Genomic DNA, 57,494 nt, shown 5'->3' on the forward strand with positions numbered 1-57,494 from the left:
TCGAGTGCTGAGGGGGAATATGGCGGACGAGCAGGCACTGATCGCTGACCTCCGGGCATTGGGTATTGACCTGGTCCAGGTCGAGCATCCGGCGGTGTTCACCGTCGATGAAAGCGCCGGCCTGCACGACACGATGCCCGGGCTGCACACCAAGAACCTGTTTCTTAAGGACGCCGGTGGCCGCTTCTGGTTGGTCACGGTGCCGGCCGAGGCGCGCGTCGACCTGAAGGCGCTGCCCGCGGTCATCGGGGCGAAGAAGGTCTCGTTCGGCAAGGCCGACGACATGGTCGCGCTGCTCGGCGTCACGCCCGGTGCAGTGACGCCACTTGCGGCGATCAACGATGAGGGTCGCGCAGTGACGGTCGTTCTCGATGCCGCCGTCGCCGGTGCGAGCCGGGTCAACGTCCACCCGCTGCGCAACACCTCGACGATCGGCCTTTCCGGGGCGGACCTCGTCAGGGCCCTCACGCACTGGCGCCACACGCCCGTCGTCGCCACCATTCCGACGGTCCTGCCGGCGTCGTGATTAGCAATTCTAATCTCGCCAATCGTTACGGCGCTTGCGACAAACTCACAGGGATTTTGGCCACCGGCCATCGCCCCGACCTGTCGCCCGCCTCAGATCGAAAGAGCGCACCGTGAAGACCCATGCCCGCGTAGTCGTCATCGGCGGTGGCGTGGTCGGCGTCGCGACGCTGTATCACCTCGCCAAGCTCGGCTGGTCGGATGTCGTGCTGGTCGAGCGCAAGGAGCTGACCTCGGGGTCGACGTGGCATGCGGCGGGCCTGCTGCCGTTGTTCAACCTCAGCTATTCGGTCGGCAAGATGCACCAGTATTCGGTGGCGAGCTACCCGGCGCTGAAGGCGGAGACCGGGCTGGACGTCGGCTTCTCGAATGTCTCGAACATCCGCCTGGCGTGCACTGAGGACCGGCTCGACGAGTTTCGCTACTACATGGGCGTCGCCAGGACGATCGGGGTCGAGGTCGACCTGCTGACCCCCGACGAGGTCAAGGCGTTGTGGCCACTCGCCGATATGGACGGGGTGCTCGCCGCCATCCGCCACCCGGCCGACGGCTACATCCAGCCCGCCGACCTGACGCAGGCATTGGCCAAGGGCGCGCGGCAGCTGGGCGCCACGATCTACCGCGAGACCGGTGTCACCGGCATCGTCCAGCAGCCCGGCGGCGAGTGGCTGGTCTCGACCGACAAAGGCGACATCACGTGCGAGCACGTCGTCTCGGCCAGCGGCAGCTTCGCCCGCCAGACCGGCGCGATGGTCGGACTCGACGTCCCCGTCATGCCCGTCGAGCACCAGTATATCGTCACCGAGCAGCACCCGGCGATCATGGAGCGCAAGCGCCTTGGCCTGCCCGAGATGGGCGTGCTGCGGGAGTCCGACGCCAGTTATTACATGCGCGAGGAAGCCGGTGGCTTGCTGCTCGGGCCGTACGAAATCGGGGCGCCCGCCTGCTACGTCGACGGCCCCTCCACCGCGGTCGAGTACGAGCTGTTCCCGCCCGACCTCGAGCGGCTCGAACCCTATCTCGCCGCCGCGATGCACCGCGTGCCGGCGTTCGGCGAGGTCGGCATCAAGCGAATCTATAACGGCGCCATCGCCTACACGCCCGACGGCAGCCCGATCGTCGGGCCGGCGCCGGGCCTCAAGAACTTCTGGCTCAACGAGGGGCACAGCTTCGGGATCACCGCCGCTGGCGGTGCCGGCTGGCAGCTCGCGCACTGGATCGTCGACGGCGAGCCGACCATCGACATGATGGGCGTCGATCCGCGCCGCTTCGGCGACTATGCCGGCCGCGGCTATTTGCGCACCAAGAACGAGGAGGCCTACGCCAAGGTCTTCACCGTCCACTATCCGGACGAGGAGCGCGAAGCCGCGCGCGGCCTGCGCCGGACCCCGTGCTACGACCGCATGAAGGCAAAGGGTGCGGTGTTCGGCACGGTGTTCGGCTGGGAGCGCCCGAACTGGTTCGCGCCCGAGGGCTACGCGCTGACCGAGGCCGACCTCGAGCGCCCCGACGTGCTGCTCAACCTCAACTATCCGGTCACATCAGACGAAGCGCCGATCCGCGAGCAATGGTCCTTCCGCCGCTCCAACTACTTCGAGCATGTCGGTGCCGAATGCCTGCACGTTACCGAGAAGGCCGGACTGCTCGACATGAGCGCCTTCGCCAAGTGCGAGATCAGCGGCCCCGGCGCAGAGGCCTGGCTCGACGGCCTGCTGACCAACGCGGTGCCCAAGAAGATCGGCCGCGTCTCGCTGTCGTACCTGCTGACCTCGCGCGGCGGCGTCCGCTCCGAGTTCACCGTCTATAAGCGCGGGCCCGGCAAGTTCTTCCTGGTCTCGGCCGGTGCCTACGAGCTCCACGACCACGACATCCTGCGCAAGGCGATGCCGACCGACGGCTCGGTAACGTTCGAGCGCCTGACCACGGCGATGGGCGTGCTGGTCCTCGCCGGGCCGAAGTCGCGCGAGATCCTCGCGAAGCTGACCGACGCCGACCTGTCGACCGCGGCCTTCCCGTGGCTGACCGGCAAGCGCCTCAGCATCGGCGTCGCCCCGGTCGAGGCGCTGCGCGTCAACTTCGTCGGCGAGCTCGGCTGGGAAATCCACCACCCGATCGAGATGCAGAACTACATTTTCGACAGACTGTTCGAGGCCGGCGGCGACGATCTCAAGCCCTTCGGCATCCGTGCCATGGACTCGATGCGGCTGGAGAAGAGCTACAAGCTGATCCCGCGCGAGCTGTCGGTCGAGTATTCGGCCTTCGAGAGCGGCCTCGACCGGTTCGTCAGCCTGAAGAAGCCCGGCTTCCACGGCCGTGACGCCTTGCTGGCCCGGCGCGAGACCGACGCGACCAACATCCTGGTGACGCTCGAAGTCCACGGCGTCACCGATGCCGACGCGCGCGGTGCCGAGCCGATCTTCGTCGGTGACGAGCTTGTCGGCCGTGCGACCTCGGGCGGCTTCGGCTGGCGTACCGGCAAGTCGCTGGCACTGGCCATGGTCCGCCCCGACCTCGCGCCGCCCGGCACCAGCCTCGAGATCACCATCCTGGGCGAGCGCCACCCGGCGACGGTCATCGCCGACTCCCCCTTCGACCCCGACAACGATCGGCTGCGCGGATGATGCAACAGGACATCGGGGCCCTGCTGGCGCTGGACCGGCCGGGGCATACGCTGCCGCAGCAGCTCTACGTCGGTCAGGCCGCGTTCGATTTCGACGTGCAGGTCATGCTGCCCTCGGTGTGGCTGTACGCCTGCACCGTCGCGCACGTGAAGAAGCCCGGCGACTTCTTCCTGTTCGAGCTGGCGACGACGTCGGTGATCGTCGTGCGTGGCCGCGACGGCGAGGTCCGCGCCTTCCACAACAGCTGCCGCCATCGCGGTTCGCGCATCTGCGACGTCCAGCGCGGCAGCGCGTCGCGGCTGATGTGCCCCTATCACATGTGGACCTACGGCCTCGACGGCCGGCTCCTCGCGGCGCGCAGCATGCCCGAGGGCTTCGACAAGGCCGAGCACGGCTTGGTCCCGGTCGCGCTGGAGAACATCGGCGGGCTGATCTTCCTCTGCCTCGGCGACACGCCGCCGCCGATCGACCAGGTCAAGGCCGACATCGCCGAGCAGATCGCGCCCTATGACCTCGAGCACTGCAAGGTCGCGGTGCAGGACGAACTGATCGAGACCGCCAACTGGAAGTTGGTGATGGAGAATAACCGCGAGTGCTACCACTGCGATGCTAACCATCCGGAATTGCTGGCGTGCCTTGGCTCCGACGGCTTCGGCAAGGGCCTGCCCGAGGATGGCGGCAGCAACTCGGCGGCGGTGATCGCGGCTGAGCGCGAGGACTGGAAGCGGCTCGGCATCTACCACGATTTGATCGAGTTTCCGGCGCCCTGGTGGCACCGCATCGCGCGGCTGCCGCTGGCCGATGGCGCGGTCAGCCAGACGCTGGACGGCAAGGTCGCGTGCTCCAAGCTGCTGGCGCCGTTCGATGAACCGAACACCTCGAGCCTGTCGATCTGGACCCAGCCGAACAGCTGGCACCACTTCTGCTGCGATCACGTCGTCACCTTTTCGCTGGTGCCGATGGCGCCGGACAAGACGCTGCTGCGGACGAGCTGGCTGGTGCGCGAGGATGCGGTGGAGGGCGCCGACTACGACGTCGACAAGCTGACCGCCGTCTGGCGTGCGACCAACCGCCAGGACTCGTACCTCGCGGCGATCAACCACCGCGGCATCAGCGACTCCGGCTACCGCCAGGGTCCTTATTCGACCGAGGAAAAACTCATCGAGTTCTTCAAGGATTTCTACACCGGCAACGCGCGCGCGGCCCTCGAGCGCGCCGAGAGCGTCGACGCATGATCCGCTACAATGCCGGTACGCTGATCGCCAAGGCGTTCGGCCACCACAAGACCTGGCCCGAGCAATGGCCGGATGCAGCGCCCAAGGCCGCCTATGACGTCGTCATCGTCGGTGCCGGCGGGCACGGGCTGGGCGCGGCCTACTACCTCGCGAAGAAGCACGGCATCACCAACGTCGCGGTCATCGACAAGGGCTGGCTCGGCGGCGGCAACACCGGCCGCAACACGACGATCATCCGCTCCAATTACCTCTACGACGAGAGCGCGCACCTGTACGACCACGCCGTCAAGCTGTGGGACGGGCTGAGCCAGGAGCTCAACTACAACATCATGTACTCGAAGCGCGGCGTCATGATGCTCGCCCACAACGTCCACGATGTGCAGAGCTTCAGGCGCCACATCCACTCGAACCGGCTGAACGGCGTCGACAACGAGTGGCTGTCGGCGGAAGAGGCGCAGGCCTATTGCCCGCCCCTGTCGATCGACCCGAACGCCCGCCACCCGGTCCTCGGCGCGGCGCTGCAGCGGCGCGGCGGCACCGCCCGGCACGATTCCGTCGCCTGGGGCTATGCCCGCGCCGCCGCCGCACTCGGCGTCGACATCATCCAGAATTGCGCCGTCACCGGCATCCGTCGCGGTGTCGACGGCAGCGTCGAGGGCGTCGAGACCGAGCGCGGCTACATCGCGGCGAAAAAGATCGGCGTCTCGGCCGCGGGCAATTCGTCGGTGATCATGGACATGGCGGGGCTGCGCTTTCCACTCGAAAGCTTCCCGCTGCAGGCGCTGGTCTCGGAGCCGATCAAGCCGGTTTTCCCGTGCGTCGTCATGTCGAACACCGTCCACGCCTACATGAGCCAGTCCGACAAGGGCGAGCTGGTCATCGGCGCCGGCACCGACGCCTATGTCAGTTACTCGCAGCGCGGCGCGCTCCACATCGTCGAGCACACGCTGGCCGCGATCTGCGAGATCTTCCCGATCTTCCGGCGCATGCGGATGCTGCGCAACTGGGGCGGTATCGTCGACGTCACTCCGGACCGCTCGCCGATCCTGGGCAAGACCCCGGTGCCCGGGTTGTACGTCAATTGCGGCTGGGGCACCGGCGGATTCAAGGCGACGCCGGGCGCGGCCGACCTGCTGGCGTGGACGATCGCGCACGATGAGCCGCACCCGATCAACGCTCCGTTCAATCTCGATCGCTTCCGCGCCGGACGCCTGATCGACGAAGCCGCCGCCGCGGCGGTGGCGCACTGATGCTGTTGATCCACTGCCCCTATTGCGACGAGCGCCGGCCCGAGATCGAGTTCGCGTATGCCGGCGAGGCGCATATCGCCCGGCCCGTGCAGCCCGACACTTACGACGACGCGCAGTGGGAAAATTTCCTGTACCAGCGGACCAACGCACGCGGCCGGCACTTCGAGCGCTGGCGGCACAACCACGGTTGCGGGCGTTTCTTCAACGCGGTGCGCGACACGGTGACCGACCGTTTCGAGGCTACCTACAAGGCCGGCGTCGCGCGTCCCGGCGAGGCGGATAGCTGGACCGGCAAGACCGGCGGCATCGTATGAGCCAGCCTGCAAAGTATCGCGTCCCGGGCAAGGGCCGCGTCGATCCGGCCCGCGTCGTCAACTTCACCTACGACGGCAGGGCGATGACCGGTCTCGCGGGGGATACGCTGGCCTCGGCGTTGCTCGCCAACGGCGTCCACCTGGTCGGGCGCTCGTTCAAATACCACCGTCCGCGCGGACTGCTCGGAGCCGGCGTCGAGGAGCCGAACGCGCTGATGGGGGTCGACCGCGGCCCCGGGCGCTTCACGCCGAACGTCCGCGCGACGACGATCGAACTCCATGAGGGACTATCGGTCGAGAGCCAGAACCGCTGGCCGTCGCTCGCCTTCGACCTGGGTGCGGTCAACAACCTGATCTCGCCGGTCCTGCCCGCGGGCTTTTACAACAAGACTTTCATGTGGCCCCGGTCGTTCTGGGAAAAGCTCTACGAGCCCGCGATCCGCCGTATGGCCGGCCTCGGCCGTTCACCCGAGGCGATCGACCCCGACCGCTACGCCGCGACCTACGGCTTCGTCGACCTGCTGGTGGTCGGTGCCGGGCGCTCCGGCCTCGAGGCGGCGCTTGCAGCGGCCGGTTCGGGTGAGCGCGTTCTGATCGTCGACGAGCAGCTCGAGTTCGGGGGCAGCGGCCTTGCCGTGCCCGACCGAAGCCAGTGGATAGCCGATGCCGTCGCGCGCCTCGCCGCCGCGCCCAACGTCACCTGCCTGCCGCGCACCACCGCGATCGGCCTGTATCACGACGGTTTCGCGGGCGTCGTCGAGCGCCTGACCGACCATCTGCCCCCGAGCCAGGCGTCCGGCCCGCGCGAACGCCTCCACCGCATTCGCGCGACGCGGACGGTGCTGGCGACCGGAGCGATCGAGCGGCCCCTGGTCTTCGCCGACAACGACCGCCCGGGCATCATGCTGGCGAGCGCCGCGCGGACCTACCTCAACCGCTACGGCGTCGCGGTCGGGCGTCGCGTCGTCCTGATGGCGACCCACAACAGCGGCTACGACGCCGCCTTCGACCTCGCCGCGGCCGGCGTCATCGTGGCCGCAATCATCGACGTGCGGCCGGCAATCGACCCCGCGCTCACCGCCCGCGCCGCCGCCCTCGGCATCGAGCTACTGACCGGCCAATCGGTCATCGGCACCGCCGGCGCGCAGCGCGTCGCCTCGGTCACCGTCGCCCCCGTTGCGGGTGGCAGCGAACGCCGCATCGCCTGTGACGCGCTGCTTACGGCCGGCGGCTGGACCCCGACGCTGCATCTCTGGTCGCAGGCCAAGGGCGCGCTCGCGTGGCGGCCCAACCTCGGCGCGTACGTGCCCGACGGCGAAGTTGACGGCGTCACCTGTGTCGGCGCGTGCGCCGGTTCCATCGCCGGCGAAGTTGCCCCCGGCACAGCGCTGCCGACTCCGCGCGATCCGACCAGCATCAAGGCGTTCGTCGACTTCCAGAACGACGTCACTGCGCGCGACATCCGGCTCGCCGTCCGCGAGGGCTTCAAGTCGATCGAGCATATCAAGCGCTACACCACCAACGGCATGGCGACCGACCAGGGCAAGACCTCCAACCTCAACGGCCTCGAGGTCGCCGCCGGGGCGCTGGGGCGTGCCGTGCCGACAGTGGGGCTGACGACCTTCCGCCCGCCGTACACCCCGACCAGCTTCGGCGCGCTCGCCGGCATGGCCAAGGACGGGCTGTTCCAGCCGACCCGCAAGACCGCGATCGACGACTGGGCGGTCGCGAACGGCGCGGTCTTCGAGAACGTTGCCCAGTGGCGGCGCGCGCGCTACTTCCCCAGGGCCGGCGAGGACATGGACGCGGCAGTGGCGCGCGAGTGCCGCGTCGTCCGCTCCAACGTCGGGCTGTTCGACGCCTCGACGCTCGGCAAGATCGAGGTGGTTGGACCCGATGCGGCCGAATTCCTCAATCGCATGTACACCAACCCGTGGAAATCGCTGGCGAACGGCCGCTGCCGCTACGGGCTGATGCTGCGCGAGGACGGCTTCATCATGGACGACGGCGTCGCTGCGCGCCTGGCGGACGACCGTTTCCACGTCACCACGACCACCGGCGGCGCGGCGCGCGTGCTCAACATGATGGAGGACTATCTCCAGACCGAATGGCCCGACCTCGACGTCTGGCTGACCTCGACCACCGAGCAATATGCGGTGATCGCCCTGCAGGGGCCCCGCGCCCGCGACGTCATCGCGCCGTTCGTCGAGAGCATCGACCTGACCCCTGAGGCCTTCCCCCACATGGCGGTCGCCGAAGGCCGCATCTGCGGGGTGCCGACGCGCCTGTTCCGAGTCAGCTTCACCGGCGAGCTCGGCTTCGAGGTCAACGTCCCCGCCGGCCATGGCCGCGCGGTGTGGGAAGCGCTGTGGGCCGAGGGGCAGAAGCACGGCGCTGTCGCCTACGGCACCGAGACGATGCACATGCTGCGCGCCGAGAAGGGCTACATCATCGTCGGCCAGGACACCGACGGCACGCTGACCCCGGACGACGCCGGGCTCGGCTGGGCAGTGGGCAAGAAGAAGCCTGACTTCGTCGGCAAGCGCTCGCTTTCCCGCCCCGAGATGCTCCGGCCCGACCGCAAGCAGTTCGTCGGGCTGCTGACCGAGGACCCGACCCTGGTCCTCGAGGAAGGCGCGCAGGTCGTCGTCGACGCCAATGTCGCCACGCCGGTGCCGATGATCGGCCACGTCACCTCGGCCTATTGGAGCGAGGCGCTCGGCCGCTCGATCGCGCTCGCGGTGATCGCCGGCGGCCGCGCCCGGATCGGCGAGACGCTGCAGGTGCCGATGCCCGGAGCCACCCACAAGGTCGTCGTCACCGACACCGTCTTCCTCGACCGCGAAGGGGTCCGGCTCCATGGTTGAGACCCTCGCATTGGCGAGCCCGTTGCCCGGCCTGCCGGTCGCCCACGCCGGCGTGACCATCGCTGCCGCGCCGATGTCGGCGCGCTTCAGCCTACGCTCGCGGGGTGCCGACGGCCTGCCCGCCAAGGTCCTGTCGACAGCGCCCTTCGCCGGCGGCACCGCGCTCTGCCTCGGCCCCGACGAGTGGTTGCTGCTCCTCCCCGACGGCTCGCCGCCGCCCGACGTCGCCGGGGTCCACGCGCTAACCGACGTCGGCCACCGCAATGTCGGGATCGTGGTTAGTGGGCCAAGTGCCGCGACCCTGCTCCAGACCGGCTGCCCGCTCGACCTCGCCGTCGCGGCCTTCCCTGTGGGCAAGGCGACGCGCACCCTTTACGAGACCGTCGAGATCGTGCTGTGGCGTCAGGCCGAAGACCGCTTTCACGTCGAGGTGTGGCGGTCGTTCGCTTCGTATCTGTGGGATGCTCTCGACCTCGCGGCCGGAGATCGTGCGGACACGTAATTAGGTGAAGGCCACGATGAACCCAGGTGATCGCCGCAGCTTCCTGAAGTCGATCGCCGCCCTCACCGCGGCGGGGACCCTGCCGGCATCGATCGCCAAGGCGATGGCGCTGCCCGCCAACTCGCGCACCGGCACGATCGCCGATGTCGAGCACATCGTCGTGCTGATGCAGGAGAACCGCGCCTTCGACCATTATTTCGGCACCGTTCGAGGCGTCCGTGGCTACGGCGACCCTCGGCCGGTTATGCTGCGGAGCGGCAAGAGCGTGTTCCACCAGCCGACGCCTGACGGCGCGGGCACGGTGCTGCCGTTCCACATGGACAGCGCGACGACCAGCGGGCCGCTGATCAAGAGCCTCGACCACAGCTGGAAGGGCGACGCGGCGGAGTGGGCCAATTACGACGTCTGGATCAAGCACAAGACGCCGCTGACGATGGGCTATTTCACCCGCAGCGACATCCCGTTCTATCACGCGCTGGCCGACGCCTTCACCATCGGCGATGCGTACTATGCCTCGATCCACGGCCCGACCAATCCGAACCGCATGTTCCTGTTCAGCGGCACCAGCGGCCTGTCGGTCGGCGACGCCGGTAAGCAGGCGGTCGACAATGCCGACGACGGCAACTGGACCGGCGACATGGCGCGCGACAAGCCGGACTTCGTCGCCGCGGGCTGGACGACTTACGCCGAGCGGCTGCAGGCCTCGGGTGTCAGCTGGCACGTGTACCAGGAGTTCGACAATTTCGGCGACAACTCGCTGGCCTACTTCAAGAGTTTCCGCGGCCTCGCGCCCGATCACGAGCTCGCCAAGCGCGGCCGCGCGGTCGTCGCCGGCTCCACCCCGGAGAACGCCGCCGCGAGTTCCTCGCAGCATCTCGTCGATGCCTTCGCTGCCGACGTCGCCGCCAACCGGCTGCCGCAGGTGTCGTGGATCGTCGCCCCGACCAAATATTCCGAGCATCCCGAGGCCCCGCCCGCGCTGGGAGAGTCGCTGACCTCGCGGCTGCTCGACGCGCTCACCGCCAATCCCGCAGTCTGGGCAAAGACGGCTTTCATCATCAACTACGACGAGAACGACGGCTTCTTCGATCACATGCCGGGCCTGCTGCCCGCGACCCATCGCAAGTTCGGCCTAAGTACCGTCGACACCCGCGGCGAAAGCTACGAGGGCCAGCCGGTCGGCCTCGGCGTGCGGGTCCCGCTGATCGTCGTCTCGCCTTGGACCCGCGGCGGGTGGGTCAATTCTCAGGTCTTCGACCACACCTCGATCATCCGCTTCATCGAGCGTCGTTTCGGTGTGATGGAGCCAAACATCAGCCCGTGGCGACGCGCGATCACCGGCGACCTGACCTCGATGTTCGACTTCCGCGACCCCGACCGCGCGGCGCTGCAGGGCTTGCCGAGCACCGCCGACGCAATGGCGCGGGTCATCGCCTCGTCGAAGCTGCCGGCCCCGCTGGTCCCGGCGGTACAGTCGTTGCCAGTTCAGGAAGCCGGGCAGCGGCCAGCGCGCGCATTGCCTTACCGGCTGGCGGTCGACGACATCACGACCAAGGATGGGCAGCCGGGCCTGAGGCTCGACTTCGTCAACGACGGGAGCGCCGCGGCGGTGTTCGGCGTGTACGCGCCCTCGTCGGGTGCCGACCCATGGTTCTACACCGTCGGCGCGGGCCAGCGAGTCGACGATCGGCCGCCCGGTCTGGCGATCAAGACGCCCTATGCCATCGCAGTCCACGGCCCGAACGGCTTCCTGCGTGAATTCGCCGGCGATCCGGGCAGTGCCGTGAAACCCGGTGTCTACGTCGACTATGCGCGCGACCACAGTGCATTGTTGATCACGGTCAGCAACCACGGGGTGGCAGCCTGCACGCTCGCGATCCGCCCGCTCGCCTACAGCGCGGCCGCCGTCCGGCAGATCAAGCTCGCACCGGGCGTGACCCAGACGATCCACTATCCGGTCGCGGCGAGCGATCACTGGTACGACGTCATCGTCGAAGACACCGGTTCGGGCTATTCGCGACGTTTCGCCGGCCATGTCGAGACGGGCCGGCCGAGCCGGTCTGACCCGGCACTCGGTACAGTCGCCTGAGGCGTTCTCTCGACCCGGTGTCATCCCGGGCTTGACCCGGGACCCAGCTAACCCAGCGCTCGGACTCCGTGGTTAGCTGGGTCCCGGGTCAAGCCCGGGATGACAGCGGGGATGGGGCTGAAACACCGCGCCGAAACGTTCGCCTAGCGCTGCTGGGTCTGCCAGTCGGGCGCGGTGTAGAACGGCGCATTCGACGCCGCGAGCATCGGCCGGCCGAGGATGTGGTCGGCACCCTTCTCCCCGATCATGATCGTCGGTGCGTTGAGGTTGCCGGTCGTCACCGAGGGCATCACCGATGAGTCCACGACCCGCAGCCCGCTGACGCCGCGGACCCGAAGCTGGCTGTCGACCACCGCCATCGGGTCGCCGTCCGCGCCGATCTTGCACGTGCACGAGGGGTGGTAGGCGCTCTCGACCTTGTCGCGCACGAAGGCGTCGATCTGTGCGTCGGTGACGACATCGGCACCGGGTTGAAGCTCGCGACCGGTGTACGGCGCGAGGGCGTTCTGGGCGAAAATCTCGCGGGTCAGGCGGACGCAGGCGCGCATCTCGGTCCAGTCGTCGGCGTGGCTCATGTAGTTGAAGCGGATGATCGGCTTGTCGCCGGCGTCGGCACTGGCGAGGCGGACATCGCCCCGGCTTTTGGACCGCATCGGCCCGACGTGGGCCTGGAAGCCGTGCCCCTCCGCCATCGATGTGCCGTCGTAGCTGACCGCGAGCGGCAGGAAGTGGAACTGGATGTCGGGGTAGGGGATGCCGGCGCGGCTGCGAATAAAGCCGCAGCTTTCGAAGTGGTTGGTGGCGCCGAGGCCGTCCTTGCGCAGCAGCCAGCGCGCGCCGATCGCCAGCTTCGCCAGCGGGTTCATCGACGAGTACAGCGTCACCGGCTGGGTCGCCTCGACCTGGAAGTAGAACTCGAGATGGTCCTGCAAATTCTCGCCGACGCCGGGCAGGTCGTGGACGACATCGATGCCGTGGCTGCGCAGTTCGGCAGCCGGGCCGATGCCCGACAGCTTGAGCAGCTGAGGTGAATTGATCGGCCCGCCCGACAGGATCACCTCGCGGCGGGCCTTCGCGACATGCTCGACGCCGTCGCGGCGGTAGCGGACGCCGACCGCGCGGCGGTCCTCGAACAGGATGCGGCTGGCGAGGGCATGGGTGACGACGGTGAGGTTCGGGCGGCCCATCGCCGGCTTGAGGTAGGCGCTGGCGGCGCTCCACCGGCGGCCGCCGTGGACGGTCATGTCCATGCGGCCGAAGCCTTCCTGCTGCTCGCCGTTGATGTCGTCGGTGAGGGGGTAGCCGGCCTGTTCCGCGGACTTGACGAAGGCGGTGTAGAGCGGGTTTTCGAGCCGACCGTAGCGGGTGTGCAGCGCGCCATCGCCGCCGCGATAGGCGTCGCCGCCCTCGTCGCGGGTCTCGGCGCGGCGGAAATAGGGGAGGACGTCGCGGTAGCTCCAGCCGGTCGCGCCGTCGTCGGCCCAGCGCTCGAAATCCATCGGGTTGCCCCGCACGTAGACGAGGCCGTTGATCGACGACGAGCCGCCGAGCACCTTGCCGCGCGGCGTGTGCAGCTGCCGGCCGCCGAGGTGCGGCTCGGGCTCGGTCTCGTACTGCCAGTTGTACTTGGCCTTGTTCATCGGGATCGACAGCGCGCTCGGCATCTGGATGAACACTGAGCGGTCCGAGCCGCCGAACTCGATGACGAGCACCCGGTTGGCCGGGTCCGCGCTGAGCCGGTCGGCGAGGACGCAGCCCGCCGAGCCCGCGCCGACGATGACGAAGTCGTATTCCTCCGGCATCACGGCGTCAGTACGGGCAGTCGATGTCGGTCAGCGCGACGTAGACGCTCTTCAGCTGGGTATAATGCTCGATCGCGGCGAGCCCGTTCTCGCGGCCGAGGCCCGACGACTTCATGCCGCCGAACGGCAGCTCGATCGGGGTGACGTTGTACTGGTTGATCCAGCAGGTGCCGGCCTGGAGGCGGGCGATGACGCGGTGGGCGCGGGTCAGGTCGCTGGTGAACACCGCCGCCGCGAGGCCGAACTCGGTGGCGTTGGCGCGGGCGATGACCTCCGCCTCGTCGTCGAAGGCGAGAACGGTCATGACCGGGCCGAAGACCTCGTCGCGGACGATCGCGGCGCGGTCGTCGGCCGCCTCGAAGATCGTCGGCTCGACGAAGTAGCCGCTGCCTAACAGGCCTTCGGTCAGGCGCCGGCCGCCGATCACCAGCCGGACGCCGTCGCGCTGCGCCCGGGCGATATGCGCCAGCACCGACTCCATGTGGCTCGCGGTGACCAGCGGCCCAATCTGGGTTTCTGGGTCGAGCGGGTCGCCGATGCGCAGCTTTGCGGTGCGCGCGACCAGGCGCTCGAGGAACTCCTTGAGGATCGAGCGGTGCACGAACACCCTTGTGCCGTTCGAGCAGACCTGACCGCTCGAATAGAAATTGGCCAGCATCGCGCCCGACACGGCGTTGTCGATCCCGGCGTCACCGAACACGATCAGCGGCGACTTGCCGCCGAGTTCGAGCGTTACCGCCTTCAGGCCGCGCGCCGCGTCGGCCATCACCGCCTTGCCGGTCGCGACCGACCCGGTCACCGAGACCTTGGCGATGTCGGGGTGGGCGACCAGCGCGCGCCCGGTGTCGCCGTAGCCCTGCACGACCTGGAAGATGCCCTCGGGTAAACCGGCGTCGCGGAACACGCGCTCGAGCTCGATCGCGGTCAGCGGCGTCTGTTCGGCGGGCTTGAAGATCATCGCGTTGCCGCACGCCAGCGCCGGCGCGGCCTTCCAGCAGGCGATCTGCAGCGGGTAGTTCCACGCCCCGATCCCCGCGACGATGCCGAGCGGCTCACGGCGGGTATAGCCGAACGCGCCCGCACCGAGGTCGATGTGCTGGCCCGCGATGGTCGCTGCGACCCCGGCATAATATTCGAGGCAATCGGCGCCCGACAGCACGTCGACCGCCAGCGTCTCCTGGATCGGCTTGCCGGTGTTGAGGGTTTCGAGCCGCGCCAGTTCGGGGTTGCGGTCGCGCAGGAGGTCGGCGGCGCGGCGGAGAATACGGCCGCGCTCGACCGCAGGCATCGCCGCCCAGCCTGGCTGCGCGGCCTTGGCGCGAGCCACAGCGGCGTCGATCTCGGCGGTGGTGGTCACCCTGATCTCGGCCAGGACCGCGCCCGTCGCCGGGTTGATCGGCGTGATCGTCGTGGGCTCTGCGGGCCGGTCGGGGACCGCCGCGAGGCTCGCCAGGTGGTTGTCGACGAACGCGGTCAGCAGCGAGCGCGCGGTGTCGCTGTCGGTCTCGGTCCAGCCCGACAGCGCACCTCGCAACCACACGCCGTCGATCATCGCCGCGATCATCGCGGCAAGCTTGCCGGTCTCGGCGGCGGGGATCAGCGGGCGCAGCGCGTGTCGCAGGTTGGACAGCATGCGGCGCTGGTAGATGCGCTGGATCCGCCCGAGGCCGGGCGCGTGCAGCACCTGGCCCCAGAACGCGAGCCACGCCGTGCTGGTGCGCTGGTTGAATTCCTCGACCGCAAGGTTGGCGTCGATGATCGCCTGCAGCCGCGCACGGGGGCCGTTCGCGGTGCGCAGGTGGTCGAGCACGTTGTCGCGCAGGCGTGAGGCGAGTGCCCGGAAGGCCGCTTCGAGCAGCCGGTTCTTGTCACCGAAATAATGCGCGACCAGCCCTGCCGACACACCAGCGCGACCGGCGATCTCGGCCAGCGTGGTGTCCACGAAGCCGACCTCGGCCAGACTGTCGATGGTCATCTCGATAAGCTGGCGCGAGCGCCGGTCGTCGGGCACCGGCACTGCATTCACTGTCGCTCGACGTGCCACATTACCCCCATTGAACCGTCGTTCAATCCGGACTTTACCGAGTTGCGCGTAAGCAAGATCGCCGCTGTGCAACCCTCTGATTTAAATTACTTGCACATTCTTTGAACATTTAGTCAACTCGGCGACAGGCACGTGCGGGGATAGCGCCGATGCGACGACACTGGGACGGATGGGGGTTCGGCCGCTGGGCGATCGCGTTCGCGATGGCGGTGATGGCGACCGGCCCGGCTGGTGCCGCAGACCCGCAATCGTGCAATCAGGTCCGGCTCGCGGACGTCGGCTGGGCCGATGTCACGGCGACGACGGCGCTCGCGGCACAGCTGCTCGATGGCCTCGGCTACCAGGCGCGGGTGACGGTGTTGTCGACACCCGTGACCTTCAACGGGATGCGCAACGGCGACGTCGACGTCTTCCTCGGCAACTGGATGCCGACCCAGTCCGCCGACCTGAAACCCTATCTCGCCGACGGCTCGGTCGAGGTCGTCCGCGCCAACCTGAACGATGCGCGCTACACGCTGGCGGTCCCGGCCTATCTCTATGCTGCAGGGCTGAAGGACTTCACCTCGATTGGTCGCTTCGCGGGCCTGCTCGGGGGCAAGATCTACGGCATCGAGCCCGGCAACGACGGCAACCGCCTGATCCTCGGCATGATCCGCAAGGACCAGTTCGGCCTCGGCAAGTTCACGCTGATCGAGAGCAGCGAGCAGGGCATGCTGGCGGAGGTCGAGCGTGCCGGCCGCGACAAGCGCCTGATCGTCTTCCTCGGCTGGCAGCCGCACCCGATGAACACGCAGTTCGACATGCGCTATCTGTCGGGCGGCGACACCGTGTTCGGGCCGAACTTCGGTGGTGCCAAGGTCTACACCAACGTCCGCAAGGGCTATCTCGCGCAGTGCCCCAATGTTGGCCGCCTGCTGCGCAACCTGGTGTTCGAGGTCGGCGACGAGAATGCGCTGATGGCGGCCGGGATCAAGCTCGGCGACCCCAGCGAAGCAGCACGGAGCTGGCTGCGCAGCCATCCGGCGAAGGTCGAGGCCTGGCTCGAGGGCGTTCAGGCCGTCGACGGCAAGCCGGGGCAAGCGGCGGTCACCGCCTCGCTCGCGCCTGCGGCGCGCGGCAACCTGATCACCGCCAACAAGATCCCGGTCGGGCGGTGGATGAACGATCTCGTCGAGACGATCAAATCGCATGGCAAGGTCTTCGCCTTCATTACGCTGGTCGTCGGCAGCTCGATCGCGGCGCTGACGGCGCTGCTGATGGCACTGCCGCCGCTGCTGTTCGTGGCGCTGATGGTGGGCCTCGCGTGGTACCTCCGCCGTTCGATCGCGCTCGCAGTCTTCGTCGCGCTGGCCCTGCTGTTCATCATGAACCAGGGCTATTGGGCGGCGACGATGGAGACGCTGTCGCTGGTGCTGTTCGCCGCCGCGGTGTCGACCGCGATCGGGGTGCCGATCGGCATCTGGGGCGGGCATCGGCCCCGCGCCTACGATGCGCTGCGCCCGGTGCTCGACCTGATGCAGACGCTGCCGACGTTCGTCTACCTGATCCCGACATTGGTGCTGTTCGGGCTGGGCGTCGTGCCCGGCCTGATCTCGACGATCATCTTCGCGCTGCCGGCCCCCATCCGGCTGACCCAGCTCGGGATCGCGTCGGTGCCCAAGCCTTTGCTGGAGGCGGGCGAGTCCTTTGGCGCGACGCCGTGGCAGTTGCTGCTCAAGGTCGAGCTGCCGGCGGCGGCGCAGTCCATCGTCGCGGGCATCACCCAATGCATCATGCTCAGCCTGTCGATGGTGGTGATCGCCGCGCTGGTCGGCGCGGGCGGGCTCGGCGTGCCGGTCGTCCGTGCGCTCAACACGGTGCAGGTCGGCATGGGCTTCGAGGCCGGTTTCGCCATCGTGCTGCTGGCGATCATCCTCGACCGCATGACCCGCAGCGATGCTAAGGGGGCGGCCTCGTGACCGTCGCGCTGGAATTTCGCGACGTCGATATCCTGTTCTGCAAAAGCCGCGGGCGGCGGCGCGAGGCCGACATGGCGCGCGCCCTGAAGCGGCTCGACGAGGGTGCCGGGCGCGCCGACATCGCCGCCGAGACTGGGGTGGTGCTCGGTGTCTCCGGGGCCAGCCTGACGGTCGAGCAGGGCAAGATCTCGGTGCTGATGGGGCTATCGGGCTCGGGCAAGTCGACCCTCTTGCGCGCCGCCAACGGCCTCAACCCCGTCACGCGGGGCAACGTCCTGGTTCGCGACGGCGTCGGTTCCAAGGACATCGCGTCGTGCGGCGAGGGCGTGCTGCGGCACATCCGCCGCTACCGGGTCGCGATGGTGTTCCAGCAATTCGCGCTGCTGCCGTGGCGGACGGTGCGCGAGAACGTCGCCTTCGGGCTGGAGCTGCGCGGTATGTCGCGCGCCGAGATCGCTGATATCGTCGACGAGCGGCTGGCGCTGGTCGGGCTCGACAGCTGGGGCGACCGCTATGCCGGCGAGCTGTCGGGAGGCATGCAGCAGCGCGTCGGGCTGGCGCGCGCCTTCGCCACCGATGCCGACGTGCTGTTGATGGATGAGCCGTTCTCCGCGCTCGATCCGCTGATCCGCTCCAAGCTGCAGGACGAGCTGCTGAGCCTGCAGGAGCAGGTGCAGAAGACCATATTGTTCGTCAGCCACGACCTCGACGAGGCACTCAAGCTGGGCGACCAGGTAACCATCCTCGACGGTGGTCGGATCATCCAGAGCGGCACCGGGGAGGATATCGTGCTGCGGCCGGCGACGCGCTACGTCGCCGATTTCGTCCGCCACATGAACCCGTTGAACGTCATGACCGGCGCGTCGGTGATGCGCCACGCCCATGCGCTGGCGGTCGCTGACGGCTGCGTCATCCTCGATGATGCCGGTCGCTACCGGCTGGGGTCGGGCGGCGAACTCGACGAACTAAGCGTTGCCGGCGAGAGCCACGACGTGACGATGGTCGAGGCTCCGGACGACCACGCCGAGTTCCCCGATGGCGTCGTCGCCTGTCCGGCCAGCGTGTCGGTGCGGACCCTGATCCGCATCTGCGCGGCCTCCGAGCACCCGGTGCTACTGACCGAGGACGGGCGGCTGGTCGGCGTCTGTGCGGGGCGCGATATCCTCAAGGCGCTCGGCGTCGCGCACGCCTGAACCTAGGCGCTACTCGGCGCGCACGCGCGGGAAGCGCGCTGTCGCCTCGATGTCCTCGAGGTTCAGGTGGCCGCGGACGTACTCCTGCGACGCATCGCGGACCGGGTGGAAATCCCACGATGACCGCGCGCCCTTTGCCGTTGCGGCGGCGACGATGCGCCGGCGGGCCTGGCTCGCGAGCACGTCGGCGTGGACGCGCTCGAGGTTCCAGCGCTCCGCAACCTCGCGGCGGAAGGCAGCGACCGTCGCGGCGTGATCGGCCAAGGCGGCGAGGTTGGCGACTTCGTCGAGGTCGGATGGCAGGTGGAACAGCTGGTCCGGGTCCGCCGGGCAGTGGATGAACTTCCACGGGCCGCGCCGGATCATCACGATCGGCGCGATCGCGGCCTCGCCGAGGTATTCGCCGATGACCTCGTCGTGGCCGCTGCCGCCGGTCAGGTGCGGCATCAGGCTGGTGCCGTCGGCGAGCAGGTCCGACGGCAGGTTGCCCGCCAGTTCGAGCAAGGTCGGCAGCACGTCGAGGAGCGAGACGCTCGCCGCGACACGGGCGGGGGCGAAGCGGCCGGGGGCGTGAACGATCATCGGGATGCGCGCACCGCCCTCGAAGAAGTTCATCTTGTACCAGAGGCCGCGCTCGCCGAGCATTTCGCCATGGTCGCCGATGACCAGGATGACGGTATCGTCGGCCAGCCCGGCGTCGTTCAGCGCCGCCAGCGCGACGCCGATCTGCTCGTCGACGAAGCTGATCGCGCCGTAATAGGCGTGACGTGCGGCGCGCACCTGGGCGTCACTGACCGGGTCGAGGTCGATGCCGCAGACATGGCGCAGGCGTAGCGAGTGCGGGTCTTGCTCGCCGACCGGGATGGCGACCCGCGGCGGCTCGATATCGGCGTCGTCGTACAGGTCCCAATAGCGCTGCGGGATCGCGAACGGGTCGTGTGGATGGGTCAGCGACATGACCATGAAGAACGGACGGTCGTCCTTGCCGCGCGCGATCTCGAACAGCTTGCGGCGGGTCTGGAAGGTGACTTCCTCGTCGTAGTCGAGTTGGTTGGTGCGGATGCAGGTGCCGGCGTTCACGACCGAGTCCATCGAGTGATACCAGCTCGGCCGCGCATCGCTGGTCCAGTCGGGGGTCCAGCCGAAGTCCGCCGGATAGATGTCGGTCGTCAGCCGCTCCTCGAAGCCGTGCTGCTGGTCCGGTCCGACGAAGTGCATCTTGCCCGCAAGGATCGTCCGGTAGCCGCGCTGGCGCAGGTGGTGCGCGATGGTCGGACGGTCGGCGGGGAATTCACAGGCGTTGTCGTAGCCGCCGATCTTCGACGGCAGCTGCCCCGACAGGAACGAGAAGCGCGACGGCGCGCAGAGGGGGCTGTTGCAATAGGCGGACTCGAACACGACGCCCTCGGCGGCAAGGCGCGCGATGTTGGGTGCCCTGACGAGCGGGTGGCCGTAGACGGGCAGGGCGCTCGGTGCCATCTGGTCGGCCATCAGGATCAGAATATTTGGTTGCTTGCCGTCCGCCATCGTCGCCGTTTCCTATAGGGCAGCCTGCATCGCACAGGCCGTCTTGCCCGGCACGAACAAAAGGAGCGAAGCCGGTGGCCCCGCTCCCTTTGAGTGTTCCGGACGCCGGGTTCAGAAGCGCTTGCGCACCGTCACGAATACCTGGCGGGTCGCGCCGACCAGCATCGACTGCAGCGTGCCGTTCGGGTCGGAGTTGGTGAAGCCGTTCTCGCCAAGCGTGGCTATGTACTTCTTGTTGAACAGGTTGGTGACGTTGGCCTGGATATCGAGGCCCTTCAGGAAACCTTCCTGCTGGAAGCGGTAGCCGACGCTCATATCGACCAGCGCCCGCCCGGAGACGCTGGCGTCGTTGTTGTAAGAGTAATAGCGCTTGCTCTGGTAGCCGACGTGAGCCCGGCCGAGAAATTGGCCATCGTCGTAGACGATCTCGCCGTTGATCAGGTGCTTGGGGGTATCGACCACGGTCTTGTTCTTGGTCGCGACGATGAACACGCCGTTGCCGTCGAAGGTGTCCTGGTCGTACTTCGCCGAGGTGAACGAGTAGGAGCCGTACAGCGACAGCGAGCGCGCCAGGCGGTAGGTACCTGCTGCCTCGAAGCCGTTGGTCGTGACCGAGCCGACGTTCGACAGCGACGACGAGCAGCCGACGATGATCGGGCAATTCTGGACGGCGAGCAGTCGATTGTCGAACTTGACGTGGTAGCCGGCGATCGAGCCCTCGAACTTGGGCAGGTGGACGCGGAAGCCGCCCTCGAACGTCTTGCTGGTCTCCGGCTTGATCTTGTCCTCGATCGCCGCGAAGCCGCTCTTGTTGGTCAGGAACGGCGCGGTGTCGAAGGCGCGCATGTTCTCGGCATAGCTGCCGAACGCCTCCAGCTCGTCGATGATCATGTAGTTCGCGCCGACCTGCGGGATGAACATGTCCTTGGCTTTGAGCTTGCCGGACGTGTCCCGGGAGGCGTCGCCCTGGACGAGGTGATTGTCGACGTTGACCTGCAGGCCCTTGAAGCCGGCGTTGATCTTGAAGGCCTCGGTTACCTGCCAGGTGTCCTGGATGGCGAACTGGTAGGTGTTGATCTTGAACTTGTACTGGTACTGGACGAAGAACGGGTCCTTCGGCCATTCCCGCGGCCCGATGCTCGAGACGTTGGGGCCATCGTACAGGCCGAAGAACTCGCGGGTCAGCGTGTAGTTGTTCTTCTCGTACCAGCCACTGGCCTCGATCGTGTGGTTGGCGATCTTGTAGGTCGCCGAGCCGGTCAGGCCACCGCGGTTGATGGCATAGGCCGTCGAGCGCACCGACAGCGCATCGCCGCCCGGGGTCGGGGTGTACGGCGTCCACCAGGTGCCGATGCCCCGGTCGCGGTGGTAATAAGGCGTCAGCTTGATCGCGAGATCGTTGGTTAGGTCATAGTCGATAGTGGCCGAGGCGAGCAGGTCCTTCCGCAGGCCGTAACCGTTGTAATAAGTGTCGTCGACGCAGGTGTAGCCGCCGGCATAGGCATTGCCGGCGCAGTCGCCGCCCGGGTTCGCCTGGTAGGTCTCGGCGATCGAGATTGCCTGAGCGTAATTGTAGCGGAGGTAGTCGTGCTTCCAGCCGTAGCGGCTGACGATGGACGGCGACACGTCCATGTAGTCGTCGTCCTTCCAGTTGGAATAGTCGACGATGCCCGAGATCTTGCCGCGCTCGCCGAGCGGGGCGACGAGCTTGCTGTTGATGGTCCACGCCTGCTGCTTGCCCTTGCCCTTCCACTTGGGGGCATCGAGGTAGGAGCCGCTGAGGTAGCCCTTCAGGCCGTTGCCGAGGTCGCCCGATTCCAGGCGGGCGAAGACGCGCCAGTTGTTGTCGCTGCCATAAGTGGCGGCGGTGTCGACGCCGAACGTGTCGGCCGGGTCGATGCTGAAAAAGCGGATGGTGCCGCCCAGGTTCGAGCTCGAGGCGGTGTCGAGCGCGCCCGACCCTTGCGACAGCTCGACCCGGCCGATGTTGTCGGAGACGATCGCGCGGCTGATGTGCAGCCCGTTGAAGTTGGCGTAGCTCATGTCGCCGAGCGGGACGCCGTCGAGTGTGAAGCCGAGCTGGCTCTGCGTGAAGCCGCGCACCGAGATCCGGGTCGACCACTCGTTGGTGCCGAGCGCATCGGCGGACTGAAACGAGACGCCGGGCAGCTTGTCGAGCACCTTGAGCGGGCTGGTGCCCGGGACGGCCGCCACGATATCGGCCTTGCGCAGTTCCTGGACCTGGCGGGTCTGGCCGCGTCCGAAAACGACGATGTCGTCGGAGGCAGGTGCGACCGCGGCAGCTGCGACTTCGTCGGCGGCATAGGCGACGCCGCTCGTCAACAAGCCGACAAGAGCGACGCTATTGAGTAACAAGGCCCGGTTGCGCATTGGAATTCCCCTTAAGAATGTGTGCGCAGCCGAAATCAGCCGCGTCGTCGCTCACGTCGTCGAACTCCCTGCCGGCGTGAGTGCGGACACTCCGTCGGTTCTGCTTGTCGATTATGCATCCCGGCCGTTCGCCTGCATTGGGCGACAGTGTCCGGGTTGCGGTTTCCCCCCACGGGAACGAGTGGGCGCGCCGGCCGTCCGGGGCGGCCGCGTCACTATCCTGGCGCTCGAGTTCGAAGCCGTCGAACTGGGCGAAGGCCGGGTCGGGTCGGCAGGCTTCGCCGTCGCCGAGTGATTGACGCGCTGCACTCGGACTGACGCCCGTCATTTCCTTGAACTGGCGCGAGAAGTGCGCGCCGTCCGAAAAGCCGGTGTCGATCGCGATCGCGGTGATCGAGTGGCAAGTGTTTGCCAGCATCCAGTGCGCGTGGCGTAGGCGCATCCGCCGATACACGGCCCGCGGCTTGGCCCCGACAACGCCCTGGAACAGTCGTTCGACGTGGCGGGTCGAAAGCTGCAGGCGCGCCGCCTGCTCGTGGATCGGCATCGGATCGGACAGGCGCTGCGCCATCAGCACCAGGGCGCGGCGGACGCGTGTATCGTCGGCGCTGGCTGGCCGGGCGTGCCCAAGGCTCATGCGCCGCGCCCCATCAGCCTGCCATCGCCTGCAGAGGGGGCGAGGTCGCGGGCGTCGGCATTGCAATCCGCCGCCCCGTGCCTTCGGGCGCGGCAACAACCGCGTGGGCTGCCATGAGCTGGCCAACCTTATCGGCGATTTCGGGCAGTGCCGGACAGGAGCGGCCCGACGCGGCATCGACGTGCAGCAACATCTGCTCGGCGGTCGCGATCGGAGTGTCGTCCGCACCGAGCATGGTGTGGAACACGTGCAGCCGCTTGGCGTCGGCGCCGAGCATCTGCGTCGTCACCCGCACCGGATCGCCGAGGCGCGCTTGGCCGAGGTGGCGGATGTGCGTCTCGACCGTGTAGAAGCTGTTGCCCGCTTTCACATAGGCCGAGCCGGCACCGACCAGCGCCAGCAGCCGGTCGGTGGTGTCGCCGAACAGCTTCAGATAGGCCCACTCGGTCATGTGGTCGTTGTAGTCGATCCACGCCGCATCGACGCTGGTCGCCAGCAGCGGCAGTGGACGCTGCAGGTCGAGCATCTGCGGTGCGGGCGCTGCTGCCGCGAGCCGGTCGCCGTGCAGCTTGGCGACGGCACCGGCCGCGAAGTCGTTGATTCGCAGCGCCGCGATCACGTCGACGAGGCAATCGTCGCGCAGCCGCTCGTAGGTGCGGAGGTCGATGCCGCCGGCTTGCTCGTCGGACTGGTTGGAGACCAAGTCTGTCAGTTCGTCGGTCAGCTCCGGCGCGACCAGCTTGGTCCACGGCAGCTTGAGCGCCGGGCCGAACTGGCCGAGGAAGTGGCGCATGCCGGCCTCGCCGCCCGCCAGCCGATAGGTCAGGAACGTCCCCATGAACGACCAGCGCAGGCCGGCACCGTAGCGGATCGCGTCGTCGATCTCGGCGGTGGTGGCGATGCCGTCGTTGACCAGCCACAGCGCCTCGCGCCACAGCGCCTCAAGCAGCCGGTCGGCGATGAAGCCGTCGATCTCGACGCGGACATGCAGCGGCTTCATCCCGCAGCGCTCGTACAGCGCCGCGGCGATCTCGCGAGTGCTGTCGACGGTCTGCGCGCCGCCGCAAAGCTCGACCAGCGGCAGCAGGTATACCGGGTTGAATGGGTGCCCGACGATGAAGCGTTCGGGGTGCGCCAGCCCCTGCTGGAGTCGTGTCGGCAAGAGCCCGGAGGTTGACGACCCGATCACCACGTCGGCGGGAGCGGCAGCGTCGATCTCGCCCAGCAGGCGCATTTTCAGGTCTTCGCGCTCGGGCAGGCTCTCCTGCACGAAGTCGGCGCCCTCGACGGCGTTTCGGATCGAGTCGGCGAACCGTATCTTGCCCTCGGGAGGCAGCAGCCCGGGCATCAGGCGATTCTGCGCCCGACGCGCGTTGTCGATCACCGCCAACGTCTTGCGCTCGACCTCCGGATCGGGGTCGAACAGCGCGACATCCAGCCCGTTGAGCAGGAAGCGCGCGGCCCAGCCGGCGCCGATGACGCCGCCGCCGACGAGGGCGACGGTGCGGATATCGCGCGCGGTCACCAGCGCTTCACCAGCTTGAGCTTGTCGCGGACTTCGGCGGGGCCGAGGATGCGGGCGCCCATGCCCTCGAGGATCTGGCGCGCCCGGCTGACGAGCTGCCCGTTGGTCGCGAGTTCGCCGCGCCCGAGATAGATGTTGTCCTCCAGCCCAACGCGGACGTTGCCGCCGGCCAGCGCCGCCATTGCCACGTACGGCATCTGGTAGCGTCCGATCGAGAAGCCGCTGAAAATGCAGTTGGCGGGCAGCTGCTTGACCATCGCCATCGTCGTTAGCGGGTCGTCGGGTGCGCCGTAGGGGATGCCCATGCACAGCTGGATCATCACGGGATCGTCGAGCAGGCCCTCCCTGATCAACTGCTTGACGAAGACCAGGTGGCCGGTGTCGAACACTTCGAGTTCGGGCCGCACGCCGAGCTCCTGCACCCGCGCCGCCATCGTGCGCAGCATGCCGGGCGTGTTGGTCATGACGTAGTCGCCGGCCGAGAAGTTCATCGTGCCGCAGTCGAGCGTACAAATCTCGGGCAGCAATTCCGCGACATGCACCAGCCGCTCGAGCGGGCCGACCATGTCGGTGCCGGCCGGATCGAGCGGCAGCGGGGTCTCGCCGGGGCCGAAGATCAGGTCGCCGCCCATGCCCGCGGTCAGGTTGATGATGACGTCGACGCCGGACGCCTTGATGCGCTCGACGACCTCCCGGTACAGCGCCGGGTCGCGCGTGCCCTTGCCGGTGGCGGGGTCACGGACGTGGATGTGGGCGATGGCAGCACCGGCCTCTGCGGCTTCGATGGCGGCGGCGGCGATCTGCTCGGGCGTGACGGGCAGCCCCGGATGCTTGTCGGCGGTCTCGCCGGAGCCGGTCACTGCGCAGGTAATGAAGGTCTCGAAGTTCACGCGTGCACCCCCTGCAGCCGCGCGATGTGCGTCTGGCTACTGTATCGCAAGATGTTGCTCAAACCCTGCATTTGCAGCGCGTTTTACGACACCAACATTGCATTCTGCGACATTTTGTCATAATTGGATGACAGGGGCCGGGGCTGATGGAACAAATCGAAAGCTACGCCTTCTTTCTCGTTCCCGGTTTCTCGGCGATGGCGTTCTTTTCGGCGATCGAGCCGTTGCGGGTCGCCAACCGGCTGTCGCCGCACACGCTGTTTGCGTGGCGGCTGTTCTCCAGCGACGGCGGTGCGGTTGAGGCGTCGAACGGCATGCGTGTCATGGTCGATGGGCCGCTCGATGAAACCGCCGCGATCCTGACGATCTGTGCCGGCTTCGAGCCGAAGCAGGGCGAACGGCCGGGGCTGCTCGCAGCGCTGCGCCGCATGGCCCGAGCCGGTGCTGTACTCGGCGCGATGGACACCGGGGCCTACGCGCTGGCGCGCGCCGGGCTGATCGACGACTGCAAGGTGACGTTGCACTGGGAGGCAGTGCCGGCATTCCGCGAGGAGTTTCCCAACATCCGCGTTTCGGACGAGTTGTTCGAGTTCCACGACCGCTTCTTCACCTGCGCCGGGGGCACCGCGGCGCTCGACATGATGCTCGACATGATCGGCCGCCACCACGGTGCCGGCCTGGCTGCCGCGGTCTCCGAGCAATTCATCCACGACCGCATCCGCAGCCCCAGCGACCGCCAGCGGCTGGCTCCGGCGACGCGCCTCGGCACGCGGGACTCGAGGGTGCTGGCGATCGTCGAGCAGATGGACCGGCACATCGAGCATCCGCTCGATCTGGCCGAACTAGCGCGGAGTGCGAGGATCACGCGCCGCCAGATGGAGCGCCTGTTCGACGTCCACCTGGCCGTGGGCCCGGCCGCTTATTACCGCGGCCTGCGGCTGGAGCGCGCCCGGACGCTGGTGCGGGACACTGACCTCGCCCTCATCGAAGTCGCGATGGCGACCGGCTTCACGTCGGAAAGCTCACTGTCGCGCGCCTACCGTCAGCGCTTCGACCGCCCGCCGAGCGCCGACCGCCAGCCGATGTCGCATGCGTTCAAGCACCGCCCCGCCGGATAAGGCAGACCTTCCGGGGGATTAGTCGGCCGACCGGCGGCTTGTGCGGGGAACGACATGCAGCTCGTCGAAAGTCGCTCTATCGATTACGTGCCGCTCGCCGAGCGCCACGGCAAGGTCTGGCACCTGTGGCCGATCTGGTTCACCGGCGACGCGCATCTGGCGACTTTGGCAACCGGCGCGCTGGCGATCCCGCTCGGCCTGTCGTTCGCCTGGGCTGCGGTCGCGATCCTGTCGGGCGTCGCACTCGGCACCTTCTTCATGTCGTTCCACTCGAGCCAGGGGCCCGAACTCGGCCTGCCGCAGATGATCCAGTCGCGCCCGCAGTTCGGCTACCGCGGCGCATTGCTGGTCTGGGTCGTCGCGCTGGTGACGTACATCGGGTACAATGCCTTCAACCAGGTGCTGATCGGCGCGACGATGGAGCATCTGATCGGTGCCAAGCCGATCGTCACCATCGTGCTGTTCACCCTGTTGTCGCTGGTCGTCGCGGTCTGCGGCTACGACTGGATCCACCGCGCCCAGCGGATGCTGGCGGGCGTGATGATCACCGCGCTGACGCTGTTCACGATCGGCGCGATGATCCTGGTCGACAAGCACCTGTTCACCGACTTCTCCAACTTCAAGTCGACGCCGTTCCTGATCCAGTTTTTCGCCGCCGCAGCCTACCAGCTGAGCTGGTCGATCTATGTCTCCGACTACTCGCGCTACCTGCCGCGCGACGTCGGCGTGCGCGCGTCGTTCTGGTGGACGTTCCTCGGGGCCTACATCGGCGGCGCGTGGATGATGATCGTCGGGGCGCTCGCGGCGGCGCTGTTCCCGGCGCTCCAGCTGATCGCCGCGGTGCGGTCGGCGGGGGACGCGATGTACCCGAACTTCGGCATCGTGCTGCTGGTGGTGTCGTCGTTCGCGATGCTGACCGCGACCAGCCTCAACCTGTACGGCGCGTCGCTGACGCTGCTCAGCATCGTCGACAGCTTTCGCAAGATCGCTTTGAACGGCCGCGCCCGGCTGATCGCGTTGGCGGTCGCGGCGATCGCCAGCACCTCGCTCGCCGCGACCGCCAGCGACGACCTGCGGACGCAGTTCGAGCATCTGCTGGCGATCCTGATCTACCTGTTCACGCCGTGGACGGCGATCAACCTCGTCGACTTCTTTATCGTCCGGCGCGGTCACTATTCGATCCGCGAGATCTTCAACCCCGACGGCATCTATGGGCGCTGGAATTGGCGCGGCCTGTCGGCCTACGCGATCGGCTTCGTCTCGATGATCCCGTTCTTCTCGACCGGCTTCTACCGCGGCCCGATGGCGGCGCTGCTCGGCGGTGCTGACATCTCGATGCTGGTCGGCCTGCCGGTGTCGGCGATCGCCTATCTCGTCGCGTGTCGGTCGCTCGACCTGGTCGCGGAACGGAAGGTCGTCGACGTCGCCGATCAGGGCCTCGAAGCCGAGGCCCTTGCGACGGCAGCGCCCGCCAGGCATTTATGGGGTCTCGAAGCATGAACTCTCTCAAGGCGCTCGCGCTCATCGCCGCGCTGCTCGCTGCTCCCGTGGTCGCCGAGCCGAGCGTACCGGCCGTGCCCGCCTTCCAGACCGGCTTCGACGATCTTGGCCCGGCGGTACAGACCCTCGCCGGACCCAAGGCGCGTGCGGTCCATTTCATCGATACCGGCGAGGCCGGCTGGCGGCCGGTCCTGTTCCTCGGCGGGACCGGGACCAGCGCGCGCGCCTTCCTGATGACCGAGTATCTGCAGACGCTGCGCCGCCAGCTTCACCTGCGTTTCATCAGCGTCGAGCGCAACGGTTTCGGCGACACGGTCTACGGTCCAGCGTGGACGTTCGCGGACTATGTCGACGAGGTCTCGGCGGTCGTCGATCACCTCAAGGTGCCGCGCTTCGCCATGGTCGCGATCTCGGGCGGCGGGCCGTATGCGGCGCACATCGCGGCGCGGATGCCGGACCGGTTGCTGTCGGTGCACATGATGGCGGCGCTGGCGGAAACGCGTAACAAGGCGATGGATTGTTCGGTGCCGATCGAGGCGCTGGCGGCTGGCATCGCCAAGACGGTCGGCAATCCGCAAAGCTGGTGGCACATGGCCGACACCAGCCCGACCAAGCGCATCCCCGGTTTCGCCGATCGCAGTTACGACGAGGGCGCGCGCGCCTTCTTCATCCGTGGGCAGGGCGGCGACGCACTTCCGGAGGCGGCCGAGATGAAGCGCTACTGTGGCCAGTCGCTGCCCGACGTCTCCCACGTAAAGGCACCGCTGTTCACCTATTACGGCGAGGCCGATGCACTGGTCGTGCCCGCTAACGGCGCGTGGTGGCGGGCCCATTTCGGCGGCGCCAAGACCGAACGCGCCTATCCCGGCGAGGGCCACGACACCCAGTACCGGCACTGGGACCAGGCCTTGCTCGACATGGCCGGCTTCGGTGGCAAGACGCTGGTCTGCGCCGGCGGCACGGCCGCGATGGTCGATCCCGGCACTGTGGTTGCTCTGCAGGCCAGGGGCGCGACGCTCGGCCTGTGCGCATGGCGCAAACCAGTTCCGTGACTATCGGCTGCAGCGTTCGCCGGCACCGGGCCCGATAGACCAAGGTCGAAGTCCGAGTTCTGCGAAGGCATTGCCACTTTCTGCCAGCCTGGCCCATCTTGCAGTCAACGACCGTCAAACGAGCGAATGCGCTGCTCGTTACTCAAGTGACCGGAACTATAAACGATCTGTTAATAGGTCGCTAGTGTAATGACATCAATCAGGTGTGCATAGGGCGCAAGAACGGGTCAGCATCTAGGTTAGTTTTATATTGACAACATATTGCTTAAGATCAACGAATCGATTATGAATGAATCATGACGGGGGTCCGGCATGGCTGATAGCGAAGACTGGCGTCGTCAGCGTGCTGTCGAGCTCGGTTTGGAGCCTTACAGTAACTTCGCCAAAGGCCAGCCTGCCGCATCGAACACTCACCTTGGTTCGCCGGTACCGTCTTCGGCGGGCACTGAACAGGAGCGTCCCGGCGTCGGAGAGGGTGTCGTCGCGATGCGCCTGCCGCCGCCGGAGAGAGCTCTGGTCGTGGCCAGCGAGACGCCGCGCGAACTGTCGCTACGGCCGATCCAGCCGGTTTATGCCGTTCCTGCCGCGCCCCTACGGAAAGTAACCGACAACCGGGAGAGGGCGCGACGCGACACTCCGAAGATGTCCAGTGTGCGGACCCAGGCCGGGCGTGGTGTTTCGCTTTACTTTGCCGGAGCGGTGCTGGCGGCTGCCGCGGCGGGTGGAGCATGGTTCGCGCTCCAGCAAACGCCACCACCGGCCCCGCAGACCTGGGTCCGGACTGCACAAGCCGAGCCGTCGGTCGCTCTCGCGGCATTGCCCCCGGCTGCGGTCCCGGGGCCGGACCCACAACGGGTGCTGCCGGCGCTGGCGGCGGTAACGTGCGATGAACCCGAGATCGTCGCTGGACTGCGCGCCGCCGCCAGTGACCAGTTGCGGCGGTCCAGCTTCGCTACCGGGAACAATCCGCCCGTAATCGTGGCCGGCGTGTCCAGCGCCCGGCCCAAAGTCGCGGACACCGGTGGTGGACTGACAGTCTGCACCGCCGCGCTCAGCCTGCGTCGCGCCAGCGGCAAGGCGGCGACCTTCGATGTCGACTATGCGGTTCGAGCGGTCGCCGGCTCGCGGCCACAGGTAGTGCCGCTCGGTTTCAATCATCTTGTCGACAGTGTCGCCGCCGCTGCCCCGGTCGAGCCGGCAAGCGCGGCGCCCAGGCTGGCGGCCCTGCCGGACGTGACGAAAAAGCCGTCTCGCGAGTCCACGACGCGCTCGCGGATCGTGGTCGTGGCCAAGCCGATCCTCGTCAGCACGGGGCCGCTGGCAAACACTGCGCCTACCGGCTTCGGGCTGCCGGGTGCATCCACCCTCTCGCTGGCGACCGGGGAAGCGACGGCCCAGCCCGTCGTCAAGGTACCGCGCGGTTGCGACCAGCCGGCGACGCTGTCGGTATCGATCACCTGCCGGAACGCCTCCCTGCTCGCGCTGAACGCCCAAATCGCGGCCACTATCGCGGCGCTCGACCAGCCCAACAATGAACGCATATTGGCGCGCATCAGGAATCGCGCCGACCTGCGCTTCGACCGTTGCCAGTCGGTTCCGTGCGTCGGCAGGGCCTACCGCTACTGGCTCAACGAACTTGCCAGCGTGACACCGGACACGGGCGGAACGGTGACCGCAGGACGCAATGACCGCGAGACGCGCGGCTCGACCGCCTACAGCGAGATCGACGTTCCTCGGTAGCGGTGACGAGCCCGGCGGTCAGGCCAGACCCTCGGCTTCGAACGTCGCCTGCACGGCGGGCCGGCCCTTTAGCCGCGCGTACACGCCGGCCAGGGTGCCGGGGATGGTGACGCCGAACTTGTCCGCCCACAGCATCGTCACCAGCAGGTAGAAGTCCGCGACGCTCGGATGGTCGCCCAGCAGATAGTCGCCGGCGACGCGGTCGCCGAGGTACGCCATCCGCTTGGTGATGTAGGCGCTCGCGTCGGCCTTCTGGCGGTCATCGCCATCATGCCAGAACGGCTTGTAGCTCTTGTGGATTTCGGTCGAGATGTAGGCGAGCGTTTCAAGCAGGCGGGTGCGGCCGAGCGGTCCCGCAAGACCAAACTGCGGATACAGCCCCGCCAGGTAATCCAGCACTGCGATGTTCTCGGTCAACGGCGCGCCGTCGTCGAGGATCAGCGCCGGGACATAGCCCTTGACCGTGACGGCGTTGAAGTCGGCGCCCGACGCGGTCAGCTTGGTCTTGAGGTCGACGCGCTCGCTGTCGAACGCGACGCCGGCCTCATGCAGGACGACGTGGGAGGCGAGGCTGCAGGCACCGGGCGAATAATAGATCTTCATCGGATTGGTCCTTCATTAGGGATTGCGGTGTGCCTCTAACGCCGTTCGGCCCGTCCGTTGCCGATTGCCCAGAACGTCAGGGCGGTGCCGAGGATCGCCGGCAGCGTCACTGTCGGGAAGTCGCGGGCCAGCGCCGAGGGGCCGCAGATGCCGACCGCGACCTCCCAGAAGTGGAACAGCGCGTGGCCCCACAGCCAGAGCGTCGGGCTCGCCCACAACACGACGCGGTACTCGGGCCGCGCCGCGCCGACGAGTAACGCCGCGCCGAGGAACAGGAAGATCAGCCCGATATCGCGGATAAAATGCTGGTTAAACGGCCCGGTGCTGGTCACGCCGGGCACTGCCAGATACCAGTTTCCGGGCGAATACAGCATGGTGAGCCCGTTCAGCACCGCACCGATGCCGAGCACGACGGCGAGGGCGAGACAGAGTCGCTTGAGCATCGTCGTTCCCTTCTAGGATGGTCGAGAGATCGGCAGCGGCGGCGGTTCGGCCAGCCTATTTGCGGGGCGGCGGCGCGACATTCTCAAGCCACCACTCGAACTTCGTCGACCCGAGCTTTGTGTCCGCGCCGGGCAGCGCGACGTCGCCCATGCCCTCCTGCATGCGCGTCAGGATCGCCAGCACCGCGATCGAGACCGGCCGCGACCGGTCGATCTTGGTTACGATCGGCGCGGCGGTCGGCGGCACGTTCATGTCGCTCTGCTGTGCGCCTCGGCCTGCTCACCAAGTGTAGTGGCACGCCAGCCCCGCCGGTCAACCCGTTTCGCCACTTCAACAGGTTGTGGTAACCTCCGCTTTTAATCAGGTGCGGGGAAACCTGCCGCGGAGCATGAAGAGTGTGGGTAGCCACGGCCGGACACCGGCCCTGAAGGGAGTCGAGATGGATCCGAGGGAGAGCAAGCACCTTCACGACACGATCGGATTCGTCGGGTTGCGCGCGCACGCAACCGCGGTCGGCCTGATTCAGCTGACGACCGAGCTCGTCGATGCCGGTGTGCTCGATGCGTCGGCACTGGCGCGGGTCAAGGAGAAGATCGCGCAGGATCTCTGCCTCAATCGCCCGGCGCACACCTCGAAGGCTACCTTCGAGCGCCAGACCAGGGAACGGCTGGACCGGCTGTTTTGCGGCAAGCAGCCCCTCGCGCCGATGACGGTCGCAGCCGGGGCGAAGGCCACCTAGAGTATCCGTTGTGATCAAGCGGATTTCGGTGTCCAGTTTCTGCCTGTTTTGAGCAGCGAGTTTGCCAGGATGACGAGCTTACGCATGACCGCTGTGATGGCTACTTTCGGCGGTTTTCCGGCAGCAACGAGAGCCTTATATTTAGCCTTCATGTCGGCGTTGAACCGGGTGGCGACGAGCGCGGGCATGTAAAGCGCGTGTCGCAGCTGGGCTCGTCCGCCCCGGATATGACGCTTGCCGCGGTGCTGCCCGCTGTCGCGGGCGATTGGTGCGAGGCCGGCCAGCGACGCGACCTGCTTGCTGTCGAGCGTTCCGAGTTCGGGCATTTCGATGAGCATGGCGATCGCCGTAGTCTCGCCGATACCGGGAATGGAGACGAGAACCTCGAAGCGCGTTGCAAGGTCCGGCTCGCGGGACAGGCTGGCTTTCAGCTCGGCGTCGATCGCGGCGATCTGCCGGTCGATCTGGGCAAGCCGCTGCGCGGCGTGGCGTTTCAAAAGCCGCGAGCGACAAACATGCTCGCGGTTCTTTGCAGCGGTCCGGTCCTTGACCAGGCCGAGCCTGGCAACCTGCAACTCCTTCATATCGTCGAGGATCTCGCTGACGATTGGCCGCGACGGCAGCTCGAGCAAGGCACCCATGCGTGCCAGCATCGCGGCGTCGACTGCATCGGTCTTGGCGTTGCAGCCGATTGCCTCGGCAAAGCGCCGGGCCTGGCGCGGGTTGACCTTGGCAAGCGGCAAGCCGGCACTACCGAGCCGGCGCTCGAAGTTGTGGTGGTAGCGTCCGGTCGGCTCGAAGACGACGCGGGCGATGCGACGATCTGCAAGCCAGCCCAGCAAGGCCTTGAGGCCTTTGGCATCATTGGTGAACTGGCGGGCTGTGCCCGCCGGGTGCAAGTGAACGTCGAGCGTCGCTTTGCAGATATCGACGCCGACATTCTGAGCTATACTGGTCTCCATCTTTTCCAGGTCCTCTGCTTGTCATGCGGGCCCACAAGCCCACGTATCCGTTCAGGCCACAGGAAAAGAGAAGGGCGATCAAACTCTAGCTCGGTCCATGACGACCAGCATTTTTACGATCCGTCCCTTCCCGCCACCGGCGAGTTTGCGGCTCGTCGGCGGCGGCCTATCTTCGCAGAAAGGCCGGAGTCTTCATAAGACAAGCATCTTTCGAGCTGACAGACTCGTTGGGGATTCCCAAGCCGGCTTCGATCTGATTCAAGATGCATGCTGGCGAGGGAGGCTGGCGTGCATGACCAAGGCGCTGTCGATCGATCTTCGTGAGCGTGTTGTTGCGGTGATCGACGGGGGTTTGTCACGACGCCAGGCGGCGGCTCGGTTCGGGGTCAGCGTGTCGAGCGCGATCCGTTGGCATGCGCTGGCGAGACAGACGGGTGCTGCCACGCCAAAGCGGCAGGGCGGCGACCGGCGCTCGGGACGGATCGAGGCCCATGCCGACATGATCCTCGGCGCCGTCGCCAGGCAGCCCGACATCACGCTTGCCGAGCTACGCGAGATGCTTACCGGGCACGGCGTCACCGTCGGCATCGCGACGCTGTGGCGGTTCTTCGCGCGTCGGAAGATCACGCTCAAAAAAAGTCCGGGCATGCAGCGGAGCAGGATCGTCCCGACGTCGTAGCTCGCCGCGAGGCGTGGTTCGAAGGTCAGCTCGACCTCGATCCGCATCGCCTCGTGTTCATCGACGAGACCGGGGCCAACACCAAGATGGCGCGCCTTCACGGGCGTGCCCCGTGCGGGCAGCGGCTGCGGATGAGCGTGCCGCACGGACATTGGAAAACCACGACGTTTACGGGCGCTCTGCGGTTGACGGGCATGACCGCGCCGATGGTGCTCGACGGCCCGATGACGGGCGAGTGGTTCCTCGCCTATGTCGAGCAGGTGCTGGGGCCGACGCTCAGCCCCGGCGACGTGATCATCATGGACAACCTGCCAGCCCACAAAGGCGCCGCCGTCCGTGAAGCCATTGAGGCGAGCGGCGCGACGCTGCTCTTCCTCCCGCCATACTCGCCCGACTTCAACCCGATCGAAAACGCCTTCTCGAAGCTCAAGGCGCTGCTCCGAAAAGCCGCCGCCCGAACCGTCGACCAGCTCTGGACCGTCATCGGCAACAGCCTCGACGCATTCACACCCGACGAATGCGCCAACTACTTCAGGCACGCCGGCTATGATGCGTACTGATCGGAAAATGCTCTAGACCGAGCCGGTAATGCGGCTCGGTCCAGTGGGGCCCGCTGCGACCTACTTCGCGAAATAATGCGCGTAGGCCGGCAGGGTCAGGAACGACTCAAGCTCGTCCGCCAGAACCAGCGTCCGGAAGATTTCGGCCGCCTCGACGTACTTGCCCGCCGTGTAGAAGTTGTCGCCGACATCCTTCTTCCAGACGTCGAGCTGCTCATCCGTCACGCGCGAGATCAGGTCCGCCGTCACCGGCTCGCCGCTGTCGAGCACGGCACCCGTCACCCGCCATTGCCACAACTGCGTGCGGCTGATCTCGGCGGTGGCGGCGTCCTCCATCATGTTGTGGAGCGGGGCCGCGCCGACGCCGCGCAGCCACGACGCGATATAGCCGATGCCGACGTTGACGTTGTTGGTCAGTCCGGCCAACGACTTCGGACCCGGGGGTGCGACGGTCAGCTGTTCCGCGGTGACGCTGCCCTCGGGGATCTTCGACAGCTGGTTCGGCCCGGGCATCGCCTTGTCGAAGACCTCCATCGCGATCCCGACGAGGCCCGGGTGCGCAACCCAGGTGCCGTCGTGGCCGAAGTCCGCCTCGCGCTCCTTGTCGGCGCGGACGGCGGCAAAGGCCTTGTCGTTGGCGGCCTCGTCACCCTTGACCGGGATGAACGCCGACATGCCGCCCATCGCGTGCGCGCCGCGCTTGTGGCAGGTGCGGATGACGTGCAGCGCATAGTCACGCATGAACGGCACGGTCATGTTGACGGCGCCGCGGTCGGGCAGGACGTGGTTCTTGTCCGCTCCGAAGCACTTGATGTAGCTGAAGATATAGTCCCAGCGGCCGCAGTTGAGGGCCGCGATATGGTCACGCAGTTCGTACAGAATCTCGTCCGCCATGAACGCGCCCGGCAGCGTCTCGATCAGCACCGTCGCCTTGATCGTGCCGACCGGCAGGCCAAGCACCGACTGGGCATAGACGAAGACATTGTTCCACAGCCGCGCCTCGAGATAATGCTCGAGCTTCGGCAGGTAGAAATACGGCCCCGACCCCTTGGCGACGAGGGCCTGGGCGTTGTGGAAGAAGTACATTCCGAAATCGAACAGCGCGCCCGCCACCGCTTCGCCGTCGACGACCATGTGCGCCTCCGGCAGGTGCCAGCCGCGCGGGCGGGCAAGCAGCGTCGCGGTGGTTTCGTTGAGCTTATAGCTCTTGCCCTTGTCTTCGAGCGTGATCGTGCCCGCGACCGCATCGCGCAAATTGACCTGGCCCTCGACCATGATCTCCCACGCCGGGGTCGAGGCGTCCTCGAAGCACGCCATGTAGCATTTTGCGCCTGAGTTGAGCGCGTTGATGACCATCTTGCGGTCGACCGGCCCGGTGATCTCGACGCGGCGGTCCTGCAGGTCGGCGGGCGATCCCGCGACCTTCCAGTCGCCGTCGCGGACGCTCGAGGTCTCGGGCGCGAATTCGATCGGATTGCCCTCGTTCCACCAGCGCTGGCGCTCGTAGCGGGCGCGGATCAGGGCTTGCCGGGTCGGCTCGTACTGGCGGTGCAGATTGGCGACGAACAGCATCGCGGCGTCGGTCAGGATGGTCTCGAATCCGGGCTTCATCGCGCCGGTGATCTGGACGCCGTCAACAGCCATTTTCAGTCTCCGGTAGGGGCGAATCGGAAGGGGGTGATGCCGCGAGTACGCTCGTCGATGACCAGCCGTTCCCCACGTGGAGGCAGGCTGCGCTGGCGACATGCCGTGCGGCGGCAGGATGCGCAACCCAGTCCGATCGGCGTCCCCGGGGTCGTTTCGAGGTCGAGACCGGCGGCATAGACCAGTGGCCGGGCGTGGCTGACCTCGCAGCCGACGAGGCAGGCGAACTCGGGTCGCGGCTGCCCGAACGGCATGCCGTAGGTGCGAACGGTGCGGGTAACGGTGAGATAAGCGGCCCCGTCCTCGGTCTCGACCAGCTGCCGGACGATCGACCCCGGCCGGTCGAAGGCGGCGTGCAACGTCCACAACGGGCAGCCGCCGCCGCGCGCCGCCAGCGCCGAGCGCGTCCCCGAGAAGCGCTTCGAGATATTCCCGGCGCGGTCGGTGCGGAGCATGAAGAACGGCACGCCGCGCAGGCCCGGGCGCTGCAGCGTCGTCAGCCGGTGCGCGACCTGCTCGAATCCCGCCCCGAAGCGCGCCTGCAGCAGCTCGATGTCATAGCCGGTGGCCTCGCAGGCGGCGTGGAACCGGCCATAAGGCATCATGATCGCGGCGGCTGCGTAATTGACCAGGCTGACCACCGCCAGTCGCTGGGCGGAGGCGGGCAGGGCGGCCCCGGCCAGCGTCGCGTCGATGACCGGGCGGAGTTCGCTGAGCACCAGCTGGCTTGCGACCGCGAAGGTCCGCGACGCCGCGTCGAGCATCTCCGACAATTGCAGCTGGCGGGCGTGCAGGTCGAGGCGGCGCAGCAGGTCGGGCATGATGTTGGCCGGCAGGACACGCACGCCGAGGCCGTGGCGGACACGGAGCCGGTCGGCCGATGCGGCACCGAGATCACCCGACGCGAGCCGCAGCTCGTCGGCGAGCGCCTCGCAAGCGGCGTCGAGCTCCGGGAAGTGGTTGCGGCGGTCGAGCAGGAACTCGGTCACCGCCTCGATCGCGCTCGGCTCGTCCGCCGGGCTGGCCCCGCCGAGCGCGGCGTGAAGCCGGAGTAAGGCCTGCGCGACCCCGGGTGAGGCGGCGGCGACCTCGGCCAGCTCGGCGCGCCCGACCGCGATCCCCGCCAGCGCCGGTTCGGCGAACACCCGCTCCAGCTCGACCGCCAGCGCGTCGCCGTCGTCGCCGGTCAACTGGCGGAGATCGAGGTTGTAGGTCGCCGCCAGCTTGAGCAGGAACGCGGCGGTCAGCGGCCGCTGGTTGCGCTCGATCAGGTTGAGATAGCTGACGGAAACCCCGAGGTCGGCCGCCATGCGGGTCTGCGTGACGCTCTGTGCGAGACGGAGGCGGCGCAGGCGCGCGCCCGCGAACAGCTTGCGGTCGCTCACCGGCTTGTCAAGAACACGTACAACACGACAGCTCCCTTACCGCTCATCTACACATTGCGACACGATTTCGACAAGTGGGGTAATTGACCGGTAACCTGCACGCGAGCATTGGCTGCGTCATCGGACAAGGGGAGGATCGGCGGGAGAGACGATAACGTCCCCCGCCGTATCATTTGTAAAGAACCGGTCAAAGGATCATCGCATGGCGTACCAGGATCATACCTCCGCGATTGGCGACTTGATCGCCTCCAAGTCCGGCACCTGGGACGGTATCAGTGCCGAGGCCGTGGCCCGCATGCGCCTCCAGAATCGCTTCCAGACCGGCCTCGACATCGCCCGCTACACCGCCGGCATCATGCGCGCCGACATGGCCGCCTACGACGCCGACCCTGCCGACTACACCCAGTCGCTCGGCTGCTGGCACGGCTTCATCGGGCAGCAGAAGCTGATCTCCATCAAGAAGCACTTCGGCACCACCAAGGGCCGTTACCTCTACCTATCGGGCTGGATGGTCGCGGCGCTGCGCTCCGAGTTCGGCCCGCTGCCCGACCAGTCGATGCACGAGAAGACCAGCGTGCCCGCCCTGATCGAGGAACTGTACACCTTCCTGCGCCAGGCCGACGCCCGCGAGCTCGGCGGCATGTTCCGCGAGATTGACGCGGCGCGCGCCTCCGGCAACATCGCCCGCGAGAAGGAACTGCTGCTCGCCGTCGACAAGTACCAGACCCACGTCGTGCCGGTGATCGCCGACATCGATGCCGGCTTCGGCAACGCCGAGGCGACCTATCTGCTCGCCAAGAAGATGATCGAGGCCGGTGCCTGCGCCCTGCAGATCGAGAACCAGGTCTCGGACGAGAAGCAGTGCGGCCACCAGGACGGCAAGGTCACCGTGCCCCACGAGGACTTTCTCGCCAAGGTCCGCGCCTGCCGCTACGCCTTCCTCGAACTCGGCGTCGAGGAAGGCATCATCGTCACCCGCACCGACTCGCTCGGCGCCGGCCTGACCAAGCAGATTGCCGTCAGCCACACCCCCGGCGACCTCGGCGACCAGTACAACAGCTTCCTCGACTGCGAGGAGATCACCCCCGAGAACGCCCGCAGCGGCGACGTCATCATCAACCGCGACGGCAAGATGCTGCGTCCCAAGCGCCTGCCGTCGAACCTGTTCCAGTTCCGCGCCGGAAGCGGCGAGGACCGCTGCGTGCTCGACAGCATTACTTCGCTGCAGAACGGCGCCGACCTGCTGTGGATCGAGACCGAGAAGCCGCACATCGAGCAGATCGCCGGCATGGTCGACCGCATCCGAGAAGTCATCCCGAATGCCAAGCTCGTCTACAACAACTCGCCGTCGTTCAACTGGACGCTGAACTTCCGCCAGCAGGTGTTCGACGCCTGGACCGCTGCAGGCAAGGATGTCTCAGCCTACAACCGCGCTGGTCTGATGAGTGTCGACTACGACACCACCGATCTGGCGGCCGAGGCCGACGAGCGCATCCGCACCTTCCAGTCGGATTCGGCCAAGCGGGCGGGCATCTTCCACCACCTGATCACGCTGCCGACCTATCACACCGCCGCGCTGTCGACCGACAATCTCGCCCGCGAGTACTTCGGCGAGCAGGGCATGCTCGGCTACGTGCTCAACGTCCAGCGCCAGGAAATCCGCCAGGGCATCGCCTGCGTCCGTCACCAGAACATGTCCGGCTCCGACCTCGGCGACGATCACAAGGAGTATTTCGCCGGTGAAGCAGCCCTCAAGGCCGGCGGCGCGCACAACACGATGAACCAGTTCGCAGCCTGACGCAGATCGATCGTTTTCCTCAACACGTAATCCCGGCGATAGCCGGGACTCGTCTCCCGAATTCAGGGGATGGGTCCCAGCTTTCGCCGGGATGATGCTGTCGGGTTGGACCTGTCCTACGGCTCACCCATCTGGTACAATGCGATCAAGCCAAACTCACTGGCACGCGCTCTTTCTCATCTCTGGTGACAAGTCACGACGCTAAGCCGTTGCGAAATCGTGCGGGCTCGTCCTAGCTCGAAATCAGCAAAGACCCTCGTTGGCGTAACCTCTGTAAACTCTCACGCGCGCCCGCCGCACCTGAAAATAAATCGGCGCTACTTTGCATCAGGCAGCGTAATCCTGAAACGCGTCCCCGGCGCGGCATCCTCGACCTCGACCGTAGCGCCGATCTGCCGGCTCAGCGACCGCACGATCTTCATGCCCAGCGACGGCGCGCCGAGCATCGAGAAGCCTTCGGGCAAGCCGACGCCGTCGTCGGCGACCTCGAGCCGCACCGCGCCGCTCTCGCGCCGAAGCGCGACGCGGATGATGCCCTGCGCCCCACCCGGGAAGGCATATTTGAAGGCGTTGGTGAGCAGTTCGCCGACGATCAACGCCAGCGGCACGGCGCGGGCCAGTTCGAGCACCAGCTCATCGTCGGCCTCGAATTCGAGGCCGACCAGCCCCTGCGCACCGTGGGCGGCGACGTTCTCGGCTGCCAGATCGCGCAGGTAGCCGACCAGGTCGACGCGGTCGTGGGCACTGGTCGAGTAGAGCCGCTGGTGCATCGAGGCGACGACCGCGACCCGTCCTCGCGCCTCGAGCAGGCTGGCGCGGAGGAGCTGGCTCTCCGACTGCGCGGCCTGCAGCGACAGCAAGGCGGTGACCAGCTGCAGGCTGTTCTTGACGCGGTGATTGACCTCGTGGAGCAGCATGTCCTTGCTCTCGACCGCTTGCGCCAGCGCGGCTTCGGCGCGCTTGCGGGCGGTGATGTCGAGACTGGCGATCGAGATGCGGGGCTTGGCCGACGCGCCGGCAGGCATCGGCGTCAGCGTTGCGGTGAACCAGCGCTCGCCGTCGGGGCCGTCGAACGGATACTCCATCGTCGTCGACTTGCCGCTGGCGTGAGCGGCATGCATCGTTGGCATCATCGATGTCGGCAGTCGGTCGGAGGTGAGGCTGCGCGCCGTCCGTCCGGCGACCCCTTCGCCGCCCCAGAACCGGGCCATCCGCCGGTTGGCGAGGACGAAGGTAAAGTCGTCCTCGTCGAGGTCGAGGATCGCGGTGAACAGCCCAGAGGTCTCGAAGAAGGCCAGCAGTGCCGCCTCGGAGTCGGACAGGCGGTTGGCCAGCGAGACTTCGCCGCTGACATCCGAGTTGACGCCGTACCAGCGGATCAACCGCCCGTCGGCATCGTGCACCGGCGAGACCCGGGTCAGGAACGGCCGGTAGCTGCCGTCGGCGCCGCGCAGCGGAAAGGTCATCTCGAACGCCGCGCCGGCTTCGAGGGCGGAGGTCCAGCTGGCGAGGACAGCAGGCAGGCGCTCGGGGTCGTGGACGCTGCGCCAGCCCCAACCCTCCATCTCGCTCGGGGTCGTGCCGGTGTAGCTGTACCAGCAGCGGTTGTACCAGAAGATGTAGCCGTCGGCGTTGGCGATCCAGCACGGCGTCGGCAGGTTGTCGGCGAACGAAGCGAGTTCGGCGCCGCGGTCGGCAGTCTCGGCGAAAGAGGCGTCGGTGTGATTCGCCGGACGGCCCCCGCTGGCCGGGCTCGGCACGATCTCGAGGACGGGAATTTTCGACGGCACTGCATGCTTCTTGGCCTGCCCGCGACGAATTGCCAAGCCGGTCGACCCGCCAACCGGCTCCGAGGCCTTCGACAAGCGCGGCGGCGCGCGCTAGCACGTTAAGACATGGCCCGTTCCGATCCCGAACCGTCGCTGCCGCCGAAGCGCCGCCTGACCCGACGGCGGTTCATCGTCGGCACCGGGGCGGCGGCTGGCCTGGTCGTCGCCTATGCCGCGTGGCCGCGCCACCGGGCGCTGAACTGGGCGACGGCACCGAACGAGACGCTGATCAACGGCTGGGTCAAGATCGGCACCGACGGCCGGGTGACGGTCGCCGTGCCGCAGGCCGAGATGGGGCAAGGGGTCTATACCAGCCTGCCGCAGATCCTGGCCGACGAGCTCGGTGCGGACTGGAACACCATCGCGGTCGAGCCGGCACCGCTGCATCCGGTCTACGCCAACCAGGGCATGACACTGGACGTCGTCGCCGGGATGCCGGCCGCGTTGCGGGGCGTCGGCGGTTGGGTGATGCGCGAGCTGGTCGAGCGCTACGACATCCAGATGACCGGCGGCAGCACATCGATCCGCGGCTTCCACGACACCATCCGCCTCGCCGGGGCCTCGGCGCGCGAGATGCTGCAACGGGCGGCGGCGCGCGAGTGGGACTGCGACTGGCGCGACTGCAAGGCGGCCAATGGCTTCATCACCTACCAGGCGCGGTCGGCGCGCTTCGCCGAGCTGGCAGGCAAGGCGGCGCAGGAGGACGCGCCGAGCGCTCCGGAGTTGCGGCCTGCAGCAACTCGCAAGCTGATGGGGAAGAGCGTGCGGCGGCTCGACATTCCGGGTAAGGTCGATGGGTCGGCGCGCTTCGGGCTCGACGTGCGCCTGCCGGGACTGCGCTATGCCGCTGTCCGCTCCGGGCCGACCGGCGACCCCAAGCTGGTCTCGGCGAGCGCCCCCGCCGGGGTCGCGATGGTCAAGGGCCCGAGCTGGGTCGCGGTAGTCGCCGACGGCTGGTGGGCCGCAAAGACCGGGCTCGACCAGGTCAAGGCCGAGTTCGCCCGCATCCCGAAGCAACCGGGACCGTGGATGGAACCGGCGCTCAAGGCGGCGATCGCCAAGCCGGGTACGGAGGTGGCCTCGCACGGCGACGTCGGCAGTCTCCAAGGCGCGGGTGTCGTCACCGCCGACTACACCGTGCCGTTCGTCACCCATGCCTGCATGGAGCCGATGAACGCGACCGCGCGGGTCGTGGGCGGGCGCGCCGAGATCTGGGCCCCGACCCAGTCGACGACGATGGTGACGTGGGCGGTGGCCAAGGCGCTCGGCATCGAGGAGAGCGCGGTGACGGTCCACCCGACGCTGCTCGGCGGCGGCTTCGGACGCAAGGCGGAGACCGATGCCTGCGTGCAGGCGGCCTTGATCGCAAAGGCGGTCAAGGCACCGGTCCAGCTGATCTGGAGCCGGGAAGAAGACATGGCGCAGGGGCGCTACCGTCCCGCCGCAGCGGCGCGGATGCGCGGCCGCATCGGGCCCGACAAGCACGTCGCCGCATGGGCAAGCCGGGTCGCGGTGCCCGACGTCGGTGCCTCGTTCATGGGACGCAACATCCCGGCGCTGGGCGGCAAGCCGAAGGCCGCCGCGGAGAGCGTCGACGGCACACAGGCGTTGCCCTACGCGCTGCCCGGTTTTCTGGCCGAGCATGCGCTCGTCGACCTGCCTGTGCCGCTCGGCTTCTGGCGCTCGGTCGGACATAGCTTCACCGGCTTCTTCGTCGAGAGCTTCATCGACGAGCTCGCCCATGCCGCCGGGACAGATCCCGGCGCGTTCCGTCTCGCGATGCTCCGCGACCAACCCCGTCACCGCGCCGTGATCGAGGCCGTGCTCAGCGCCAGCGGGCCGCTCGGCCAGGATGCGCCGGGCGTAGGGCGCGGCATGGCACTCGTCGAAAGCTTCGGCAGCATCGTCGCCGAGGTCGCCGAGGTCCATGTCGACAAGGCCGGGCTGCGGGTCACCAGCGTCTGGGTGGCGGTCGACTGCGGCCCGGTGGTCAACCCGGACATCGTCCGCGCCCAGATGGAAAGCGGCGTCATCTTCGGGCTGACCGCGGCGTTAAAGGGCCGCATCAACTTCGTCGACGGCGCCCCCGCGCAGACCAACTTCGACGGCTACCCGCTGCTTACACTCGCCGAGACGCCGGTCATCGAGACGATCCTGGTGCCGAGCAGCGCGCCACTCGGTGGCGCGGGCGAGCCCGGCACGCCGCCGATCGCCCCCGCCGTCGCCAACGCGGTCTTCGCTGCCACCGGCAAGCGCCTGCGCGACCTGCCATTGACGCTCGTATGACGGACTTGCTCGTGACGGACGCCCCTATGACTGACGCGCGCGGGACCGATTCCATGGTAAAGGCGCGGCCTGCCGATCATCCACCCGTCGCATTTGGCAAGATCGGGCTGTTGCTGGTTAATCTCGGTACGCCCAACGCGCCCGATACCGGGTCGGTGCGCCGCTACCTTGCCGAGTTCCTGTCCGACCGCCGCGTCGTCGAATTGCCGCCGATCCTGTGGCAGCCGCTGCTGCGCGGCTTTGTCCTGCGCACCCGGCCAAAAACGACCGCTGCGAACTATGCGCGCATCTGGGGCGACGGCGGCTCCCCGCTGGCGACGATCACTGCCGAGCAGGCCGCAGCAATGGCGAGCGCATTCCCCGGCGTCATCGTCGACTGGGCAATGCGCTACGGCACCCCGGGCATTCCGGCGGCGCTCGAGAAGCTCCGCGACCAGGGCTGTGAACGCATCCTGATCGCGCCGCTGTATCCGCAGTACTCAAGCGCCACGACGGGCACCGTCAGCCAGCTCGTCCATGAGACCGTCGCCGGCTGGCGCTGGCAGCCGGCGCTGCGGACGCTGCCCCCCTACCACGACGCGCCCGAGTATATCGACGCGTTGGTAACCTCGGTCGAGGCAGGGATTGCCGCGCTCGACTTCGTGCCCGACCTCGTCCTCGCGTCGTTCCATGGCATGCCGCGGCGGACGCTTGAACGTGGCGACCCCTACCACTGCCATTGCCAGAAGACCGCGCGGCTGCTCGGCGAGCGTCTATCGCTGCCGCTAAGGGTCAGCTTCCAATCGCGCCTCGGACGTGCCGAATGGCTCAAGCCGTACACCGATGCAACGCTCACCAAGCTGCCGTCCGAGGGTGTAAGGCGCATCGCCGTGGTGTCGCCCGGGTTCTCTGCCGACAATCTCGAGACGCTCGACGAGATCGACCGCGAGGGCCGCGAAATCTTCATCGAGCATGGCGGGGAGCGCTTCGCTTATCTGCCGTGCCTCAACGCCTCCGCACCCGGGCTGGCGATGCTCGAGACTTTACTGAAGCGTGAACTTGCCGGGTGGCTACCGCCGCAATAGTGTTTGGCAAAATAGCCTTACCAGAACGACTTTGGGGAGAATGACATGGCTCGAGTGGCGATCGTTACCGGCGGTACCCGCGGTATCGGCGAGGCGATCAGCATCGCGCTGCAGGCGCAGGGCATGACCGTAGCTGCGAACTATGGCGGCGACGATGCCAAGGCGGCGGCGTTCTCTGACCGGACCGGCATCAAGTCGTATAAGTGGAACGTCGCCGACCACCAGTCGTGCCTCGATGGCGTCGCGCAGGTCGTGGCTGACCTCGGGCCGGTCGACGTGCTGGTCAACAATGCCGGCATCACTCGCGACGGCACGCTTATGAAGATGAGCTACGAGATGTGGAAGGAGGTCATGGATGTGAACCTTGGCGGCTGCTTCAACATGGCGAAGGCGGTGTTCGCGGGCATGCGGACGCGCGGCTATGGGCGGATCGTCAGCATCGGCTCGATCAACGGGCAGGGCGGCCAGTACGGGCAGGTCAACTACGCCGCCGCGAAGTCCGGCATCCACGGCTTCACCAAGGCGCTGGCGCAGGAAGGCGCGCGGTCGGGCATCACCGTCAACGCCATCGCGCCCGGCTATATCGACACCGACATGGTCGCCGCTGTTCCGGCCGACGTGCTGGAGAAAATCGTTGCCAAGATCCCCGTCGGGCGGCTCGGTCAGGCGAGCGAGATCGCGCGCGGCGTGGTGTTCCTGACGTCGGAGGATGCGGGCTTCGTCACCGGGTCGACATTGTCGCTTAACGGCGGGCAGCACATGTATTGATCAGGCCGGGCGGCCTGAAGAAGCATTCGGTCAGCATCGCCGGCCATGCGACGTCGTTCAGCCTTGAGCCGGTGTTCTGGGACGCGCTGCGGGATGCGGCTTCGGCGGACGCACGGACCGTCGCGGCGCTGATCACGGAGATCGACGAGGCGCGGACGACCAACCTGTCGAGCGCGATCCGGGTGTGGCTGTTCGAGCGGGCTCGGGGCGTAGCGTAGCCGCCTAGACCGACGCCGGCTTAGGGTCTCGGGCTGTCGTGGCGGGCGGGCTGGTCTCGCTGCGCCGAAGCTTTGCCCCAATCAGGCGGAAATACTCGGCCTCGGCGAGGCCGTAGGCACCCGCGGCGAACGCCTCAAGGCCGGCGCGGTCAAGAATGGTGACGTTGCCGCGACCGGTGGCGATCAGGCCGTGCTGGTCGAGCGCGTGCAGCGACGTCGTCACGCCGGCGCGGCGCACCCCGAGCATCATCGCCATGAAGTCGTGGGTCAGCGGCACTTCGTCGTCGTCGAGGCGGTCGTGGCACATCAGCAGCCATCGGGCGAGGCGCTGCTCGATGGTCTGTCCGGCGGCGGCGATCGAACTCGACAGCTGGATCATCATCGCCTGGACGTAGCGCAGCAGGTGATGGCGCAGCGTCAGGCTGGTTTCAAAAGCCTCGTTGAGCACCTCGGTCGGCAGGCGCAGCGCCGTACCGCCGGCGACCTGCACATAGGCCTCGTGGGGTGAGTGGTCGGTGCCGAGCACGGTCGCGGTCTCGGACATGCCCTCGCGCCCGAAGAGCCCGATCTCGCAGCTCCGCCCGTCGAGGGTGACCGCGACGATCGAGATGATGCCGCTCTCCGGGAAATAGACCCGGTCGATGCCGCGTCCGGCCTCGTGGAGGCGCAGGTTGACCGGCAGCGGGATGCGCTTGAAGTGCGGGGCCAGCAGCGCGTAGTCGGCCGCGGTGAGCGTCCGCAGCAGACTGTTGCCTGCCTGGGTCTGGGGCAGGTCCATTGCAGTGTCCTTATTTGTGCGTCAGCGTACAGGCTTACCGCACTCTGGACCTAATCAATTCGCGCCGCCGCGCCGGACTTACCCCTGAAGCCACGTGACGTGGCCCATCTTGCGGCCGGGCCGGGCCTCGCTCTTGCCGTAGAGGTGGAGGTGTGCGGCGGGGTCGGCGAGGATGGTCGCCCAGTCGTGGACGTCGTCGCCGAGCAGGTTCTTCATGCGCACGCTCGGTGCGGTGCGCTCGGTCGAGCCCAACGGTAGCCCGCAGATGGCGCGGATATGGTTCTCGAACTGTGATGCGCGGGTGCCTTCGATGGTCCAGTGGCCGGAGTTGTGGACGCGGGGCGCCATCTCGTTGAACACCGGGCCGTCGGCGGTAGCGAAGAACTCGAGGGTCAGCACGCCGCAGTAGTCGAGCGCGTCGGCGACGGCGCGGGCGAGCTTGGTGGCAGCCTCGACCTGCTCGGCGATGCGGGCGCGGGCGGGTACGTGGCTCTCGCACAGTACGCCCTTCAGGTGCCAGTTGTCGGGCACGTCGTAGACAACGAGGCCCTTCGCGCCGCGTGCCAGGATGACCGAGAACTCGGCGTCGAAGGTGACGAAGCCCTCGAGGATCGCGGGTGCTCCGCCGGTCGCTTCCCATGCCGCGGCGCAGTCGTCGAGGTTGTGCAGGCGCGCCTGGCCCTTGCCGTCATAGCCCATGCGGCGGGTTTTGAGCACGGCGGGCGTGCCGATCGCGGCGGCGGCGGCGTGGAGGTTGGCAAGGCTGTCGACGGCGCGGTACGGCGCGGTGGTGCCGCCGAGGCCCTCGACGAAGCGCTTCTCGGCCATGCGGTCCTGCGAGACCTCCAACGCCCGCGCCGGCGGGTGGACGGGGACGCGGGTTGCCAGGTGCCGGATGGCCTCGACGTCGATGTTCTCGAACTCGAAGGTGGCGATGTCGACCGCGGCGGCGAAGCGGTCGAGGGCGGCGCGGTCGGTGTAGTCGGCGCGGGTGACCTCGGCGGCGACGTCGCCGGCGGGCAGCTCGTGCTCGGGCGCGAAGATATGGACGCGGTAGCCCATGTTGGCGGCCGCGAGCGCGAGCATGCGCCCGAGCTGGCCGCCGCCGAGGATGCCGATCGTCGCTCCGGGAGGTGTCACTTGGCGGGCTTGTCCTCGGGAGTTTCACTGACGCCGGCGGTCTTGGCGGCGCGCCAGGCGTCGAGGCGGTCGGCGAGTGCGGCGTCGGTGGTGGCGAGCTGGGCGACGACGATCAACGCGGCGTTGATCGCGCCCGGCGTGCCGATGGCGAGGGTTCCGACCGGCACGCCGGCGGGCATCTGGACGATGGACAGCAGGCTGTCCATGCCACTCAGCGCCTTCGATTCGACGGGCACGCCAAACACCGGCAGGCGGGTCATCGCGGCGGCCATGCCAGGCAGGTGCGCGGCCCCGCCCGCTCCGGCGATGATGGCGCGCAGGCCTCGCCCGGCGGCGGTGGTGGCGTAGTCGTAGAGGCGTTGCGGGGTGCGGTGGGCAGACACGATGCGGACCTCGTGCGGCACGCCGAAGCTCGCCAGCGTGGCGGCGGCATGGGTCATCGTCGCCCAATCGGATTGGCTGCCCATGATGATGCCGACGAGCGGTTCGTCCACTCTTGCCCCCAAGCTCAGGAAGCGGCGGACCTTAGGGCGGAGGGCGGGGCGGGGCAACCGGCGTGGGTACCAACAGGCCCAGAGTTGTCAGAGTTTACACCCTACACGTTCCTGAGAACCGATCCTACACTGCAATATCAAGTAGTTAGTGGAGAAGGCCCTGTTCGGCTAAAAAAGTCCGGACCCCCACCGCGCCGTCGAAGACGTGTCCGATCAGCCCGGCGCGGCCGGCAGCAGCGACGTTGTCGGCCCGGTCGTCGATGAACACCGCCTCGCCCGGTGCAAGTCCGAAGCGGTCCAGCGCGAGCGCGTAGATCTCCGGGCCGGGCTTGGTCAGTTTCTCGACGCCCGAGACGACAATGTCGCGGAAGCGCTCGAACACCGGCGCGGTGGCGGCGAAGCGGGGCCAGAATTCGGCGGAGAAATTGGTGATCGCGAACAGCGGCACATGGGCGGCATCGAGTTCGGCGACCAGTTCGAGCATACCGGGGATCGGGCCGGGGATGGTCTCGAGCCAGCGTGGCACGTAGGCCGCGATAAGCTCGGCGTCGTCTGGGAAGCGGGCGGTGAGCTCCGCGGTGGTCTCCGCCGCGGCTCGGCCGGCATCATGCTGGAAGTGCCATCCCGGGGTGACGACGTCGCGCAGGAACCGGTCGAGCCGCGCCGGGTCGGCGATCAGCTTCGAATAGAGGTAGCGCGGGCTCCAGTCGTAGAGGACGTGGCCGACGTCGAAGACGACGGCGGACGGCTTGCTCAGCGCGCTGACTTAGCCCTGGCGCGCCTTGAACCGGCGGTTCGTCTTGTTGATGACGTACGTGCGGCCACGACGGCGGATGACGCGGCAGTCACGATGACGGCCCTTCAGCGACTTCAGGCTGTTACGAATCTTCATGGGTGCACCGGAAACGGGGTTGGTCTGGAAAGGTCGCGCTCCCTATGCGGAGGGGGCGTCCAAGTCAAGGCTGACAGAGCCTTGGTGTTGTCATTCCGGCGAAGGCCGGAACACGGTTGCATCGCGTGCTCTGAACTCCGAGCCTTCGGGTAGCTGGGTTCCGGCGTTCGCCGGAATGACAATGGGCGGTAGGAAGTTCAGCTCGGGTGCCGCAGCGCGAGGCTGCGCTCCCACGCCAGCGCGTCGGCGATGATCCAGTCGAGGTTGTCGCGCACCGGCTTCCATTCGAGGCCCGCCAGGATGCGGGCGTTGTCGGCGACGAGCGCGGGCGGGTCGCCGGCGCGGCGCGGGGCCATGACGCGCTCGATCTTCATGTTGGTCACCCGGTCGACGGCGTCGAGCACCTCCATCACCGAGAAGCCGCGCGAATAGCCGCAGTTGAAGGTCAGCGAGACGTCCGGCTCGGCGGCCAGCTTGACCAGCATCGCGACGTGCGCGGCGGCAAGGTCGTGGACGTGGATATAGTCGCGGACCCCCGTACCGTCGGCGGTCGGATAGTCGGTGCCGAACACGGTGACGTGGTCGCGCTTGCCGGTCGCGGCCTCGCAGGCGACCTTGATCAGGTGGGTCGCGCCATCGGTCGATTGCCCGCTGCGGCCGTGCGGATCGGCCCCGGCGACGTTGAAATAGCGCAGCACGCCGTAATTGATCGGGTGCGCGGCAGCGACGTCGCGGAGCATCAGCTCGGTCATCAGCTTGGAGGTGCCGTAGGGGTTGATCGGCGCCTTGGGCACGTCCTCCCCGATCGGCGAGATATCCGGCATGCCGTAGACCGCCGCGGTCGACGAGAAGATGAAGTGCTTGACCCCTGACGTCACCGCAGCCTCGATCAGGGTGCGGCTCGCAGCGGTGTTGTTGCGGTAGTATTTGAGCGGATTGCCGACCGACTCCGGCACGATGATCGACCCGGCGAAGTGCATGACCGCGCCGACCCGGTGCTCGACGAGGGTGCGGGCAACCAGTGCGGCATCGGCGATATCGCCCTCGACCAGCGGCACGTCGGCGGGCAGCGCCCAGCGGAATCCGGTCGCAAGATTGTCGATCACGACCACCGAATAGCCGGCATCGCGAAGCGCCAGCACGGCGTGGCTGCCGATATAGCCGGCGCCGCCGGTCACGAGCACGGTGCCGGTATCACTCATGGTCTTGAAATCCTTGTGACTGTGCGATGCGACTTGTGCAGCGCGCGGGGCGTTGTAACGGACGCGAGAAGACAATGTGAGGGCTTGAGTTCCATGCGCGTCGCAGTTTCCGGTTTTGTTGTTCCCCGTACCGCCGTTTCCCGTTCGTTGGCGACCCGCCTGGCGGCGCTATCGGCGCTGGCCTTGCTCGCGGCCTGCTCGACCGGGCCGCAGGGCGCTGAGGTGACCCGCTTTCACCTCGGCCAGCCGATCGCGCGCTCGACCGTCGCGCTGGTGCCGGCCGAAGGCGGGCAGGGTGGCCTGGAGTTTGGCTCTTATGCCGACGCCGTGGCGCGCGAACTTACCGCGCAGAGTTTCATCGCGGTCCCGGCCGGCGACACCACCGCAGCCTATATCGGCACGATCACCGTCACGCAGACGGCCCGCCCGGGCCGGTCGGGCGGCGGTTTCTCGATCGGTATCGGCGGCGGTGTCGGTGGCGGCGGCTATGGACGTCACGGCGGCAGCTTCGGCGGGGTCGGCGGCGGGGTGACGGTCCCGATCAGCGGCGGCCACCCGAACGATATCCGCGCGACGACGCTCGGACTGCAGCTGAAGCGTCGCAGCGATGCCACCGTCGTCTGGGAAGGCCGCGCAACCAGCGAGGCGCAGGGCGCGGCAGGCGACCTTGACCGTGCGGTTCCGGAACTGGCGCATGCACTGCTGGCGGGCTTCCCGGGCGCGCGGGGGCAGACCGTGCGGGTGAAGGCGCGATAGGCGTGCGGAGATCGCGTTGAACCTGGCGCGCTCCCGACCGGAACCGCCATGTCACTACGTCGGTTGCTTGAGCATCAACAGGAGTAAGTCGATGCGTAGAAATGGACCTGGACGGACGATCACACTTGCCGCGGCACTGATCGCGATTGGTTTTTCGGTTGCCGGGTGTCGTGATTGGGGCCGCGGGCCGGGACACAACAGCGACCGGCACCACGACGATCGACGGGACGGCCGGGGCGGGGATCATCGCGGGCCCGGCTGACGGCTTGACTGAAACAGGACGTCGAGCGATCGAACGGGGAACGGCCAGTTACGGCCGTTCCCCAGATCACGAATTACCTCCAGTGGCAGACCTTGGTGCGGTGGCCGTGGTGGCGTTCGATCTTGCAGACCTGCCGCTTGCGGCCGCGGTGATCTGACGGGCGCGCCGAGACCGGTCCCGCAACCAGCAGCATTGCCGCCGCTGCTGCACCGATAGAACCAACGATCTTAGAAATATTCACCACATTCTCCTCTTGGTGGGCATCCAGAAATACAACCCATCAATGAACGGGTTCCGAACGACTCCATGCGAAGCTTGGCCCGGTCGAAGGTGGCGCCGTCCGTCAGCGCAGGAGGAGGTAATCGCCAACCCCACCAGCCCCTTGCGGCAACCCGCGCCACCCGCCATTACCCGCCCATGACAATCGCCGTTTCCGCCGCCTTCGACAGCGGCAATATCGAGGTCGAACGCATCGCCGGGCCGGGGGCGATCGACCTGCGCATCCGCAAGGACGCGCACAGCGACTTCTACCAGTGGTTCCATTTCCGGCTGACCGGTGCACGCGGGCAGGCGTGCACGCTGCGGATCGTCAACTGCAAGGGTTCGGCATACGAGGGTGGCTGGCCGAACTACCGTGCCGTGGTCTCCGACGACCGGCAGGACTGGACCCGCGCCCCGACGAGCTATGACGACGGCATCCTGACCATCCGCGTGACACCGCGTGGCGACAGCCTTTGGGTGGCGTATTTCGCGCCTTACTCGATGGAGCGGCATCACGACCTGGTGGCACGCATCGGCAGCCACGACGGCGTCCGGGCGGAGGTGCTCGGTACCTCCATCGAGGGCCAGCCGATGGACTGCCTGCACATCGGCAACGGTGCGAAACAGGTCTGGCTGTACGCGCGCCAGCACCCCGGCGAGAGTATGGCCGAGTGGTGGATGGAGGGCGCGCTGGAGCGGCTGGTCGATGCCAGCGACCCGGTCGCGCGGCGGCTGCGCGCGGCGTGCAGCTTCCACGTCGTGCCGAACATGAACCCCGACGGGTCGCGGCGCGGCCACCTGCGGACCAACGCGGTCGGGGCCAACCTCAACCGCGAGTGGGCCGAGCCGACGCCCGAGCGCTCGCCCGAGGTGCTGTGCGTCCGTAACGCGATGGACGCGACCGGCGTCGACTTCGCGATGGACGTGCACGGCGACGAGTCCCTGCCCCACAACTTCATCGCGGGCTTCGAGGGCATTCCGTCGATCACCGACCGGCAGCTTGGGCTGCTCAACGACTACAAGGCGGGCCTCGCGCGGCTCAGCCCCGACTTCCAGACCCGCATCGGCTATCCCGCGACGGGTCCGGGGCGGGCGAACCTGACGATGAGCACCAACCAGCTGGCCGAGCGCTTCGGCTGCCTGGCGATGACGCTGGAGATGCCGTTCAAGGACGCCGACGACAATCCCGACCCGAAGCGCGGCTGGTCTCCGGGGCGGTCGAAGGCGCTGGGGCGGGACTGCCTCGCGGCGCTGCATGAGGTCGTCGAGCGGCTGCGGTGATCGTCCGGCCAGACGACCTGACTGGCGATGCGATCGGCGCGCTGCTGCGTCATCACCTCGAGGAGGCGCACCGCAACTCGCCACCAGGCAGCGTCTTCGCCTTCGACATCGAGCGGTTGAAAGCACCCGACGTGACGTTCTGGTCGGCGTGGGAGGGCGACGCCCTGCTCGGCTGCGGCGCGCTGAGGGAGGTCGCTCCCGACCACGGCGAGGTCAAGTCGATGCGGACCGCGCCCGAACACGTCCGCAAGGGCGTCGGCGCCGCGATCCTCGACCAGTTGATCGATGCCGCGAAGGCCCGCGGCTACCGGCGGCTCAGCCTCGAAACCGGGTCGGGCGCAGCTTACGAATCGGCGCTGGGGTTGTACCGGCGGCGCGGCTTCACCAGCGGCGCAGCCTTCGGCGGATACGTCGGTTCGGACTTCAACCAATTCTTCCACCTGGAACTTTGACCATGCCCCAGCTCGTCCTCATCCGCCACGGCCAGTCGGCGTGGAACCTCGAGAACCGCTTCACCGGCTGGTGGGACGTGGCGCTGACCGAGAAGGGTATCGCCGAGGCAGTCGCGGCGGGCGAACTGCTTAGCCAGCACGGCTTCGACTTCGACCTGTGCTTCACCAGCGTGCAGAGCCGCGCGATCAAGACGCTCGACCTTGCGCTGGAAGCCATGGGCCGGCTGTGGCTGCCGGTAGTCAAGGACTGGCGGCTGAACGAGCGCCACTACGGCGGGCTGACCGGGCTCAACAAGGCCGAGACCGCGGCGATCCACGGCGAGGCGCAGGTGATGGTCTGGCGGCGCAGCTTCGACATCCCGCCGCCGCCACTCGCGCCGGGCGGCGAGTTCGACCTGTCGAAGGACCGCCGCTACGCCGGGGTCGCGGTGCCCGCCGCCGAGAGCCTGAAGGACACCATCGCGCGGGTTCTTCCCTACTGGGAGTCGGTGATCGTGCCCGAGATCCAGGCCGGCAAGCGCGTCGTCATCGTCGCCCACGGCAATTCGCTGCGAGCCTTGGTCAAGCACCTGTCGAACATCGCCGACGCCGACATCGTCCATGAGGAGATACCCACCGGCAAGCCGATGGTCTACGAACTGGCCGACGACCTGACGGCAACGAGGCGCTACTATTTGGGGGACTGATTTGAGACGGGCGGCATCGTTCATCGCCGCCGCGCTGCTGCTGGCGGCACCGGCATTCGCGGCACCGGTGGTCGGGCAGCCGGCACCGGGCTTTCACGCCACGGTGTTCGACGGCACGCCGATCGACCTTGCGGACCTGGCCGGCGACGTCGTCATCCTCAATTTCTGGGCGACGTGGTGCGGGCCGTGCAAGCGCGAACTGCCTTTGCTCGACGCCTATCTCAGGCTGCAGGCGAGCCATGGCCTCAAGATCGTGACGGTGACTACCGAGGACTCGGTGCCGCTGTCGCGCCTGACGCCGCTGGCTCGCGCCGTGGCGTTCCCGATGGTCCGGAATTTCCGCGGCGGCTACGGCAAGGTCAACGCGTTGCCGACCAGTTTCATCATTGGGCGCGACGGTATCCTGCGCAGCATAAAGGTCGGGGCGTTCAGTCTCGACGACCTCAACGCGGTCGTCGTGCCGCTGCTCAACGAGCCGGCCCCGTCGGTTGCCGTGGCGCCGCTGAAGCTGCCCTGAGCCACGCGCCTTGCGCCGGTCGGTATTGCGACGTAGTCGCGACGTGGGGTGCGGGGGCAACAGTGATGCGTAACGGGTCGGGGTCGGTGCGTAGCGGGCCATGGCGTACCATCCTGGGAGCGGCGGCGGTCGCCGGCACGCTCGACCTGCTGAGCGCCTTCATGGTCTTCGGCACGCGCGGCCTGACCACCGACCGGGTCCTGCAGTCGGTTGCCAGCGGCTTCCTCGGCAAGGCGGCGTTCACCGGCGGCACGCGGGCGGCGGCGCTCGGGTTCGCGGCGCATTACGGCATCATGCTGATTTTCGCGGCGACATACATCCTCGCCAGCCGCAACTGGCCGCTGCTCAGGCGGCGACCGGTCCACGTCGGGGCGGTGTACGGGCTCGGTACATTCTTCGTGATGAACTACGGCGTCGTGCCGTCGTCGGCGGCGGCGCGCTGGCCGCACTGGGATACGCTCACGCTGGTCCACGCGCTGATCGTTCACGTCGTTTTCGTCGGCATGACGATTGCCTGGTTCGCCCGCAGCGAGCGTTAACGCCGGCCAGTCAGAGGCGCTAGTAGCCGACCAGTTCGTCGCCGCTGAGCCGGACGACGTGGAGCACGTTGGTCGTGCCCGGTGTCGAGAACGGCACCCCGGCGATCAGCACCATCAGGTCGCCGCCGTGCGCGACGCCGCTGCGCAGCGCGACCCGCTTCGACTTGGCCACCATTTCCTCGAAGTCCTGCACGTCGCGCGTCACGACTGCATGGACGCCCCACACCAGCCCCATCCGCCGCGCCGTTTCACTCTTGGGAGTCAAGCACAGGATCGGCACCGTGGCGCGCTCGCGCGCTGCACGCCGGGCGGTCGACCCCGATATCGTGAAGCAGGTGATGGCGGTCGCGCCGATGGTTCGGGCGATCGCACCGCTTGCTGCCGACAGCGCATCGGCGGTCGTCGCGTTGGTCGCGGTCTCGGTGAAGTGGACGCGGTCGAACCACAACGGATCGCCTTCGACCTGGCGCGCGATGGCATCCATCATCGAGACGGCCTCGACCGGCCATGCGCCCGCGGCACTCTCGGCCGACAGCATCACCGCGTCCGCACCGTCGTAAATCGCGGTGGCGACGTCGCTGACCTCGGCGCGGGTGGGCGACGGCGAGGTGATCATCGACTCGAGCATCTGGGTGGCGACCACCACTGGCTTACCCGCGGCGCGTGCCATCGCGACGATGCGCTTCTGGGCCGGGGGCACCTGCTCGGGCGGCAGCTCGACGCCCAAATCGCCGCGCGCCACCATCACCGCGTCGGCGAGCTCGAGGATTTCGGCCAGCCGCTCCATCGCCTGCGGCTTCTCGATTTTAGCGAGCAGCGAAGCGCGGCCGCGGATCAAAGCGCGTGCCTCGGCGACATCCTCGGGCCGCTGCACGAACGACAGCGCGATCCAGTCGGCGCCGTGGTCGAGCGCGAAGTCGAGGTCGGTGCGGTCCTTGGGCGTCAGCGCCGCCAGCGGCACCACGACGTCGGGGACGTTCAGCCCCTTGTTGTTCGACAGCCGCCCGCCGACGACGACCTCGGTGACCAGCCGTGCCGCGCTCGCCTCGGTGACGCGGAGCACCATCTTGCCGTCGTCGAGCAACAGCCGCGCGCCCTTGGTCATCGCGGCGAACAGCTCCTTGTGGGGCAGCTCGACCCGGGTTTCGTCGCCGGGGGTCTTGTCCATGTCGAGCACGAAGCTCGCGCCCTTCACCAGCTCGACGCCTCCGTTCGCAAAGCGCCCGACCCTCAACTTCGGCCCTTGCAGGTCGGCGAGCACCGTCATCGGCCGGCCGGTTTCCTTTTCGAGCAGGCGGATATTGGCGATCAGCTCGGCCCGGCCCTCGGGGGTGCCGTGGCTCATGTTGATGCGGAAGGCGTCGGCACCGGCGGCATGCAGCGCCCGGATCATGTCGAGGCTGGCGGACGCCGGTCCAAGCGTCGCGAGCACCTTGACCCGGCGGCGGCGCGGTTCGGTTCGGATGGTCACGCAGTTGTTCCTCGGCTGCGCACCTTGCGCGGCGCTGCGGCCCTAGCCTTATAGCGTATGAACCTCAAGCCGGAGCCGGGCATAATGGACGAGATCACGCGCGACCGTATCGAGGCGGCCGCCTTCCGCCGCCTGCTGGGGCACCTGCGCCAGCGCACCCATGTCCAGAATGTCGACCTGATGGGGGTCGGCGGATTCTGCCGCAACTGCCTCGGCGACTGGCTCGAGGAGGCGGCGCTGACCACCGGCCATTCGCTGACCAAGGCCGAGGCGCGCGAATGGGCCTACGGCATGCCCCAGTCGGACTGGAAGGCCCAGTACCAGACCGAGGCGACGCCCGAGCAGTTGGAGCGCATGGCGGCCAGCGTGGCGAGGAACCGCGTTCTGGACGAGGCGCTCGACGAAAGCTTTCCGGCAAGCGACCCACCGAGCGCGAGCCAGCCGTAAGGATAGTCCTGCTCTGTCATCCCGGCGAACACCGGGGTCCAGCTTTGCCGCGTCCACCAAGGCGGTATGCGGAGGGTAACTGGGTCCCGGCGTTCGCCGGGATGACAGCGGAAGCGGCGCGATGGGCGTCAATAGAGGCGTCCTGCAAACTCGCAGCTTGTTCCCCGGCCCCGCGGTGTCTAGCAGTCGGGGCTACCAATCAGACTTGGAGCTTTAATGTCATCGGAAAACGTCTCCGCCGAGCAGTTGCGGCTGTTCATCGAGCGAATCGAGCGGTTGGAGGAAGATCGCAAAGGCGTGTCGGATGACATCAAGGATGTCTATGCCGAGGCCAAGGGTACCGGCTTCGATAACAAGACGATGCGGACTATCGTCCGGCTGCGGAGCATGGACAAGGGCGACCGGCAGGAAGCCGAGGCGCTGCTCGAGACCTACAAGACAGCGCTCGGACTGACGGACTAAAGCTGACCGAGCGAAGGGGAGGGACGACATGCAGACCAGCCTGACAATTAACGGCACGACCCACGCGGTCGACGTGCCCGCCGCGACCTTGCTCG

At 67.6% G+C, this 57,494-nt stretch carries 53 protein-coding genes (2 of these 53 running past the window's edge); 31 read left to right on the plus strand and 22 right to left on the minus strand.

The window, feature by feature from the left end; genetic code table 11:
* The 9 genes from KX816_06465 to KX816_06505 all read left to right on the plus strand — a co-directional run.
* Positions 1–11: the final stretch of an L-serine ammonia-lyase gene (locus KX816_06465; protein ID QXQ07656.1), read on the plus strand. 1,366 nt of this gene lie to the left of the window's left edge; only the last 11 of its 1,377 coding nucleotides appear in the window; its start codon lies off the left edge, out of view; the stop codon is at positions 9–11.
* A gap of 8 nt (positions 12–19) precedes the next feature.
* Positions 20–526, plus strand: a complete 507-nt coding sequence (locus KX816_06470) for a prolyl-tRNA synthetase associated domain-containing protein (protein ID QXQ07657.1) — start codon at positions 20–22, stop codon at positions 524–526.
* A gap of 112 nt (positions 527–638) precedes the next feature.
* Positions 639–3,146, plus strand: coding sequence for an FAD-dependent oxidoreductase (locus KX816_06475; GenBank protein QXQ07658.1), 2,508 nt, complete (start codon positions 639–641; stop codon positions 3,144–3,146).
* Entirely contained in the window at positions 3,143–4,381 is a 1,239-nt protein-coding gene (locus KX816_06480) for an aromatic ring-hydroxylating dioxygenase subunit alpha (protein ID QXQ07659.1), read from the plus strand. Before KX816_06475 ends, KX816_06480 begins: the two co-directional genes overlap by 4 nt.
* Positions 4,378–5,631 carry a sarcosine oxidase subunit beta family protein gene (locus tag KX816_06485; GenBank protein ID QXQ07660.1) on the plus strand — a complete coding sequence of 418 codons (1,254 nt, stop codon included), beginning with the start codon at positions 4,378–4,380 and terminating at the stop codon, positions 5,629–5,631. The genes KX816_06480 and KX816_06485 overlap by 4 nt, the downstream gene beginning before the upstream one ends.
* Positions 5,631–5,945 carry a sarcosine oxidase subunit delta gene (locus KX816_06490; GenBank protein QXQ07661.1) on the plus strand — a complete coding sequence of 105 codons (315 nt, stop codon included), beginning with the start codon at positions 5,631–5,633 and terminating at the stop codon, positions 5,943–5,945. Before KX816_06485 ends, KX816_06490 begins: the two co-directional genes overlap by 1 nt.
* A complete protein-coding gene (locus KX816_06495) occupies positions 5,942–8,812 on the plus strand; it encodes a (2Fe-2S)-binding protein (GenBank protein QXQ07662.1) in 2,871 nt (956 codons plus the stop codon). The genes KX816_06490 and KX816_06495 overlap by 4 nt, the downstream gene beginning before the upstream one ends.
* Positions 8,813–8,885: 73 nt before the next feature.
* Positions 8,886–9,314 (plus strand): sarcosine oxidase, gamma subunit, encoded by a 429-nt coding sequence (locus KX816_06500; GenBank protein QXQ08428.1) that lies wholly within the window; start codon positions 8,886–8,888, stop codon positions 9,312–9,314.
* Between the two features lie 16 nt (positions 9,315–9,330).
* Positions 9,331–11,403: a phospholipase C, phosphocholine-specific gene (locus KX816_06505; GenBank protein ID QXQ07663.1), complete on the plus strand. Its 2,073-nt coding sequence runs from the start codon at positions 9,331–9,333 to the stop codon at positions 11,401–11,403.
* A 143-nt stretch (positions 11,404–11,546) separates the two neighbouring features.
* Here KX816_06505 and betA read toward each other — a convergent pair whose 3' ends face one another.
* Positions 11,547–13,205 carry a choline dehydrogenase gene (betA, locus tag KX816_06510; GenBank protein ID QXQ08429.1) on the minus strand — a complete coding sequence of 553 codons (1,659 nt, stop codon included), beginning with the start codon at positions 13,203–13,205 and terminating at the stop codon, positions 11,547–11,549.
* 7 nt (positions 13,206–13,212) lie between these two features.
* Positions 13,213–15,180 (minus strand): betaine-aldehyde dehydrogenase, encoded by a 1,968-nt coding sequence (gene betB, locus KX816_06515; protein ID QXQ08430.1) that lies wholly within the window; start codon positions 15,178–15,180, stop codon positions 13,213–13,215.
* Positions 15,181–15,398: 218 nt separating this feature from the next.
* Here betB and choW point away from each other — a divergent pair, with 218 nt between their 5' ends.
* Together choW and choV are read left to right on the plus strand one after the other, a co-directional pair.
* Positions 15,399–17,207, plus strand: a complete 1,809-nt coding sequence (choW, locus tag KX816_06520) for a choline ABC transporter permease subunit (GenBank protein QXQ07664.1) — start codon at positions 15,399–15,401, stop codon at positions 17,205–17,207.
* Positions 17,204–18,400 (plus strand): choline ABC transporter ATP-binding protein, encoded by a 1,197-nt coding sequence (gene choV / locus KX816_06525; protein QXQ07665.1) that lies wholly within the window; start codon positions 17,204–17,206, stop codon positions 18,398–18,400. Before choW ends, choV begins: the two co-directional genes overlap by 4 nt.
* A gap of 9 nt (positions 18,401–18,409) precedes the next feature.
* Here choV and betC read toward each other — a convergent pair whose 3' ends face one another.
* From betC to KX816_06550, 5 genes are all read right to left on the minus strand, one after another.
* Positions 18,410–19,927: a choline-sulfatase gene (gene betC / locus KX816_06530; GenBank protein ID QXQ07666.1), complete on the minus strand. Its 1,518-nt coding sequence runs from the start codon at positions 19,925–19,927 to the stop codon at positions 18,410–18,412.
* Positions 19,928–20,038: 111 nt separating this feature from the next.
* Entirely contained in the window at positions 20,039–22,318 is a 2,280-nt protein-coding gene (locus KX816_06535) for a TonB-dependent receptor (protein ID QXQ07667.1), read from the minus strand.
* Positions 22,290–22,895 carry a helix-turn-helix domain-containing protein gene (locus KX816_06540; protein ID QXQ07668.1) on the minus strand — a complete coding sequence of 202 codons (606 nt, stop codon included), beginning with the start codon at positions 22,893–22,895 and terminating at the stop codon, positions 22,290–22,292. Before KX816_06540 ends, KX816_06535 begins: the two co-directional genes overlap by 29 nt.
* Before the next feature lie 73 nt (positions 22,896–22,968).
* Entirely contained in the window at positions 22,969–24,483 is a 1,515-nt protein-coding gene (locus KX816_06545; protein QXQ08431.1) for a carnitine 3-dehydrogenase, read from the minus strand.
* A complete protein-coding gene (locus KX816_06550; protein QXQ07669.1) occupies positions 24,477–25,370 on the minus strand; it encodes a 3-keto-5-aminohexanoate cleavage protein in 894 nt (297 codons plus the stop codon). Before KX816_06550 ends, KX816_06545 begins: the two co-directional genes overlap by 7 nt.
* Positions 25,371–25,516: 146 nt before the next feature.
* Here KX816_06550 and KX816_06555 point away from each other — a divergent pair, with 146 nt between their 5' ends.
* The 4 genes from KX816_06555 (at position 25,517) to KX816_06570 (ending at position 30,780) form a co-directional block, all read left to right on the plus strand.
* Complete coding sequence (locus KX816_06555) at positions 25,517–26,488, plus strand: GlxA family transcriptional regulator (protein QXQ07670.1); 972 nt, start codon at positions 25,517–25,519, stop codon at positions 26,486–26,488.
* Positions 26,489–26,542: 54 nt separating this feature from the next.
* Positions 26,543–27,988 (plus strand): cytosine permease, encoded by a 1,446-nt coding sequence (locus KX816_06560; protein ID QXQ07671.1) that lies wholly within the window; start codon positions 26,543–26,545, stop codon positions 27,986–27,988.
* A complete protein-coding gene (locus KX816_06565) occupies positions 27,985–29,040 on the plus strand; it encodes an alpha/beta hydrolase (protein QXQ07672.1) in 1,056 nt (351 codons plus the stop codon). Before KX816_06560 ends, KX816_06565 begins: the two co-directional genes overlap by 4 nt.
* A 312-nt stretch (positions 29,041–29,352) precedes the next feature.
* Positions 29,353–30,780, plus strand: a complete 1,428-nt coding sequence (locus tag KX816_06570; GenBank protein QXQ07673.1) for a hypothetical protein — start codon at positions 29,353–29,355, stop codon at positions 30,778–30,780.
* Between the two features lie 18 nt (positions 30,781–30,798).
* Here KX816_06570 and KX816_06575 read toward each other — a convergent pair whose 3' ends face one another.
* The 3 genes from KX816_06575 to KX816_06585 are packed head-to-tail and all read right to left on the minus strand — an operon-like array spanning position 30,799 to position 32,079.
* Positions 30,799–31,383 (minus strand): glutathione transferase GstA, encoded by a 585-nt coding sequence (locus KX816_06575; GenBank protein ID QXQ07674.1) that lies wholly within the window; start codon positions 31,381–31,383, stop codon positions 30,799–30,801.
* 35 nt (positions 31,384–31,418) lie between these two features.
* The gene (locus KX816_06580; GenBank protein QXQ07675.1) at positions 31,419–31,826 is read right to left on the minus strand and encodes a hypothetical protein; all 408 of its coding nucleotides are present in this window, start codon (positions 31,824–31,826) and stop codon (positions 31,419–31,421) included.
* Between the two features lie 55 nt (positions 31,827–31,881).
* Entirely contained in the window at positions 31,882–32,079 is a 198-nt protein-coding gene (locus KX816_06585; GenBank protein ID QXQ07676.1) for a hypothetical protein, read from the minus strand.
* A 187-nt stretch (positions 32,080–32,266) separates the two neighbouring features.
* Here KX816_06585 and KX816_06590 point away from each other — a divergent pair, with 187 nt between their 5' ends.
* Positions 32,267–32,566 carry a hypothetical protein gene (locus KX816_06590; GenBank protein QXQ07677.1) on the plus strand — a complete coding sequence of 100 codons (300 nt, stop codon included), beginning with the start codon at positions 32,267–32,269 and terminating at the stop codon, positions 32,564–32,566.
* A gap of 14 nt (positions 32,567–32,580) precedes the next feature.
* On the opposite strand, the gene KX816_06595 is transcribed toward KX816_06590, so the two are convergent.
* Positions 32,581–33,528 carry a transposase gene (locus KX816_06595; protein QXQ07678.1) on the minus strand — a complete coding sequence of 316 codons (948 nt, stop codon included), beginning with the start codon at positions 33,526–33,528 and terminating at the stop codon, positions 32,581–32,583.
* Between the two features lie 292 nt (positions 33,529–33,820).
* On the opposite strand from KX816_06595, the gene KX816_06600 reads away from it, so the two are divergent.
* Positions 33,821–34,767 (plus strand): IS630 family transposase gene (locus KX816_06600; protein ID QXQ08432.1). Its coding sequence is split into 2 segments (ribosomal slippage): positions 33,821–34,157 and positions 34,157–34,767, totalling 948 coding nucleotides; the frame shifts between segments, so codons are not numbered across the junction.
* A gap of 60 nt (positions 34,768–34,827) precedes the next feature.
* Here the strand turns inward: KX816_06600 and aceB are convergent.
* The gene (gene aceB / locus KX816_06605; GenBank protein ID QXQ07679.1) at positions 34,828–36,411 is read right to left on the minus strand and encodes a malate synthase A; all 1,584 of its coding nucleotides are present in this window, start codon (positions 36,409–36,411) and stop codon (positions 34,828–34,830) included.
* Positions 36,412–36,413: 2 nt separating this feature from the next.
* Complete coding sequence (locus tag KX816_06610; GenBank protein ID QXQ07680.1) at positions 36,414–37,796, minus strand: DUF2083 domain-containing protein; 1,383 nt, start codon at positions 37,794–37,796, stop codon at positions 36,414–36,416.
* Positions 37,797–37,998: 202 nt separating this feature from the next.
* Between KX816_06610 and KX816_06615 the strand changes: the two genes are divergently transcribed.
* Entirely contained in the window at positions 37,999–39,594 is a 1,596-nt protein-coding gene (locus KX816_06615; GenBank protein ID QXQ07681.1) for an isocitrate lyase, read from the plus strand.
* A 317-nt stretch (positions 39,595–39,911) separates the two neighbouring features.
* Here the strand turns inward: KX816_06615 and KX816_06620 are convergent, their stop codons facing one another.
* On the minus strand, positions 39,912–41,459 hold the full coding sequence (locus KX816_06620; protein ID QXQ07682.1) for a PAS domain-containing protein: 1,548 nt from the start codon (positions 41,457–41,459) through the stop codon (positions 39,912–39,914).
* Positions 41,460–41,489: 30 nt separating this feature from the next.
* Here KX816_06620 and KX816_06625 point away from each other — a divergent pair, with 30 nt between their 5' ends.
* From KX816_06625 to KX816_06640, 4 genes are read left to right on the plus strand one after another with little or no spacing between them, the layout of a single operon-like run.
* Positions 41,490–43,709, plus strand: a complete 2,220-nt coding sequence (locus tag KX816_06625) for a molybdopterin-dependent oxidoreductase (protein ID QXQ07683.1) — start codon at positions 41,490–41,492, stop codon at positions 43,707–43,709.
* A 53-nt stretch (positions 43,710–43,762) separates the two neighbouring features.
* Complete coding sequence (gene hemH / locus KX816_06630; GenBank protein QXQ08433.1) at positions 43,763–44,773, plus strand: ferrochelatase; 1,011 nt, start codon at positions 43,763–43,765, stop codon at positions 44,771–44,773.
* Between the two features lie 45 nt (positions 44,774–44,818).
* On the plus strand, positions 44,819–45,541 hold the full coding sequence (phbB, locus tag KX816_06635; GenBank protein QXQ07684.1) for an acetoacetyl-CoA reductase: 723 nt from the start codon (positions 44,819–44,821) through the stop codon (positions 45,539–45,541).
* Positions 45,538–45,759, plus strand: a complete 222-nt coding sequence (locus KX816_06640; protein ID QXQ07685.1) for a ribbon-helix-helix domain-containing protein — start codon at positions 45,538–45,540, stop codon at positions 45,757–45,759. Before phbB ends, KX816_06640 begins: the two co-directional genes overlap by 4 nt.
* A gap of 4 nt (positions 45,760–45,763) precedes the next feature.
* Here the strand turns inward: KX816_06640 and KX816_06645 are convergent, their stop codons facing one another.
* The 6 genes from KX816_06645 to galE all read right to left on the minus strand — a co-directional run bounded on the left by KX816_06645 (position 45,764) and on the right by galE (position 50,265).
* Complete coding sequence (locus tag KX816_06645; GenBank protein ID QXQ07686.1) at positions 45,764–46,537, minus strand: Crp/Fnr family transcriptional regulator; 774 nt, start codon at positions 46,535–46,537, stop codon at positions 45,764–45,766.
* 78 nt (positions 46,538–46,615) lie between these two features.
* Complete coding sequence (locus KX816_06650; GenBank protein QXQ07687.1) at positions 46,616–47,677, minus strand: 5-(carboxyamino)imidazole ribonucleotide synthase; 1,062 nt, start codon at positions 47,675–47,677, stop codon at positions 46,616–46,618.
* The gene (gene purE, locus KX816_06655) at positions 47,674–48,144 is read right to left on the minus strand and encodes a 5-(carboxyamino)imidazole ribonucleotide mutase (GenBank protein QXQ08434.1); all 471 of its coding nucleotides are present in this window, start codon (positions 48,142–48,144) and stop codon (positions 47,674–47,676) included. Before purE ends, KX816_06650 begins: the two co-directional genes overlap by 4 nt.
* Before the next feature lie 172 nt (positions 48,145–48,316).
* Positions 48,317–48,928 (minus strand): HAD family phosphatase, encoded by a 612-nt coding sequence (locus tag KX816_06660; GenBank protein ID QXQ08435.1) that lies wholly within the window; start codon positions 48,926–48,928, stop codon positions 48,317–48,319.
* 9 nt (positions 48,929–48,937) lie between these two features.
* Entirely contained in the window at positions 48,938–49,063 is a 126-nt protein-coding gene (gene ykgO / locus KX816_06665) for a type B 50S ribosomal protein L36 (protein QXQ07688.1), read from the minus strand.
* 197 nt (positions 49,064–49,260) lie between these two features.
* The gene (gene galE, locus KX816_06670) at positions 49,261–50,265 is read right to left on the minus strand and encodes a UDP-glucose 4-epimerase GalE (GenBank protein QXQ07689.1); all 1,005 of its coding nucleotides are present in this window, start codon (positions 50,263–50,265) and stop codon (positions 49,261–49,263) included.
* 147 nt (positions 50,266–50,412) lie between these two features.
* Here galE and KX816_06675 point away from each other — a divergent pair, with 147 nt between their 5' ends.
* Positions 50,413–51,021 carry a DUF4136 domain-containing protein gene (locus KX816_06675; protein ID QXQ07690.1) on the plus strand — a complete coding sequence of 203 codons (609 nt, stop codon included), beginning with the start codon at positions 50,413–50,415 and terminating at the stop codon, positions 51,019–51,021.
* A 335-nt stretch (positions 51,022–51,356) separates the two neighbouring features.
* Here the strand turns inward: KX816_06675 and KX816_06680 are convergent, their stop codons facing one another.
* A complete protein-coding gene (locus KX816_06680) occupies positions 51,357–51,524 on the minus strand; it encodes a hypothetical protein (protein QXQ07691.1) in 168 nt (55 codons plus the stop codon).
* Positions 51,525–51,700: 176 nt separating this feature from the next.
* On the opposite strand from KX816_06680, the gene KX816_06685 reads away from it, so the two are divergent.
* The 5 genes from KX816_06685 to KX816_06705 all read left to right on the plus strand — a co-directional run bounded on the left by KX816_06685 (position 51,701) and on the right by KX816_06705 (position 55,019).
* Complete coding sequence (locus KX816_06685) at positions 51,701–52,825, plus strand: hypothetical protein (GenBank protein QXQ07692.1); 1,125 nt, start codon at positions 51,701–51,703, stop codon at positions 52,823–52,825.
* On the plus strand, positions 52,822–53,277 hold the full coding sequence (locus KX816_06690) for a GNAT family N-acetyltransferase (GenBank protein QXQ07693.1): 456 nt from the start codon (positions 52,822–52,824) through the stop codon (positions 53,275–53,277). Before KX816_06685 ends, KX816_06690 begins: the two co-directional genes overlap by 4 nt.
* 2 nt (positions 53,278–53,279) lie before the next feature.
* Positions 53,280–53,963: a 2,3-diphosphoglycerate-dependent phosphoglycerate mutase gene (gene gpmA, locus KX816_06695; protein ID QXQ07694.1), complete on the plus strand. Its 684-nt coding sequence runs from the start codon at positions 53,280–53,282 to the stop codon at positions 53,961–53,963.
* A gap of 37 nt (positions 53,964–54,000) precedes the next feature.
* Positions 54,001–54,480, plus strand: coding sequence for a TlpA family protein disulfide reductase (locus KX816_06700; GenBank protein ID QXQ08436.1), 480 nt, complete (start codon positions 54,001–54,003; stop codon positions 54,478–54,480).
* A gap of 65 nt (positions 54,481–54,545) precedes the next feature.
* On the plus strand, positions 54,546–55,019 hold the full coding sequence (locus KX816_06705; protein QXQ07695.1) for a hypothetical protein: 474 nt from the start codon (positions 54,546–54,548) through the stop codon (positions 55,017–55,019).
* Between the two features lie 19 nt (positions 55,020–55,038).
* Here the strand turns inward: KX816_06705 and pyk are convergent, their stop codons facing one another.
* Positions 55,039–56,490, minus strand: a complete 1,452-nt coding sequence (gene pyk / locus KX816_06710) for a pyruvate kinase (GenBank protein ID QXQ07696.1) — start codon at positions 56,488–56,490, stop codon at positions 55,039–55,041.
* Positions 56,491–56,574: 84 nt separating this feature from the next.
* Here pyk and KX816_06715 point away from each other — a divergent pair, with 84 nt between their 5' ends.
* The 3 genes from KX816_06715 to KX816_06725 all read left to right on the plus strand — a co-directional run.
* Positions 56,575–56,937: a DUF1244 domain-containing protein gene (locus tag KX816_06715; protein QXQ08437.1), complete on the plus strand. Its 363-nt coding sequence runs from the start codon at positions 56,575–56,577 to the stop codon at positions 56,935–56,937.
* 216 nt (positions 56,938–57,153) lie between these two features.
* Positions 57,154–57,399: a DUF2312 domain-containing protein gene (locus KX816_06720; protein QXQ07697.1), complete on the plus strand. Its 246-nt coding sequence runs from the start codon at positions 57,154–57,156 to the stop codon at positions 57,397–57,399.
* A gap of 28 nt (positions 57,400–57,427) precedes the next feature.
* Positions 57,428–57,494, plus strand: partial view of a (2Fe-2S)-binding protein gene (locus KX816_06725; GenBank protein QXQ07698.1) — the beginning only. 425 nt of this gene lie beyond the right edge of the window; the window shows 67 of its 492 coding nt (coding positions 1–67); its start codon is at positions 57,428–57,430; its stop codon lies off the right edge, out of view.

The organism is Sphingosinicellaceae bacterium (genome assembly GCA_019285715.1).
Lineage (GTDB): Bacteria > Pseudomonadota > Alphaproteobacteria > Sphingomonadales > Sphingomonadaceae > Glacieibacterium.

Excerpts from the sequence above, each read along its gene's own strand:
- KX816_06470 (QXQ07657.1), top strand. The coding sequence starts at position 20 with ATGGCGGACGAGCAGGCACTGATCGCTGACCTCCGGGCATTGGGTATT.
- KX816_06480 (QXQ07659.1), top strand. The coding sequence starts at position 3,143 with ATGATGCAACAGGACATCGGGGCCCTGCTGGCGCTGGACCGGCCGGGG.
- KX816_06485 (QXQ07660.1), top strand. The coding sequence starts at position 4,378 with ATGATCCGCTACAATGCCGGTACGCTGATCGCCAAGGCGTTCGGCCAC.
- KX816_06490 (QXQ07661.1), top strand. The coding sequence starts at position 5,631 with ATGCTGTTGATCCACTGCCCCTATTGCGACGAGCGCCGGCCCGAGATC.
- KX816_06495 (QXQ07662.1), top strand. The coding sequence starts at position 5,942 with ATGAGCCAGCCTGCAAAGTATCGCGTCCCGGGCAAGGGCCGCGTCGAT.
- KX816_06500 (QXQ08428.1), top strand. The coding sequence starts at position 8,886 with ATGTCGGCGCGCTTCAGCCTACGCTCGCGGGGTGCCGACGGCCTGCCC.
- KX816_06505 (QXQ07663.1), top strand. The coding sequence starts at position 9,331 with ATGAACCCAGGTGATCGCCGCAGCTTCCTGAAGTCGATCGCCGCCCTC.
- betA (QXQ08429.1), bottom strand. The coding sequence starts at position 13,205 with ATGCCGGAGGAATACGACTTCGTCATCGTCGGCGCGGGCTCGGCGGGC.
- betB (QXQ08430.1), bottom strand. The coding sequence starts at position 15,180 with ATGACCATCGACAGTCTGGCCGAGGTCGGCTTCGTGGACACCACGCTG.
- choW (QXQ07664.1), top strand. The coding sequence starts at position 15,399 with ATGCGACGACACTGGGACGGATGGGGGTTCGGCCGCTGGGCGATCGCG.
- betC (QXQ07666.1), bottom strand. The coding sequence starts at position 19,927 with ATGGCGGACGGCAAGCAACCAAATATTCTGATCCTGATGGCCGACCAG.
- KX816_06535 (QXQ07667.1), bottom strand. The coding sequence starts at position 22,318 with ATGCGCAACCGGGCCTTGTTACTCAATAGCGTCGCTCTTGTCGGCTTG.
- KX816_06555 (QXQ07670.1), top strand. The coding sequence starts at position 25,517 with ATGGAACAAATCGAAAGCTACGCCTTCTTTCTCGTTCCCGGTTTCTCG.
- KX816_06560 (QXQ07671.1), top strand. The coding sequence starts at position 26,543 with ATGCAGCTCGTCGAAAGTCGCTCTATCGATTACGTGCCGCTCGCCGAG.
- KX816_06565 (QXQ07672.1), top strand. The coding sequence starts at position 27,985 with ATGAACTCTCTCAAGGCGCTCGCGCTCATCGCCGCGCTGCTCGCTGCT.
- KX816_06570 (QXQ07673.1), top strand. The coding sequence starts at position 29,353 with ATGGCTGATAGCGAAGACTGGCGTCGTCAGCGTGCTGTCGAGCTCGGT.
- KX816_06575 (QXQ07674.1), bottom strand. The coding sequence starts at position 31,383 with ATGAAGATCTATTATTCGCCCGGTGCCTGCAGCCTCGCCTCCCACGTC.
- KX816_06580 (QXQ07675.1), bottom strand. The coding sequence starts at position 31,826 with ATGCTCAAGCGACTCTGTCTCGCCCTCGCCGTCGTGCTCGGCATCGGT.
- KX816_06585 (QXQ07676.1), bottom strand. The coding sequence starts at position 32,079 with ATGAACGTGCCGCCGACCGCCGCGCCGATCGTAACCAAGATCGACCGG.
- KX816_06590 (QXQ07677.1), top strand. The coding sequence starts at position 32,267 with ATGGATCCGAGGGAGAGCAAGCACCTTCACGACACGATCGGATTCGTC.
- KX816_06595 (QXQ07678.1), bottom strand. The coding sequence starts at position 33,528 with ATGGAGACCAGTATAGCTCAGAATGTCGGCGTCGATATCTGCAAAGCG.
- aceB (QXQ07679.1), bottom strand. The coding sequence starts at position 36,411 with ATGGCTGTTGACGGCGTCCAGATCACCGGCGCGATGAAGCCCGGATTC.
- KX816_06615 (QXQ07681.1), top strand. The coding sequence starts at position 37,999 with ATGGCGTACCAGGATCATACCTCCGCGATTGGCGACTTGATCGCCTCC.
- KX816_06625 (QXQ07683.1), top strand. The coding sequence starts at position 41,490 with ATGGCCCGTTCCGATCCCGAACCGTCGCTGCCGCCGAAGCGCCGCCTG.
- hemH (QXQ08433.1), top strand. The coding sequence starts at position 43,763 with ATGGTAAAGGCGCGGCCTGCCGATCATCCACCCGTCGCATTTGGCAAG.
- phbB (QXQ07684.1), top strand. The coding sequence starts at position 44,819 with ATGGCTCGAGTGGCGATCGTTACCGGCGGTACCCGCGGTATCGGCGAG.
- KX816_06645 (QXQ07686.1), bottom strand. The coding sequence starts at position 46,537 with ATGGACCTGCCCCAGACCCAGGCAGGCAACAGTCTGCTGCGGACGCTC.
- purE (QXQ08434.1), bottom strand. The coding sequence starts at position 48,144 with ATGGGCAGCCAATCCGATTGGGCGACGATGACCCATGCCGCCGCCACG.
- ykgO (QXQ07688.1), bottom strand. The coding sequence starts at position 49,063 with ATGAAGATTCGTAACAGCCTGAAGTCGCTGAAGGGCCGTCATCGTGAC.
- galE (QXQ07689.1), bottom strand. The coding sequence starts at position 50,265 with ATGAGTGATACCGGCACCGTGCTCGTGACCGGCGGCGCCGGCTATATC.
- KX816_06685 (QXQ07692.1), top strand. The coding sequence starts at position 51,701 with ATGACAATCGCCGTTTCCGCCGCCTTCGACAGCGGCAATATCGAGGTC.
- gpmA (QXQ07694.1), top strand. The coding sequence starts at position 53,280 with ATGCCCCAGCTCGTCCTCATCCGCCACGGCCAGTCGGCGTGGAACCTC.
- KX816_06705 (QXQ07695.1), top strand. The coding sequence starts at position 54,546 with ATGCGTAACGGGTCGGGGTCGGTGCGTAGCGGGCCATGGCGTACCATC.
- KX816_06715 (QXQ08437.1), top strand. The coding sequence starts at position 56,575 with ATGGACGAGATCACGCGCGACCGTATCGAGGCGGCCGCCTTCCGCCGC.
- KX816_06720 (QXQ07697.1), top strand. The coding sequence starts at position 57,154 with ATGTCATCGGAAAACGTCTCCGCCGAGCAGTTGCGGCTGTTCATCGAG.